The 57094-nt window shown below is 73.9% G+C and carries 45 protein-coding genes (1 of these 45 cut by a window edge); 15 read left to right on the plus strand and 30 right to left on the minus strand.

Features of this window, described 5'->3' with window-relative positions:
* The 6 genes from ACLJPY_RS00005 to gntD form a co-directional block, all read right to left on the minus strand.
* On the minus strand, positions 1-317 hold a 317-nt coding region (locus ACLJPY_RS00005), incomplete at its 3' end, for a 2-oxoacid:acceptor oxidoreductase family protein (protein ID WP_410585851.1).
* Positions 317-511, minus strand: coding sequence for a ferredoxin (locus tag ACLJPY_RS00010; RefSeq protein WP_410585852.1), 195 nt, complete (start codon positions 509-511; stop codon positions 317-319). The genes ACLJPY_RS00005 and ACLJPY_RS00010, both read right to left, overlap by 1 nt.
* 12 nt (positions 512-523) lie before the next feature.
* The gene (locus ACLJPY_RS00015) at positions 524-1039 is read right to left on the minus strand and encodes a DinB family protein (protein ID WP_410585853.1); all 516 of its coding nucleotides are present in this window, start codon (positions 1037-1039) and stop codon (positions 524-526) included.
* Positions 1036-4266 carry a non-ribosomal peptide synthetase gene (locus tag ACLJPY_RS00020; protein ID WP_410585854.1) on the minus strand — a complete coding sequence of 1077 codons (3231 nt, stop codon included), beginning with the start codon at positions 4264-4266 and terminating at the stop codon, positions 1036-1038. Before ACLJPY_RS00020 ends, ACLJPY_RS00015 begins: the two co-directional genes overlap by 4 nt.
* Positions 4266-9341, minus strand: coding sequence for an amino acid adenylation domain-containing protein (locus ACLJPY_RS00025; protein WP_410585855.1), 5076 nt, complete (start codon positions 9339-9341; stop codon positions 4266-4268). Before ACLJPY_RS00025 ends, ACLJPY_RS00020 begins: the two co-directional genes overlap by 1 nt.
* Positions 9342-9356: 15 nt before the next feature.
* Positions 9357-10448: a guanitoxin biosynthesis L-enduracididine beta-hydroxylase GntD gene (gene gntD, locus ACLJPY_RS00030; RefSeq protein WP_410585856.1), complete on the minus strand. Its 1092-nt coding sequence runs from the start codon at positions 10446-10448 to the stop codon at positions 9357-9359.
* Positions 10449-10671: 223 nt separating this feature from the next.
* Between gntD and ACLJPY_RS00035 the strand changes: the two genes are divergently transcribed.
* Positions 10672-11370, plus strand: a complete 699-nt coding sequence (locus tag ACLJPY_RS00035) for a hypothetical protein (RefSeq protein ID WP_410585857.1) — start codon at positions 10672-10674, stop codon at positions 11368-11370.
* A 47-nt stretch (positions 11371-11417) separates the two neighbouring features.
* Here the strand turns inward: ACLJPY_RS00035 and ACLJPY_RS00040 are convergent, their stop codons facing one another.
* From ACLJPY_RS00040 to ACLJPY_RS00050, 3 genes are read right to left on the minus strand one after another with little or no spacing between them, the layout of a single operon-like run.
* Positions 11418-13727, minus strand: coding sequence for an AAA family ATPase (locus tag ACLJPY_RS00040; protein ID WP_410585858.1), 2310 nt, complete (start codon positions 13725-13727; stop codon positions 11418-11420).
* A gap of 24 nt (positions 13728-13751) precedes the next feature.
* The gene (locus ACLJPY_RS00045) at positions 13752-13943 is read right to left on the minus strand and encodes an MbtH family protein (RefSeq protein WP_410585859.1); all 192 of its coding nucleotides are present in this window, start codon (positions 13941-13943) and stop codon (positions 13752-13754) included.
* A 37-nt stretch (positions 13944-13980) separates the two neighbouring features.
* Positions 13981-14832 carry a hypothetical protein gene (locus tag ACLJPY_RS00050; protein WP_410585860.1) on the minus strand — a complete coding sequence of 284 codons (852 nt, stop codon included), beginning with the start codon at positions 14830-14832 and terminating at the stop codon, positions 13981-13983.
* Between the two features lie 142 nt (positions 14833-14974).
* Between ACLJPY_RS00050 and ACLJPY_RS00055 the strand changes: the two genes are divergently transcribed.
* A complete protein-coding gene (locus ACLJPY_RS00055) occupies positions 14975-15166 on the plus strand; it encodes a hypothetical protein (protein ID WP_410585861.1) in 192 nt (63 codons plus the stop codon).
* Between the two features lie 65 nt (positions 15167-15231).
* Here ACLJPY_RS00055 and ACLJPY_RS00060 read toward each other — a convergent pair whose 3' ends face one another.
* Positions 15232-18240 (minus strand): AfsR/SARP family transcriptional regulator, encoded by a 3009-nt coding sequence (locus tag ACLJPY_RS00060; protein WP_410585862.1) that lies wholly within the window; start codon positions 18238-18240, stop codon positions 15232-15234.
* A gap of 207 nt (positions 18241-18447) precedes the next feature.
* Here ACLJPY_RS00060 and ACLJPY_RS00065 point away from each other — a divergent pair, with 207 nt between their 5' ends.
* Entirely contained in the window at positions 18448-18819 is a 372-nt protein-coding gene (locus ACLJPY_RS00065; protein ID WP_410585863.1) for an ACT domain-containing protein, read from the plus strand.
* 122 nt (positions 18820-18941) lie between these two features.
* Here ACLJPY_RS00065 and ACLJPY_RS00070 read toward each other — a convergent pair whose 3' ends face one another.
* From ACLJPY_RS00070 to ACLJPY_RS00105, 8 genes are all read right to left on the minus strand, one after another.
* Entirely contained in the window at positions 18942-19682 is a 741-nt protein-coding gene (locus ACLJPY_RS00070) for a thioesterase II family protein (protein WP_410585864.1), read from the minus strand.
* A gap of 11 nt (positions 19683-19693) precedes the next feature.
* On the minus strand, positions 19694-20956 hold the full coding sequence (locus ACLJPY_RS00075; RefSeq protein ID WP_410585865.1) for a cytochrome P450: 1263 nt from the start codon (positions 20954-20956) through the stop codon (positions 19694-19696).
* Positions 20957-20987: 31 nt separating this feature from the next.
* The gene (locus tag ACLJPY_RS00080; RefSeq protein ID WP_410585866.1) at positions 20988-23210 is read right to left on the minus strand and encodes an amino acid adenylation domain-containing protein; all 2223 of its coding nucleotides are present in this window, start codon (positions 23208-23210) and stop codon (positions 20988-20990) included.
* A complete protein-coding gene (locus ACLJPY_RS00085; protein ID WP_410585867.1) occupies positions 23207-27583 on the minus strand; it encodes an amino acid adenylation domain-containing protein in 4377 nt (1458 codons plus the stop codon). Before ACLJPY_RS00085 ends, ACLJPY_RS00080 begins: the two co-directional genes overlap by 4 nt.
* The gene (locus ACLJPY_RS00090; RefSeq protein WP_410585868.1) at positions 27580-32004 is read right to left on the minus strand and encodes a condensation domain-containing protein; all 4425 of its coding nucleotides are present in this window, start codon (positions 32002-32004) and stop codon (positions 27580-27582) included. Before ACLJPY_RS00090 ends, ACLJPY_RS00085 begins: the two co-directional genes overlap by 4 nt.
* A gap of 15 nt (positions 32005-32019) precedes the next feature.
* Positions 32020-32793 (minus strand): thioesterase II family protein, encoded by a 774-nt coding sequence (locus tag ACLJPY_RS00095; protein WP_410586431.1) that lies wholly within the window; start codon positions 32791-32793, stop codon positions 32020-32022.
* Positions 32794-32903: 110 nt separating this feature from the next.
* Positions 32904-36650, minus strand: coding sequence for an MFS transporter (locus tag ACLJPY_RS00100; protein WP_410585869.1), 3747 nt, complete (start codon positions 36648-36650; stop codon positions 32904-32906).
* Between the two features lie 113 nt (positions 36651-36763).
* Positions 36764-36898, minus strand: coding sequence for a hypothetical protein (locus ACLJPY_RS00105; RefSeq protein WP_410585870.1), 135 nt, complete (start codon positions 36896-36898; stop codon positions 36764-36766).
* Positions 36899-37693: 795 nt separating this feature from the next.
* Between ACLJPY_RS00105 and ACLJPY_RS00110 the strand changes: the two genes are divergently transcribed.
* Positions 37694-38371: a hypothetical protein gene (locus ACLJPY_RS00110; protein WP_410585871.1), complete on the plus strand. Its 678-nt coding sequence runs from the start codon at positions 37694-37696 to the stop codon at positions 38369-38371.
* Positions 38372-38427: 56 nt separating this feature from the next.
* On the opposite strand, the gene ACLJPY_RS00115 is transcribed toward ACLJPY_RS00110, so the two are convergent.
* Complete coding sequence (locus ACLJPY_RS00115; protein ID WP_410585872.1) at positions 38428-38826, minus strand: hypothetical protein; 399 nt, start codon at positions 38824-38826, stop codon at positions 38428-38430.
* Between the two features lie 187 nt (positions 38827-39013).
* Positions 39014-39997 carry a hypothetical protein gene (locus ACLJPY_RS00120; protein WP_410585873.1) on the minus strand — a complete coding sequence of 328 codons (984 nt, stop codon included), beginning with the start codon at positions 39995-39997 and terminating at the stop codon, positions 39014-39016.
* 277 nt (positions 39998-40274) lie between these two features.
* Here ACLJPY_RS00120 and ACLJPY_RS00125 point away from each other — a divergent pair, with 277 nt between their 5' ends.
* Complete coding sequence (locus ACLJPY_RS00125; RefSeq protein WP_410585874.1) at positions 40275-41135, plus strand: C1 family peptidase; 861 nt, start codon at positions 40275-40277, stop codon at positions 41133-41135.
* A 124-nt stretch (positions 41136-41259) separates the two neighbouring features.
* Here ACLJPY_RS00125 and ACLJPY_RS00130 read toward each other — a convergent pair whose 3' ends face one another.
* Complete coding sequence (locus ACLJPY_RS00130; RefSeq protein WP_410585875.1) at positions 41260-43095, minus strand: glycoside hydrolase family 5 protein; 1836 nt, start codon at positions 43093-43095, stop codon at positions 41260-41262.
* A 178-nt stretch (positions 43096-43273) separates the two neighbouring features.
* Between ACLJPY_RS00130 and ACLJPY_RS00135 the strand changes: the two genes are divergently transcribed.
* The 5 genes from ACLJPY_RS00135 to ACLJPY_RS00155 all read left to right on the plus strand — a co-directional run bounded on the left by ACLJPY_RS00135 (position 43274) and on the right by ACLJPY_RS00155 (position 46931).
* Positions 43274-43705, plus strand: a complete 432-nt coding sequence (locus ACLJPY_RS00135) for a hypothetical protein (RefSeq protein ID WP_410585876.1) — start codon at positions 43274-43276, stop codon at positions 43703-43705.
* On the plus strand, positions 43698-44930 hold the full coding sequence (locus tag ACLJPY_RS00140) for a PPE domain-containing protein (RefSeq protein ID WP_410585877.1): 1233 nt from the start codon (positions 43698-43700) through the stop codon (positions 44928-44930). The genes ACLJPY_RS00135 and ACLJPY_RS00140 overlap by 8 nt, the downstream gene beginning before the upstream one ends.
* Positions 44927-45214, plus strand: coding sequence for a hypothetical protein (locus ACLJPY_RS00145; RefSeq protein WP_410585878.1), 288 nt, complete (start codon positions 44927-44929; stop codon positions 45212-45214). The genes ACLJPY_RS00140 and ACLJPY_RS00145 overlap by 4 nt, the downstream gene beginning before the upstream one ends.
* 434 nt (positions 45215-45648) lie before the next feature.
* Positions 45649-46341: a hypothetical protein gene (locus tag ACLJPY_RS00150; protein WP_410585879.1), complete on the plus strand. Its 693-nt coding sequence runs from the start codon at positions 45649-45651 to the stop codon at positions 46339-46341.
* On the plus strand, positions 46338-46931 hold the full coding sequence (locus tag ACLJPY_RS00155; protein WP_410585880.1) for a hypothetical protein: 594 nt from the start codon (positions 46338-46340) through the stop codon (positions 46929-46931). The genes ACLJPY_RS00150 and ACLJPY_RS00155 overlap by 4 nt, the downstream gene beginning before the upstream one ends.
* On the opposite strand, the gene ACLJPY_RS00160 is transcribed toward ACLJPY_RS00155, so the two are convergent.
* On the minus strand, positions 46843-47628 hold the full coding sequence (locus ACLJPY_RS00160; RefSeq protein ID WP_410585881.1) for a helix-turn-helix transcriptional regulator: 786 nt from the start codon (positions 47626-47628) through the stop codon (positions 46843-46845). The two genes, ACLJPY_RS00155 and ACLJPY_RS00160, sit on opposite strands and share 89 nt — an antisense overlap.
* Positions 47629-47676: 48 nt before the next feature.
* Between ACLJPY_RS00160 and ACLJPY_RS00165 the strand changes: the two genes are divergently transcribed.
* Positions 47677-48450 carry an ESX secretion-associated protein EspG gene (locus ACLJPY_RS00165; protein WP_410585882.1) on the plus strand — a complete coding sequence of 258 codons (774 nt, stop codon included), beginning with the start codon at positions 47677-47679 and terminating at the stop codon, positions 48448-48450.
* Positions 48451-48464: 14 nt separating this feature from the next.
* Here ACLJPY_RS00165 and ACLJPY_RS00170 read toward each other — a convergent pair whose 3' ends face one another.
* From ACLJPY_RS00170 to ACLJPY_RS00185, 4 genes are read right to left on the minus strand one after another with little or no spacing between them, the layout of a single operon-like run.
* Positions 48465-48815, minus strand: coding sequence for a hypothetical protein (locus ACLJPY_RS00170; protein ID WP_410585883.1), 351 nt, complete (start codon positions 48813-48815; stop codon positions 48465-48467).
* The gene (locus ACLJPY_RS00175; RefSeq protein WP_410585884.1) at positions 48812-49075 is read right to left on the minus strand and encodes a YbaB/EbfC family DNA-binding protein; all 264 of its coding nucleotides are present in this window, start codon (positions 49073-49075) and stop codon (positions 48812-48814) included. Before ACLJPY_RS00175 ends, ACLJPY_RS00170 begins: the two co-directional genes overlap by 4 nt.
* Entirely contained in the window at positions 49072-50079 is a 1008-nt protein-coding gene (locus tag ACLJPY_RS00180) for a CHAP domain-containing protein (protein WP_410585885.1), read from the minus strand. The genes ACLJPY_RS00175 and ACLJPY_RS00180 overlap by 4 nt, the downstream gene beginning before the upstream one ends.
* A 1-nt stretch (position 50080) precedes the next feature.
* Positions 50081-50800, minus strand: a complete 720-nt coding sequence (locus tag ACLJPY_RS00185) for a transglycosylase SLT domain-containing protein (RefSeq protein ID WP_410585886.1) — start codon at positions 50798-50800, stop codon at positions 50081-50083.
* A 136-nt stretch (positions 50801-50936) separates the two neighbouring features.
* Between ACLJPY_RS00185 and ACLJPY_RS00190 the strand changes: the two genes are divergently transcribed.
* The 3 genes from ACLJPY_RS00190 to ACLJPY_RS00200 all read left to right on the plus strand — a co-directional run bounded on the left by ACLJPY_RS00190 (position 50937) and on the right by ACLJPY_RS00200 (position 53515).
* Positions 50937-51632, plus strand: a complete 696-nt coding sequence (locus ACLJPY_RS00190) for a VOC family protein (protein WP_410585887.1) — start codon at positions 50937-50939, stop codon at positions 51630-51632.
* Between the two features lie 127 nt (positions 51633-51759).
* Positions 51760-52239, plus strand: coding sequence for a hypothetical protein (locus tag ACLJPY_RS00195; RefSeq protein ID WP_410585888.1), 480 nt, complete (start codon positions 51760-51762; stop codon positions 52237-52239).
* A 22-nt stretch (positions 52240-52261) separates the two neighbouring features.
* Positions 52262-53515 carry a dipeptidase gene (locus ACLJPY_RS00200; RefSeq protein WP_410585889.1) on the plus strand — a complete coding sequence of 418 codons (1254 nt, stop codon included), beginning with the start codon at positions 52262-52264 and terminating at the stop codon, positions 53513-53515.
* 36 nt (positions 53516-53551) lie between these two features.
* Here ACLJPY_RS00200 and ACLJPY_RS00205 read toward each other — a convergent pair whose 3' ends face one another.
* The 3 genes from ACLJPY_RS00205 to ACLJPY_RS00215 all read right to left on the minus strand — a co-directional run bounded on the left by ACLJPY_RS00205 (position 53552) and on the right by ACLJPY_RS00215 (position 55792).
* The gene (locus ACLJPY_RS00205) at positions 53552-54376 is read right to left on the minus strand and encodes a helix-turn-helix transcriptional regulator (protein WP_410585890.1); all 825 of its coding nucleotides are present in this window, start codon (positions 54374-54376) and stop codon (positions 53552-53554) included.
* A complete protein-coding gene (locus ACLJPY_RS00210; protein WP_410585891.1) occupies positions 54373-55137 on the minus strand; it encodes an SDR family oxidoreductase in 765 nt (254 codons plus the stop codon). Before ACLJPY_RS00210 ends, ACLJPY_RS00205 begins: the two co-directional genes overlap by 4 nt.
* A gap of 76 nt (positions 55138-55213) precedes the next feature.
* Complete coding sequence (locus ACLJPY_RS00215) at positions 55214-55792, minus strand: TetR/AcrR family transcriptional regulator (protein WP_410585892.1); 579 nt, start codon at positions 55790-55792, stop codon at positions 55214-55216.
* Positions 55793-55872: 80 nt separating this feature from the next.
* Between ACLJPY_RS00215 and ACLJPY_RS00220 the strand changes: the two genes are divergently transcribed.
* On the plus strand, positions 55873-56781 hold the full coding sequence (locus tag ACLJPY_RS00220; protein ID WP_410585893.1) for an alpha/beta fold hydrolase: 909 nt from the start codon (positions 55873-55875) through the stop codon (positions 56779-56781).
* Positions 56782-57002: 221 nt separating this feature from the next.
* Here ACLJPY_RS00220 and ACLJPY_RS00225 read toward each other — a convergent pair whose 3' ends face one another.
* Positions 57003-57094, minus strand: the 3' end of a protein-coding gene (locus ACLJPY_RS00225) for a nuclear transport factor 2 family protein (RefSeq protein WP_410585894.1). The gene runs 358 nt beyond the window's last position; the window shows 92 of its 450 coding nt (coding positions 359-450); its start codon lies off the right edge, out of view; it ends in the stop codon at positions 57003-57005.

Raw genomic sequence — 57094 nt, forward strand, 5'->3', positions numbered from 1 at the left:
TCATCGGTGTTCAGAATGATCGTCCCGCCGTGCGGGACATCACCGAGGTTCGCCTTCAACGCCGCCGGGTTCATCGCCACCAGCACGTCCGGCCGGTCGCCGGGGGTGAGGATGTCGTAGTCCGCGAGATGCACCTGGAACGACGACACACCCGGGATCGTCCCCTGTGGCGCCCGGATCTCCGCCGGGAAGTTCGGCATCGTCGACAGGTCGTTCCCGAAGACCGCGGCGTCCGAGGTGAACCGGTCGCCGGTCAGTTGCATGCCGTCACCCGAATCGCCGGCGAACCGGATGACCATGCGGCTGACGACGACCATCAGTCCCCCTTGACTTCGATGGCCAGCGCCGGGCAGAGGAACGCCGCCTCGCGGACGGCGCCCTGCTGGTCCTCGGCGGGCCGTTCGGTCAGGACCTCGACCAGGCCGTCGTCGTTCTGGGTGAACACCTCGGGCGCGGTGAACGCGCACCGGCCCGAGGTGACGCACCGCTCCTGCTGGATGGTCACGTGCATGGCCTGCTCCCTTCAGTCTCCGACGGTGCCGTCGACGAGTTCCCGGATGGCGTCGGCGTGCCCGTTGTGCCGGGCGGTTTCCTCGATCATGTGGATCAGGATCCAGCGCAGGTCGACCTTCCCCCGCCGCTCGTCCGGAACCGCGGTGTCGAGCGATTCCGCGGCCGCGACGATCTCGCGGCTGCGCTCGCACATCCGCAGGTAGGTGCCGACGATTTCGTCCGTCGTCTCCTCCGGGCCGACGCGGAACGACGCGTCCTCGTCGTCGGATTCGCCGAACACCACCGGCTCGTCGAGCCCGGCGAACCCGAGCGCGAACCAGCCCTGCTCGACCTGCGCCAGGTGCCGGACGATGCCGAGCAGCGACAGCCCCGTCGGGAGGACGGCCCGGCGCAGCGGCTCGTCGGCCAGGCCGTCCAGCTTGGTCAGCAGCGTGGCGCGGTGCCAGTCGAGCCACGCCGTCAGCGCCTCGCGTTCGCCCGCGACGCCGGGCGCGCCGACGCGGCGCACCGGGTTCCGGAACGTCATGCCCGCTCCCCCGCGGCCAGCAGCGCCAGCACTTCCTCGTCGGACATCTCTGCGACCCGCAGCGCCGTCTCCGCCACGGCGGTCACGTCGACCGCCGCCCCGGCGCCCAGTTCGCGCACCGCGTCGGCCTGGCGCGCCACGGTCGGCGCGTCGAACGCCGTGCGCAGCGGCACGTCGACCCGCAGGTTCTCGCGCAGCAGCGAAACGACCTGGGTCGCGTGCAGCGACTGCCCGCCCAGCTCGAAGAAGTGGTCGTGCACGCCGATCGTGTCGACGGACAGCACGTCGTGCCAGATCCCGCAGATGAACTCCTCCACCGGATCGCGCGGCGCGACGAACTCGATGCCGAGCGACGGCCGCTCGGTGCCGGCGTCCGGCAGTGCCTTGCGGTCGATCTTCCCGTTGGGCGACAACGGCAACGCCGCCAGCGGCACGAAGACCGCGGGCACCATGTAGTCCGGCAGGGCCTGCTTGAGGTGGGCGCGCAGCTCCGCGACCGGCGGCTCTTCGGCGCCCGCCGGGACGTAGTAGGCGACCAGCCGCTTCTCGGGCCCGCCCGGGTCCGTCGCGGCCACCACGACCGATTCCGCGATCGCCGGGTGCCGGTCCAGGGTGACCCCGACCTCGCCGAGCTCGATCCGGAACCCGCGGATCTTGACCTGGTGGTCGATGCGGCCGAGCAGCTCGACCTGGCCGTCTTCGCGGTACTGCGCGAGGTCGCCGGAGGCGTAGAGCCGCGAACCGTCCTCGGCGTAGGGGTCCGGGACGAACCGTTCGGCGGTGAGGGCGGGCCGGCCGAGGTAGCCGCGGGCGATCCCGGTGCCGCCGTGGTAGAGCTGCCCGGGCACGCCGACCGGGAGCAGCCGCAGCCGGTCGTCGAGGATCAGCACCCGCGTGTTCGGCAGTGGCCTGCCGTACGGGATGGCCGTCCACTGCGGATCCACCTCACCCACCGGCGCGCCGATCGAGTAGATGGTGGTCTCGGTCGGGCCGCCGTAGTTGAGCAGCGTCAGCCCGGGGAACACGCCGTCGGCGCGGCCGGGTACACCCAGCGGCAGCACGTCGCCGGCGACCACCGCGAGCCGCAGCGGGTGGGTCGCCGCCTCGCGTTCCAGCTCGCCGACCAGCGCCTCGAGCAGCGCGGGCGCCGAGCCCCAGACCGTGAGCCCGAAGGCGGTGAGCAGCTCCCGCCAGTGCGCCGGGTCGGTGGCGCGCCCGGCGTCGGGCAGGACGACGGCCGCGCCGGCGGTCAGCGCGCCGAACAGCTCGAAGACCGAGAGGTCGAAGCTGATCGGCGAGACGTTCGCCATCCGGTCGCCCGGTCCGATCCCGTGGGCCGCGGTCAGGTGCGCCAGCGTGTTGACCACGCCCGCGTGGTGCACGGCGACGCCCTTCGGCCGCCCGGTCGACCCGGACGTGTAGATGACGTAGGCCGGATCGCCGGGCCGCGTCACGGAAGCGCCGGCGGGTGCGGACCCGGTGATCTCGCTCAGCGGGAGCAGGCGGGTGCCTTCGGGCAGCGCGACGGCCGTGTCGTCGGTGAGCACGACGAGCGGGCGCGCGTCGGTGATCATGTACTCCAGGCGGTCGGCCGGGTAGCCCGGGTCGAGCGGCAGGTAGGCGCCGCCCGCCTTGAGCACCCCGAGCAGCGCCGTGACCATCGCCGCGGTCCGGGTGGCGCACACGCCGACCAGGACGTCGGGGCCGACGCCGAGTTCGCGCAGCCGGGCGGCCACGGCGTCAGCCCGGGTGTCGAGCTCCCGGTAGCCGAGCCTGCCACCGGACCAGAGCACGGCGTCCGCGTCCGGAGTGCGTGCGGCCTGCCGCTCGACCAGCTCGTGCAGGCAGCCGTCCGGACCGGGCGCGGCAGTGTCGTTCCACGTCACGACCGCGCGCTCTTCCTCGGCGGCGGTCAGCAGCGGCAGCCGCGACAGGCGGGTGTCCGGGTCGGCCAGCGCCGCGGACAGCAGGACGACCAGGTGGTCCCACAGCCGTCCGATCGTGGCCGCCTCGAACAGGTCGGTGCTGTACTCGACGAACCCTTCGAACCGTTCGCCGTCGTGCCACAGCTGCAGGTCCAGGTCCAGCTGCGAGGCGCCGCGCGACACGTGCACCGGCGTCACGCTCAAGCCCGCGAGTTCCGGCGTCGGCAGCGGCGCGTTCTGCAGCACGAACATCGCCTGCACCACCGGGTTGTAGCTCAGGTCGCGCGGCACGCGCAGCTGCTCGACCAGCTTCGGGAACGGCAGGTCGCGGTGCTGCACGCCGTCGAGGGTGACCTCGCGGACCCGGTCGACCAGCTCGCCGAAGCTCGGGTCGCCCGCCAGCGACGTCCGCAGCGGCACGGTGTTGACGAAGCAGCCGATCAGGTCTTCGGTGTCGGCCTCCCGCGTCGAAACCGGGGTGCCGACGACGATGTCCTCACCGCCGGTGTGGCGGGCCAGCACCGCCTGGAACGCCGCGAGCAGCACCATGAACGGGCTCGCGCCGCGCCGCTGGGCCAGCTCGGCGACCTTCGCCGACGTCGCGGCCGGCAGCGTGACCGGCAGGATGTCGCCGCGGAAGCTCAGCACGGCCGGGCGCGGCCGGTCGGCCGGGATCTCCAGCAGTCCCGGCGCGCCCGCCAGGCGTTCACGCCAGTGGGCGGCCAGGGTTTCGACCGCCGCGTCGGTGAGCTGCTCGTGCTGCCACACCGCGAAGTCGCCGTACTGCAGGGGGAGTTCGTCCGCCGCCACGGGTGCTCCGCCGGTCTCGGCCGCGTAGGCCGCGGACAGCTCGGCGATCAGCAGGCCCAGCGACCACATGTCGGCGGCCAGGTGGTGCACGGTGAGCAGCAGGACCTGCTCGTCGCCGGCCAGCCGGAAGGACGTCGCCCGCAGCAGCGGTGCCGTGGCGAGGTCGAACGGGCGCGCGGCCTCGGCCTCGAGCCGTCCGTCCAGCTCCTCCGGCGTGGCGCTCAGGTCGACCTCGGCGACGGTGATCTCGACGGCGTCCACGACGAGCTGGACGGCCTGGTTCTCGACCTCCCCGAACGACGTGCGCAGGATTTCGTGCCGCGCGGCCACCGCGGACAGCGCCCGGCCGAGCGCGGCGCGGTCCAGCGAGCCGTGCAGCCGCAGCGCGACCGGGATGTGGTAGGCCGCCGTGCCCGGTACGAGCTGTTCCAGGACCCACAGCGCCTCCTGCGCGGGGCTCACCGGGAAGATGGCGGACGGCTGTGCTGACATCATGCTCTCCCATTCGATTCGGCGCGGGTGCGGCGCAGGCCGTCGGGCAGGCTCAGCCGGTCGCCGGAAGTCCCGGCGGCGTAGCGGGCCCGGTCGGCGCGGCCGATCCGCCGGGCCGGTGCCGCCGTCGCGCCGGCGGCCACCGCGGCGTCGACCAGCCGGGCGATCCTGGCCACGGTGATCTCCTCGGTGAACAGCTCCCGCAGCGGGATGTCCACCGCGAAGACGTCCTGGATGCGCAGGGCCAGCCGCGCCACCATCAGCGAGTGGCCGCCGAGCGCGAGCAGGTCGTCGTGGGCGCCGACGCGAGGCGCCTTCAGCATGCCGCCGATCAGCTCGGCCAGGCGGCGTTCGCTCTCGGTCGACGGCTCGGCGTACTCCCCCGCGTCCCGGCCCGGGTCCGGCAGCGCGGCCCGGTCGATCTTGCCGTTGGCGGTCAGCGGGAACTCGGCGAGCGGCACGAACCGGGCCGGGATCATGTAGCCGGGCAGGCGCACGCCCAGCCGGGCGCGCAGGACCGGGACGTCCACTTCGGACAGTGTGCCCGCGAGGTAGGCGACCAGCCGGCGCTGCCCCGCCGCGTCGTCGCCGGCGACCACGACCGCTTGGCGCACGCCGGGCAGCTCCTCCAGCGCCGCCTCGACCTCGCCCGCCTCGATGCGGTGGCCGCGGATCTTGATCTGGTGGTCGGTGCGGCCGAGGTAGTCGAGCGAGCCGTCGGCGTTGCGCCGGGCCAGGTCGCCCGAGCGGTAGAGCCGTGCGCCGGGCCGGGACGGGTGCGGCACGAACCGCTCCGCCGTCAGCGCGGGCTTGCCGAGGTAACCGCGCGCCACGCCCAGACCGCCGACGTGCAGTTCGCCGGTGACGCCGATGCCGGCCGGCTCGCCGTGCTCGTCGAGCAGGTGCAGCTCGGTGCCCGCCATCGGCAGGCCGAGCGGCGGCGGGCCGGCGGCGTCCGCGGCGACCGGGCCGTCGCTCAGCAGCACGGTCACCTCGGTGATGCCGTAGGTGTTGGACAGCCGCGCGGTGCCGTTGCCGTGGGCCCACCAGTCGGTCAGCTGGGCCGCCTCGAGCTTCTCGCCGCCGAACACGATGTGCCGCAGGTCCAGTTCGGCCAGCCGGTCCGGTGCGGCCCCGGTGAGCAGCGCGAACACCGCGGGGGTCTGGGACAGGACGGTCACGCGGTGGCGCCGGACGAGGTCCCAGAACGCCTGCGGGTCGCGGGCCGCGTCCGGCCCGACCACGACGACCGTGCCGCCGCGGGCCAGCGCACCCCAGGTCTCCCAGACGGAGAAGTCGAACGCGGTCGAGTGGAACAGCGTCCACCGCTCGCCGTCGCCGAAGCCGAACATCGGCATCCCGGCGATCAGGTTGGCCAGCGAGCCGTGCTCGACGAGCACGCCCTTCGGCCGTCCGGTCGAGCCGGACGTGTAGATGACGTAGGCGAGCCGGTGCGGGTCGACCGGACCGGCGTCGAACCGCTCGGGCAGCCGCGTCAGGTCTTCGGTGTCGAGGTCGAGCACCACCCCGTCGAACTCCGGTGCCCCGGCGCGGGTGATCAGCACCGCGGCACCGCTGTCCGCGAGGACGTAGGACACCCGTTCGGCCGGGTGGGCCGGGTCGAGCGGCAGGTAGGCCGCGCCCGCCTTGAACACCGCCAGCACCGACACGAGCCATTCGGCGCAACGCGGCAGGAAGATCGCGACCAGCCGCTCGGGACCGGCGCCCGCGGCGCGCAGCCGGTGGGCGAGGCGGTTGGCGCGCGATTCGAGTTCGGCGTAGGTCAGCTCACCGCCGTCCCACGACACCGCGATGTCGTGCGGAGCCGCGGCCGCGTGCTCGGCGAACAGCTCGTGCGCGGCTTTCGCCGCACCGGGCTCGGCGCCGTGGGTCAGCTCGCGCGGCAGGACGACGGCCGGCTCGGCCACCGCGGCCGTCCCGGTCGCGAAGGCCGCCAGGGTCGCCCGGAACCGCCCGGCGAGCCGCTGCGCGGTGGCGCGGTCGTAGCGATCGGCGTCGAACTCCAGGGTGCCGCCGAGTTCGGCGCCCACGCGGCCGACGGTGAGGAGCAGGTCGAACTGCGCCGAGTCGTGGCGCAGCGGGACCGGGGACAGCTCCAGGTCCGCGAACGGCAGCCGGGCCTCGCCGCGGCCGAGCGCCAGCGCGCCCAGCGGGCCGGGCTGGTAGGTGAACACGGCCTGGAAGAACGGCGTCGTGCCGGGGTCGCGTTCGGGCCGGAGGCGCTCGACGAGCGTGGCGAACGGCAGCCCGGCGTGGCGCCGGGCGTCGGTCGTGGTCCGGTGCGTCCGACGGAGGACGTCGGCGAGCGGCTGCTCCGGGCGGAAGCGGCCCCGCAGCGGCAGCATGTTCACGAAGTAGCCGATGACGTCGGCGGCGCCCGGCTCGTCGCGGCCGTGCACCGGCGACCCGACGACGACGTCGGACACACCGGCGTCGCGGCTCAGGGTGAGCTGGTAGGCGGCGAGCAGCACGTCGTACAACGTCACCTGCTGCTCCCGCGCGAGGTCCTCGAGCCGCGCGAGCAGTTCGGCGTCGACGGTCAGCTCGTGCCGGTCCCCGCGCGGGCGGCCGGCCCGCCGCGGCCGCGCACCCGGCAGGTCGAGCCGCGCGGGCGCGCCGGACAGCTGTTCGCGCCAGAATTCCTCCAGCGCCTCGGTTTCCGCCTCGGACGGCAAGACCGGTTGCGTGCCGCGCACGGCGAGCGGCCGCAGGTCGCGGTAGAGCGTTTCGAGCTCGCGCAGCAGGATTTCCATCGACCAGAGGTCGGCGACGAGGTGGTGCGCCGCGAGGACGAGCCAGCGCTCGTCGTCCCCTCGGCCGGCGACGCCGACCCGCAGCAGCGGCCCACCTCCGACGTCGAAGGGCCGGTGGGCGATCCGGCTCAGTTCGTCCACACCGGACACTTCGTGGTGCTCGAATTCCGGGGCCAGTTCGACGTGCACCCGCCGCACCGGCTCGCCGGCCACGACCGGGAACGTGGTGCGCAGCGACGCCTGGCTCTCGCTGAGCGCGCTGAGGGCCCGCTCCAGCGCGGCGACGTCGAGGTCCCCGCGGACCCGGACCGCCGCACCGACGATGTGCGCCGGGTTGCCCGGATCGAGCTGCTCGACGAACCACAGCGACTGCTGGCCCGCGGACAGGGGGTGGTCGCCCGCCGGCTCGGCGGCCGCCTCGGCCGACCGCGGGCCGGCCGGTGCCGCGGCGATCTGTTCGACGGTGGTGTCCAGCAGGTCTTCGGCGTCGATCCGCACGCCGTGCTCGGTGTGCAGCCAGTGGGCCAGCCGGACGCTGTCCACCGAGTCCAGGCCGAGCTCCAGCAGCGGAACGCCGGTCGTGACGTCGTCCGGTGCCCGGCCGAGCAGCGCGGCGATGTCCGCGCCCAGCCGCGCGGCGGCGGGAGTCGCCGTCGCCGCGACGGCGCTCGAGGTCGCGACGGCCAGCTCCGCGAGCTCGCCGTCGAGGAACGCGGCCCGGCAGGCCTGCCGCCGGACCTTCCCGCTGGAGGTCCGCGGGAGCGTGCCGGCCCGGATGAGCACCACGGCGTGCGGCTGCACCTCGTGCGCGGCCGCGACCGCGGACCGAGCTGCCGCCGTGACCGCCGAGAGGTCGTCGTGGCGGTGTTCGCGACCCACCTCGTGCACCACGACGAGCCGCTCGGTGCCGTCGGCGGTGACGCCGAAGGCCGCGCCGCCGCCGCGGACCAGTGCGGGGTGGCTCGCCTCGACGGTGCGTTCGATGTCCTGCGGGTAGTGGTTGCGGCCGCGGATGATCAGCAGGTCCTTGGCCCGGCCGGTGACGTAGAGCTCGCCGCCGTCGAGGTAGCCGAGGTCGCCGGTGCGCAGGAACGGCGTCTCCTCGCCGGTCAGCTGCGCGCGGAACGTCGCTCCGGTCTGCTCCGGCCGGTTCCAGTAGCCCGCGGCCACGCTCGGCCCGGCGAACCAGATCTCACCGACCGTCCCGTCCGGACACGGCGTGGCCGTCGCCGGATCGACGATCTCGAGCCGGTGCCCCGCCGCCACCGGACGCCCGGAGCCCACCACCGCGGCCGCGCCGCGGGTGTCGACCACCAGGTCGGTGCCCGCCGGTTTCGCCGAGACCATCAGCGTGGCCTCGGCCAGGCCGTAGCACGGCGTCATGGCCCGCGCGTCGAACCCGGTGTCCGCGAAGGTGTCCGCGAAGGTCCGGATCGTGTCCTCGCGCAACGGCTCGGCGCCGTTGAACGCGACCCGCCAGCTGCTCAGGTCGAGCGTCTCCCGCTGCTCGGCGGTGATCCGCTCGGCGCACAGGTCGTAGCCGAAGTTCGGCCCGCCCGACGCGGTCGCCCGGTAGTCGCCGATCGCCCGCAGCCAGCGGATCGGCTCGCGCACGAACGACGCCGGCGACAGCGTCACGCACGATCCTCCACAGTAGACGGTCCCGAGCAGCGAGCCGATGAGGCCCATGTCGTGGTACATCGGCAGCCAGGACACCACCGTCGTGTCCCCCGACGTCCCGAAGGACTCCGCGGTCAGCGCCGCGTTCGCCAGCAGGTTGCCGTGCGTCAGCACGACACCCTTCGGCTCGCCCGTGCTCCCCGAGGTGTACTGCAGGAAAGCGACCGAGCTCGCGTCGACGGTCTCGTCGCACCACTGTCCTTCGCCGGGCTCTTCGGTGCTGATGAGCTCGACGCCGATCGGGCCGAGCCGTTCGAGCAGCCTGCCGTCGGTGAGCGCCGCCCGCGCGCCGCTGTCGGCGACGATGCCCGCGATCCGCTCGGCCGACGCCGCCCGCCGGTTGGGCGGGTAGGCCGGCACGGCGACGCAGCCGGCGTACAGGCAGCCGAAGAAGGCGACGACGTAGTCGAGCCCGGACGGGTACAGCAGCAGCACCGGTTCGCCCGCGTGACCGCGCTCGGCCAGCAGCGCGGCCACGCCGCGGGCGCGGCGGTCGAGTTCGCCGTAGCCCAGCGATCGGGGCGGGGCGGCCGGGTCGTCCGGCAGGTGCGTGAACGCGGTCTTCGCCGGCTCCCGCCGGGCGTGCCGCGCGAGGACCGCGTTCCAGCTGTCCGGGCTCATGGTTCGGTTCGCTCCCTAGAGCACTGCGCGGCCGAGGGGACCGTGCAGGCGTCCGGCCGAGTTGCGGAGGTGGGCGGTGACGTTGATGCGCCGCATCCAGCGGTCGGTGCCGTCGTAGCGCGCCTTGAACGGACGGCGGCCGTGCACGGCCCGCTTGTTGTCGACGATCATCAGGTCGCCGGGGTAGAGCACGACGTCGCGCAGCCGCGCGTCGATCGCGTCGATGGCCATGTCGAGCGCCTGCTGCGCCTCGGGGTCCTCCAGCGGCTGCATGAACGCCGGGTCGATGCGCACGAACGGCGCGTCCGGGTCGCCGCTGAGGATCGGGATCTTCCGCGGCTCGGTGTTCATCTCGGCCACGCGGGCGAACGCCTCGGAGATGCGGTCGTCGGCGTCGAGCCCGGTGGTCGCGGCGTTGAACGAAGCCGAGTGCGACTCGTCCGGCAGGATCACGTACCGCTCCTGGAAGAGCAGCTCGCGGTGCGCCGGCTCGAGCCGGATGTCCTGGATCGGCGCGAACGTCGTGGCGACGTCGTCGTGGTTGCGCATGCCGAGCAGCAGCAGCCAGTCGGCGCGGTGCTCGTGGAAGGCGTCTTCGTTGTGCCACTCCAGGTTCACCGTCGAGCTGGACCCGAGCTGCTCCTGCTCGTGCCCGCGCACCGGGAAGACGTCCAGGATCAGCTTGCCCTGCTGCTGGGTCACGAAGGAGAACGGGTCGCCCAGCGCCGATCCCAGCAGCAGCAGGATCAGGCCCGCACGGCTGACTTCGCGGCCGTAGGGCACCTCGGTGTAGGAGGTCGGCGTGCGCGGCAGCGCTAGGTCGTCGACCGGCAGGCCGGAGATGAGCAGCCCGCCGAGCGGGCGGCCGGTCAGCCGGAATTCGGTGAGCACCGAACGCAGCCGGGCCGGCAGGCTGTGCGCGGCCAGTACCAGCTCGTGCAGCCGTTGCTCCGGCTCGCCGGAAAAGGGATCGTTCAGGAGCACTTCGGTCAGCTCCGCGATCTCCGCGCGCTCGTCCACCGTCAGCGAAAGGCACGGGGTGCCGCCCCGCTCGTCGAGCGAATCCCGGAAACCACCGGGAGCCGCTTTGTCCGCAGTCACACTCACTCTACTGCCTCCTCGAGAAATCGAGCGCGGCGCGCTCTGCACGAATGCCGCCTGGAATCGCCGAAAAATCGAAGGCGGCGAGAACCACGGTGATTCGGCGGGAAAAGCATCTCCTCACCCCGGTCGCGCGAACAGTCGGGACATTCCCTGACACCGTCCGGGCCCCGCCCGGGAGTACGGTCGACGAGAATTTCCCGCCCCTTCGGCGAGCATCGGAGCCGGCATGCCCACTTTTGCCATCGACGGACGATTCAACGGGCCGCCCGGGTCGGCCAACGGCGGTTACGCGTGCGGTCTCATCGCGGGCGCGCTGCCCGGACGCCACGCGGTCACCCTGCACGCGCCGGTGCCGCTCGGCACCGGGCTCGAGCTGCGCGAGGCCGGGAAGCGACGGCACGTGTGGCACGGCGAAACGCTGATCGCCACCGCGGTCGGCACCACCGAGGCCGTGGACGCCGTGGCGCCGGTGCCCCCGGACGAGGCCGAGGCGAACGCCTCCGCCTACGCCGGGCGCGAAGGCCACCCGTTCCCGACGTGTTTCGCCTGCGGCGTCGACCGGCACGAACCGGACGGCCTGTGCCTGACCCCGGCGCCGGTCGCCGACCGCCCCGCGACCGTGGCGTGCACCTGGGAACCCGGCGACGCGCTGGCCGGCCCGGACGGCCGCGTGCCCGCGGAGATCGTGTGGAGCGCGCTCGACTGCCCCGGCGGCTGGACGACCGACCCCCGCGCGGATCCGCTGCTGCTGGGCCGGATGACGGCCACGATCGACGAACTCCCGGTTCCCGGCCGGAAGTACGTCGTCGTCGCCCACCAGGACAGCCGCACCGGGCGTACCGCGCACAACACCTCCACGCTCTACGACGCCGGGGGCACCGCGATCGCGAGTGCCTCGGCGATCTGGGTCGCGCTCGCCGGGTGACGGGCCCGGGGGTGCCGCGGCCGGGCCGCGGCACCCCCGGTTCCTCCTCAGCCGCCCGCCACGCCGACGAGGTGGGCCACCTGCGTGCGAGCCGAGATGCCGAGCTTCTTGAAGATCCGCCCCAGGTAGGTCTCGACCGTCTTGTGGCTCAGGTCGAGCTCGCGCGCGATCTGCTGGTTCGTGCGGCCTTCGCTGACCAGCAACGCGATCTGCTCCTCGCGGTGGCTGAGCAGCTTGAGCGTGTGCGAAGCGGCGCTGGGTTCCGCACGAGCCGTCCGGGCCTGGTGCAGCGTCCGCCGCGCGAGGTCCAGGTTCGCGTCCTCCAGCCGGCTCGCGAACTCGACCGCACGCTGGGCGTACAGCACGGCCGTCTCGACGTCGCCGGTGGCCACGCCCAGGCCGGCGCGCAGGACCTGCGCCTCGACCAGCAACGCCGGGCTGGCCAGGATTTCCGCGCAGCCCACGGTTTCTTCGGTGTGGTACGCGGCCGCGGCCAGGTCGCCCGCGGCCAGCGCCAGCCGGCCCAGCCCCGCGGAGAACCGGCTGCGCAGGAAGTGCTGCCCGAACTCACTGGCCAGCCGGCGGCCGCGGGCGAGGTGCCGGACCGCGTCTCCCGGCCGCCCGACCCGCCACTCCGCCTCCGCGAGCCAGCGGAGGGTTTCCAGCTCCGGCACCAGGTTCTCGTCGCCGAGCCGGTCGACCAGCGCGCTCGCCCGCTCGGTGCGGTGCGCCAGGCCGTCACGCCGGTCGAGCCGTCCCCAGGCCGCCGCGAGCAGGCTGCACGCCGCCGCCTCGGCCGCCGAAGGTTCGCCGGCGAGGGCGTCCGCCGGGGTGGCGTCCCGCCAGCCGTGCGTTTCCATCGCGGTGGCCAGGAATTCCGCGCGCAGGCCCGCGGACGGCTGCGTGACTCGGGTTTCGTGCGCCGCCTCGCTGTAGCGCCCGAGGAACCGGTAGACCTTCGCCCGCCAGCGGCGTGCCTCCGGCAGGTCGACGGTCAGGAGCACCCGCTCGGCCTCGGCGAACCGGCCGCTGTAGGTCAGGGCCTGGCCGAGCGCGAGCCGGTCCGCCCCGGCCGGCTCGTCGCGCCGCAGTTGCGCGGCCCGTTCGAGCCAGCGCGCGGCCCGGCCCGGCGAACGCGACAGCGTGTCACGCGCCGCTTCGGCGAGCACGTGCGCGCTCGCCGCGTCACCGGTGACGGCGATGTGTTCCAGGTGCTGCGCCCGTGCCTCCGCACCGGCACCGGCCCGTTCCAGCCAGGACACCGCCCGCGCGTGCGCGTCGCGGCGCCAGGCACTGCCGGAGGCGTGGTACGCACCCGCCCGCAGCACCGGGTCGCGGAAACTGAGCCGGCCGCCCGGCGCCGGTTCGAGGACGCCGCAGCGGCGCAGCTCGGCGAGGCTGTCCCGAAGCTGGTCCGGCTCGGCCGCGGCGACCCACCCGGCCATCGCCGGGTCGAACGGGTCGCCGCACACCGCCGCGGCGTGCGCGGTCGGCCAGGCCTCGCGGGACAACCGGCTCAGGTCGCCCGCCGGGGCGTCGGTGAGCACCGGCGGCAGGCCGGTCCGCAGCTCGGCGCTGCCCAGGTACCCGGCGGGCGGCTCGGCGCCCGCCAGCGCCCGCAGCAGGCCGGGATTGCCGCCGCCTTCGCGGTAGAGCGCGCGACGGGACGGGACGTCGAGCCCGGGCGAAAGCAGCCGGTCCGCCTCGGCCTCGGCGAGCCCGTCGAGTTCCAGTGCGTGCAGGACGCCGTGGTGCCGCGCCGTTTCGGTCACGGCGACCAGCCCGGCCCCGGCCTGGGCGGGCCGGTAGGCGAGCACGATCAGGATCGGCACGGCGAGCGGTTCCCGGCAGAGGAACTCCAGCAGGGCCAGCGAGTGCGGGTCCGCCCAGTGCATGTCGTCGCAGAACAGCACCAGCCCGCCGGGCCCGGCGGCCCGCACCAGCAGGTCGCGGACCGCGGCGAACACGGCGTCGGCCCGCCCGCCGCCGGACGCGGGCCGCCGGCCCGGCAGCGCCGGGAAGATCCCGCCGAGCCGGGCCATGCCGTCCTCGTCCAGCGGTGGTTCGGGCAGCTGGCGCAGCCAGCCGTCGAGCGCGTCCGAGAACACCTCGAACGGCGGGGCCGCGCGCTCGGCCCGGCCGGCGACCACGGTGTGCCCGCCCGGTGGCAACTGCTCCCACCACTGCGCGAACAGCCGTGTCTTGCCGATGCCGGCCGGTCCCGTCAGTGCGACCAGCCGGACCCCCGCCGGACGGGGGCCGAGCAGGCCGGTCAGCGCCGTCAGCTCCGCCTCCCGCCCGGCGAATCCGGGGTTCTTGCGGTGCCGGTCGAGTACCCGCCACAGGTCAGCCGACATGTGATCCACCTCCCCAGGCGGCGGTCAGCCGCGGCGGACCGAAAGCGGGCGCATGTCGGTCCAGTTCTCTTCGATGTAGCCCAGGCAGTCCTCGCGCGTGCCGCTCTTGCCGACCGTTCGCCAGCCGGCCGGCACCTGCCGTCCGGTGCGCCAGATCGAGTACTGCTCCTCGGTGTTGACCACGACTTCGTACTCTTCCGCTACCGCTTCGGTCATCGCACTTTCCCTTTCTCCAGTGGGCGGAACTCCTCGTTCACCGCGACCGCTCGAGCGCGGTCCGGTGCACCTCCCAGGCCAGCCGGACGTCGAGGACGTCCGCGCCGGCGAGCTCGGCGAGCAGGATGTCGTCCGCGCGGCGCCGCAGGCCGTGCGCGGTGATCAGCTCACCGAGCCCGGCGACGACGGCGTCGCGGTATTCGTGCCGGGCGGTCCGCGCCGGGTCGTCGACGTAGACCTGGTCGACCCGGCCGGCGACCTCGGCCGCGAGCGCGTGGCCGGACGAGTTGACCAGCACCGCTCCCCGGGCGGGCAGGCCGATGCCGGCGAACCCGCCACCGCCGGGCGGCGCGACCACGAGGTTGGCGCCCAGCACCGCCTCGCGTGCGTCGTCGGTCACCGAAAGCCCGATCCCGCTCAGGTCCAGCTGGTCCAGCAGCCGCGGCAGGATCCGCGTCGAGGGCAGGCCGGTGCAGGTGCACACCGTCACGTGGCTGACGTCGGGCAGGAACCGCGCGAGCACCGCGATGTGCACCTGCGCGGCGAGCCCGGCGCCGAGGACGCCGCCGAGCACCACCCCGGGCACGAGCAGCCGCCGCGCGACCAGCGTCGTCACCGCGGCGGCGCGGAAGGCGCGCAGCACCGGCACCGGCAGCAGCCTGCTGATCCCGGCGTGCAGGTCTTCGAGCACGACGTCCTTCCCGGGATCGCCGTTCCCGGGACCGCCGTCCTCCGGGGTCAGGCGGCAGCGCCCGGCGCCGTCCCACGCGGCGCCGGTCAGCTCGTCGGACAGGACGCCGAGGAGGTCGATGGCCTCGAACGCCGTCCAGAGCTGGTCGATGCCCAGCCGCGGGATCCGCGGTCCGCCTCGCTCGCCTTCGGTGGTCACGGGAAGTACGCTCCGGCGCCGCGCCTCCGGTCGCCTATCCGGCCGCTATCGGTGACGGATAGCCCAGCCGCGCCGGATCGATAGGACTGCCGCCTGGACTGGGTGAGCCACCGAACCGGCGAACCCACCACGGAGGTAGCCCATGAACGGCATCCGCTCGAAGATCACGGTCGCGCTCGGCGCACTGGCCGTCGCCGGCCTGCTGGCCGCGGCCCCGGGCGACCCGGGCGACACGCACTGGGGCGTGCCCGCCGGCACCGGCGACACGCACTGGTCGGCCGCGGACCCGGGCGACACCCACTGGACGCCTGCGCCGGGCCCGGCGCCCGCCTGAGCCTCGGTACTACTGGGGACCGGGGCCGACCGCGGCCCCGGGAGCCGGCCGGGCGAGCACGCCGATCAGGCGACCGCCGGCCCCGGGAGCAGCCGGGCGGCCTGCTCCGCCTCCTTCTGCGCCAGGTTCGCGTCGCCGCCGGCGACGTGGATCTCCGAGAGGAGGACCAGCGATTTCGCCTGCCACACCGCCGATTCGAGCTGTTCGAACAGCTCGGCCGCGGTGCTGAGCTGGGTCTGCGCGACCTCGTCGTCGCCCTTCGCCTGGGCGATTTCCCCGAGCGTGAACCGGATCCGCGCCTCGACGAACAGCTCGCCGACCCCGTGGGCCGCGACCAGCGCGTGCGCCAGCGTCGCCTCGGCGTTGTCCAGCCGCCCTTCGCGGTAACGCACCAGGCCGAGGCCGTGCAACGCGTACGCCTCGCCGACCCGGTCGCCGATCTGGCGCACGATCCGCAGCACCCGGTGCAGCGCCGCGCGCGCCAGGTCGATCTTGTCCGCCTGCAGGTGCAGCTCCGTGAACCGGTAGAGCACCTGCGCCTCGACCCGCAGGCAGCCCGCGTGCCTGCTGATCGCCAGCGCCTCGTCGAGCAGGTGCGTGGCGTGGGACTCGGCGCCGTCGTCGATCCGGATCCTCGCCAGGTTGCACAGCACGTGCGCGGCGCCGATCCGGTCGCCGGCCGCACGCATGAGGTCCAGTGCCTCGTCGTACTTCCGCAGCGAGGCCACCCGGTCCCGGCGCAGCCAGTCGATGAAGGCCGCGTTGCGCAGCACCAGCGCGCGCCCGTGGTCCGCACCCTGCCGCGCGAAGATCGTCAGCGCCTCGGCGAAGCACTCCTCGGCCTTCTCCAGCCGCCGCTGCGCGAGGTGCAGGCTGCCGAGCGAGTAGAGCATCGCGGCCCGGCCGCGGTCGTTACCCGCCCGCTCGGCCAGCTCGAGCGCCAGCCGCGAGGTCTCGTGCCACTCGTCGAAGTAGCCCTTGGCCTCGAACATCGTCACCGACGTCAGCGCGAGGTCCCAGCAGAGCTCGTCCAGCCCGGCGGCCGCGGCCTGCCGGATCGCCGCGGGCACCGCGCGGCGCTCGGTCTCCCACCAGACCAGCGGGTTCACCGGTACGGCCTCGCCCGGCGGGCGCCAGCGGGGTGCGTCGCCGTGCAGCACGGTGTAGTCGCCGCCGTAGTCCTTCCGGTGCGCGTCCTCGGCCAGCTCGAGCCACCCGCCCAGCAGCCGGGTCAGCGCCTCGTGCCGGTCCTCGCCGGTTTCCGACTCGAGCAGGCGTTCCCGCGCGTAGACGCGGATCAGGTCGTGGAACCGGTACCGCACCTCGTGTTCACCGGGGTAGACGACGGTGTCGAGCACCTGGGCGTCGACGAGGCTCTCCAGCACCTCCGAGGCGGCGAGCAGGTCGGTGTCGAGCAGCGCCGCGGCCGTCCACGCCGGGAAGTCGGGCGCCTCGACGAGCGCGATCAGCCGGAACAGCCGCTGCCCGCGGGCATCGAGGCTGTGGTAGGTCAGCGCGATGTTGGACCGCAGCTCGATGCCGCGGTGGGCCAGCTCGTCGAGCCGGCCTGCCTCGTCGCCGAGCCGCCGCACGAGGTCGCCGATGCGCCAGTGCGGCCGCGACGCCAGCCGTGCCCCGGCGATGCGCAGGGCCAGCGGCAGCCCGTCGCAGAAGTCGACCAGCTCGACCGCGGCCTCGCGCTCGGCCGCCACCCGGTCCGGGCCGATGATCCGGACCAGCAGCTCGAGCGCCTGGCCGGCGTCGAACACGTCGACGTCCACCGAATGCGCGCCGGACAGGCCGGACAGCCGCGCCCGGCTGGTCACGATCACCGCGCAGCTCGGGCTGCCCGGCAGCAGCGGCAGCACCTGCTCCTCGTCCGCCACGTCGTCGAGGACGACCAGCAGCCGTTTGCCCGCCGTCCGCGTGCGGTACATCTCCGCGCGTTCCCGGCGGTCTTCGGGCACGGCCGTGCCGAGCACGCCCAGCGCGCGCAGGAACCGGGCGTGCAGTTCCGGCGTCCGGTCGTCGCCGGGCTCGCGCAGGTCCGCGTAGAGGTGCCCGTCCGGGTAGGCGTCGCCCAGCTCGTGCGCGATGCGGATGGCCAGGCTCGACTTGCCGACCCCGCCGCGCCCGGCGATGGACACGATCCGCACCGCGAAGGGGTCCCGCTCGCCCGATAGCCGGTCCTTGATCTCGGCGATCTGCGTGTCGCGCCCGGTGAAGTCGGCGATCCCGGCCGGCAGGTGCCGCGGCACCGCAGGCGGCGGCTCCTCCGGCGGCGGGCGGACCGGTTCGCGGACCGGCGCCCGCGTGGTCTCGGGCGCGCCGAGCGCGGGATCGCGGTTGAGGATCGCGCGGATGAGTTCCTGCAGCTCTTCGCCGGGTTCGACGCCGACCTCGTCGACGAGCACGGTCCGCGCCCGCCGGAACACCTGCAGCGCCTCGGCCTGGCGGCCCGAGCGGTACAACGCCAGCATCAAGAAGCTGTGCAGCTTCTCGCGCAGCGGCTGGGCCTCGACCAGGGCGCGCAGCTCGCCGCTGATCTCCTCGTGGCGGCCCAGCTCGAGGTCGATGCGGAGGCGTTCCTCCTCGGCGGCCATCCGGTGGTCTTCGAGCAGGACCGCGTCGCGGCGCACGACATCGCTGTCGATGCCGGTCAGCGCGGCACCCCGCCACAGCGCCAGCGCGCCGCGCAGCGTGCCGGAGGCCTGCGCGAGCTTGCCGGCCGCGCTCAGTTCCCTGGCCTCGGCGACCATCCGGGCGAACCGGGCGCTGTCGAGCTCGGCGTCGTCGAGTTCGAGCAGGTAGCCCGGGGCCTGGGTCTGGATCGCCGCGGCGGCGCCGACGCCGTCCAACACCTTGCGGAGACCGGAAATGCAGATCTGGACCTGGCTGCGCGCGGTCGACGGCGGCGTGGCACCCCAGACCGCGTCGACGAGCCGCGCGACCGGTGTCACGCGGTTCTTGTTCAGCGCCAGCACCGACAACACCGTGCGCTGCCGCGGGCCGCCCAGGTCCACCGGCCCGGCGTCCGCGACGAGTTCCACGGGTCCGAGCAGCCTCAATTCCATGCGTGTACGTCCCTCCCCCATCGCCGAGCGCCCCAAGACCCGGCCATCGGTGTCCGGCCCGTGGACGATGGAGAGATCTTCCACCCAGTGCGCATCTCATCCGATGCTGAGGTTCGCGCCCACTTCAAGTCAAGCAGTCCCACGCGCACCTCGCACGCTGGGGCAGCGGGCCCCCGGCGGTGGCCTGGGGACTCTAGACTCACCGCCATGGCAAAGGATCTTGCTCGGCAGCAGCTGCGTGTCCTGCCGGAGCACTACGAAATCCGCTTTGTTCCCAACGGATCCGCACCGCCCGCCCCGGACGCGCCGTGGACGGCGATGGTCCGCGCGCCGGAGGGGTTGACGGTCATCCGGGAGGCCGATCCGGACGCCGTCGAACAGTGGCGCGGGCTCTACGGCGACGACCCGCACGGGTTAGACCTTCCGGGTATGCTGGCGGCCGTGGTGGGCCCCCTCGGCGAGGCGGCGATCCCGGTTTTCGTCACCTCGACGTTCCACTGTGACCTCGTACTGGTGCCCGTAGAACGCCTGGACGAAGCCGTGACCACGCTCCGCGACGCCGGGCACACTATCCGTTGAGGACCACCGGTCGTGAGTGGACCGTTGACGACACCGGTACCGGACCGGTCCACCCGGGATCGTGAGTGGACACCACGGCAAGAACCCGACGTACCACTCACGACCTCCGGACGTCGGCCGGCCTAGGCGACCGCCGCCGCCGCGGCCAGTTCGTCCGCGAGCAGCCGCATGAGCTCCGGCGGTGCCTCCATGAACCGGTAGTGCGGCCCGTCGAGCAGGTGGAACGTGGCCGGGCCGCAGTCCGACCAGCCGGTCATCCGGCGGTGGTCGACCTCGACGTCGTGCCGCCAGCCCAGCGCGCTGATCGGCACCGGCAGCAGCGTCGGTTCCGGTGGGCGGTAGCGCTTGTTGGCCTCGACGTCCGCGCGGAGGATGCGCACGCTCAGCTCGACCAGGTCGGGCAGCGCCTTGCCGCCCAGCTGCTCGATCAGCTCGTGCACCTCGACCTTCAGCTCGTCGTCCGACATCTCCAGGAACCGGCCCGCCGGGCCCTGGTGCGGGGCGACCTGGGACGAGACGAAGAGCCGGGCGGGCAGCGGGTACCCGCGTTCGGCCAGCCGGACCGTCGTCTCGTAGCCCGGCAGCGCCGAGCCGCAGTGCCCGAAGAACGCGAACGGCCGGTCGAGGTAGGGCAGCAGCGCCTCCGCCAGGTCGTCGGCCATCGCCTCGTAGGTGCGGTAGGGCTGTTCGCGCAGCCGGTTCTCGCGGCCCGGCAGCTGGACCGCGCAGACCTCGACGTCGCCGAGGAACCGCGGCCACTTGCGGTACATGCTCGCGCCGCAGCCGGAATACGGGATGCAGAACAGCCGGACCGCGGCGGACTCCGACGGCTCGCGCAGCAGCCAGCGTGGTGTGGGGACCATGGTGCCTCCTCTCAGCCGCCGAGCCCGGCCAGCGCGCCCTGGCGCACGCGGGCGACGATCGGCATGTGCTTGATGCCGGCCACGAAGTTGGAGCGCAGGTGCTGCACCTCGCCGGCCGGTTCGAAGTCCTCGAACGTGGTGAACAGCTCCTCGAACAGCGTCCGCAGGCTCAGCCGCGCCACCGAGTGCCCGACGCAGTAGTGTGGCCCGATGCCGAACGCGATGTGCTTGTTGGGCTTGCGGCGGTAGTCGAAGGTGAACGGGTCCTCGAAGTACTCCTCGTCGCGGTTGGCCGCCCCGAGCCACACCACGACCGCGTCGCCGGCGGAGATCTGCTTGCCGCGGATTTCGACGTCGTCGATCGCGTACCGCATGAAGTGGTTGGCCGGCGAGGCCCAGCGGACGGCCTCGTCGACGCCGAGGGTCAGCGCGTCCGGGTCGTTCATCCAGTCCCGCAGCTGCGGCGTGCCGATCAGGTGGTCCAGTGCCGCGATCGGCACGAACGGAGTAGTGATGTTGGCGCCCAGCAACAGGCTGTAGCAATTGGCGAGCACGGCGCCGACCTCGATGGAGCTGCCCTCGACGTCCATGGTCAGCAGCAGGCTGATCAGGTCGTCGCCGAGGTTGCGGCGGCGCGCGCGGACGATGTCGTGGAAGTAGGCGAACAGCTCGCGGTGCGCGGCCTCCAGCGTGGCCTGCGCGCCGCCTTCGCCGGCGAACTCGGGGTCGTCCGGCGCGATCGACATCGCGGTGAGCCGGGTCAGCCGCGGCCAGTCCTCGCGCGGCAGGTCCATGATGCGGCCCGCGGTGGCCATCGGCATGACCATCATGTTGGCGGCGAAGTCGTACGGCTCACCGGACAACGCGGGCGCCAGCACCCGCCGCACCTCTTCGCGGATCGCCTCGCGGTAGCGCTCGATCGCCTTGGGCGCCAGCGCGCGCTGCAGCGGTACCCGCATGCGGGTGTGCCGCGGCGGGTCGGTGGCCGCCATCTGGCGCCCGCGGGCCGGGTCGTCCTTGCCCAGCAGGAACAGCATCGTGCCGCGCTGGGAGGTGAACTTCGTGTGGTCGCGCAGCACGAGGTCCGCGTCGGCCATCTTCGTCACCGACCAGAACCCGAGCTCGTCGCCGACGGCCTGCCAGCGCAGCGGGTCGCGCCGGCGCATGGCGTGCCAGATCGCGTGCGGTTCGCCGTCGCCGTAGAGCGTCGAGTCGATGAAGTCCACCGCGTCCAGATCGATGGCGTCGGGGTCGGTAGGCCTGTTGAGTCGCATCGGGTTCTGCCTTTCCGGGAAGGGTGCGGGGTCAGGCCTGCTCGACCGTTTCCGCGAGTTCGGCGATGGTCGGCCGGAGGTAGAGGGTCTGCGCGGACAGCTCGACCGAGAGCTCGTCCTGCAGCCGGGTGATCAGCTCGCCCGCCATCAGCGAATGGCCGCCGAGTTCGAAGAAGTCGTCCTCGACGCCGATGGGTTCGATGCCGAGCACCTCGCCCCAGAGCCGGGTGAGGTAGCGCTGGGTCGATGTGGCGGGTGCCACGTACTCGCCGCCGACGTCGCGCGGCAGCCGGTCGGCCGAGGGCAGCGCGGCGCGGTCGACCTTGCCGTTGCGGTTGAGCGGCAGTTCCTCGACCGCGATCACCGCGAACGGCACGAGGTAGGCGGGCAGCCGGTCGCGCAGCCCGTCGCGCAGGCCCTCGAGCTCGTCGGCGGGGTCGGCCGGGGTGACGTAGGCGAGCAGCCGCTTGCCGCCCGCCGAGTCGGGCTGGGTCACCACGACCGCGTCGCGCACCCGCCCGTCGGCCACGATCGCCGCCTCGACCTCGCCGGGCTCGACGCGGTAGCCGTTGACCTTGACCTGGTGGTCGGCGCGGCCGAGGAAGTCGAGCGTGCCGTCGGGCAGCCAGCGGACCAGGTCGCCGGTCGCGTAGATCCGCTCCCCCGGCCGGGTCGGCAGCGGGCTGGGCACGAACGCCGCGGCGGTCGCGCCCGGGCGGTTGAGGTAGCCCTGGGCGAGCCCGGCGCCACCGGCGTAGAGCTGGCCCGGCACGCCGATCGGCACCAGCTGCAGGTCCGCGTCGAGCACGAGCACGCGGGTGCCGGTGATGGGCCGCCCGATCGGCACGGACCCGCCGGCCGGCCCGTCGGTGCTCGTCCAGCAGGCGGTGAACGTCGTGTTCTCGGTCGGGCCGTAGCCGTTGGTGAACGTCAGGCCGGGGTGGGCCTTGAGCAGCTTGCGCACGGCGTCGGCCTTGATCACGTCGCCGCCGGCCAGCACGTGCCGCAGCCCGGCGAACGCGCTCGTGCGGGCCGCCACCAGCTGGTGGAACAACCCCGCGGTGAACCACGCGACCGTCACGCCCTGCTCGGTGAGGAAGGTGGCCAGCTTGTCGGTGGTGACCGGCCCGGCCGGGAAGACCGCGAGGCGGCCGCCGTTGGTCAGCGGCGCCCAGATCTCCAGCGTCGAGGCGTCGAACGCGACCGGCGCGAGCTGCAGGAAGACGTCCGTGGCCCGGAATTCGGCCCATTCGCCGGGTCCGACGAGCCGGGCGACGGCCCGGTGCGGCACGGCGACACCCTTGGGCGTGCCGGTGGACCCGGACGTGTAGCTGACGTAGGCGAGGTCGCCGGCCGTGACCTCGACCGGGCGCCACCCTTCCGGTGCCGCGTCGACGTCTTCGCCGAGCACGAAGGCGCGCACGGTCCCGGGCAGCCGGTCACGCAGGGTTTCGTCGGCCAGTGCCACCGTGACGCCGGCGTCGGCGAGCAACGCGGCGACGCGGGCCGCCGGCGCCTCGACGTCGAGCGCGAGGTAGGCGCCACCGGCCTTGAGCACGCCCAGCAGGCCAGCGATCAGCGCGGCCGAGCGCACCCCCAGCACGGCGACGACGTCGCCGGGGCGCACCCCGGCACCCGCCAGCCGGGCGGCCTCGGCGTCGGCCGCGGCCTCCAGTTCCCGGTAGGTCAGCGTGGTTTCCCCGGCGGCCACGGCCACGGCCACGGCGTCCGGCGACAACCGGGCCTGCTCGGCGACCAGCGCGTGCACCGGCCGTCCTTCGGGACGGGCGCCCCCGTGGCCGCCGAAGGCGGTCACCCACGAGACCGCATCGGCGTCGGCGAGGTCCACTGTGGACAGCGGACGGCCGGGCCGGGCGGTGATCTCCGCGAGCGCCCGCCCGGCGAGCGTGCCCAGCGGGCCTTCCGCGCCGGTGAGGTGGACGCCGTCCGCGGTCGCCCGCAGCACCGGTGTCGCGGCTTCGTCGTCCCAGCCGCCGTCAACGCGGTAGGTCAGGTCCGGCGTGGCGCCGTCGTCGGGCCGCGCGGTGGCGATCCGGGCGACCAGGTCGGCCGCCGACGGGTCGTCGGACAGGTCGAGCGGCAGCACGCCGCGCAGGCTGTCGACGTGGACGGTCTCCTGGGTGGTGAGCCGGTGCAGGGCGGTGACCACGGCGGCCAGCGCCCAGTCACCGGGCGGCACCGCGCCACCGGGCAGCGCCAGCGCGCGTGAGGTGGGGTTGACGAGCGTGGTCATGCGATCTCCTCCAGCCGGGCCTGTGGGTGGTGCAGGACTTCGTGCAGCAGGTGCCGGTACCGCTCGCCCAGCTCGGCTGCTTCCACCGGGCCGAACGCGGCCAGCCGGTGGTTGACGAACACGTACGAGCCGGCCGCCGATTCGGTGACGCGGACGGTCAGCGCGTTCAGGGCGTGGTCCCAGCGGACCGGCCACAGCTCGCCGCGCAGCCCGTCGCCCGACACCGCCACGGCCGGGTCCTCGTCCTGCTGGAACAGCACGCGGAACAGCCCGGCCGGGTCCTGCCCGGCGAGCTCGGCGATCCGCTCGAACGGCAGCTCGTGGTGGGCCAGGTCCGCGGCGACGCGGTCGCGGACCGCGGCCAGGTGCTCGGCGAACGGCGTCCGCTCGTCGACCTCGGCGCGCAGCGGCAGGTAGTTCAGGTGCGCACCGATCAGGCCGTCGACCTCGCGCCGGTCGCGGCGGGTGACCGCCGTGGCGGCCACGACGTCGGACTGCCCGGCCTGCCGCGCGAGCAGCAGCGTGAAGACGGCGAAGGTGAGCACGAACAACGTGGTGCCGTGCCGCTCGGCCAGCGCCCGCAGCCCGGCCACCAGGTCGTCGTCGAGCGGGATCCGGTGGGTGCGGCCCTCGCTGTCGCCCGCCTGCGGCAGGCGCGACGGCGAGAGCGCCGACATCCGTTGCCGCCAATAGGTTTCCAGCTCCGGACGGTCCTGGGCGTCGTCCCAGACGGAGACGTCGGCGTTCTGGACGCGCAGCGGCGGGAGCAGGTCCGCACCACCCGCGTAGAGCGTGTAGAGCTCGGCGGCGAAGATCTCCATCGAGCGGACGTCGCTGACGCTGTGGTGCAGGACGAAGACGACCCGGTGGTCGTCCGCGGCGACCCGCAGCACGGCCAGCCGCACCAGCGGCCCGGCCGCGAGGTCGAACGGCGCGTCCACCACGGCTTTCGCGGCGGCTTCGGCCTCGTCCTCGGTGACGTCCAGCAGCGGCACGGTCAGCTCGGCGGCGGGCCGGACGACCTGCCACAGCTCGCCGTCCGCCTGCTCGAAGACCGTGCGCAGGGCCTCGTGCCGCTCGGCGAGCGCGGTGAGCGCCCGTTCCAGCCGGGGCACGTCGAACCCGCCGCGCAGCCGCAGGCCGCCGACCGTGGTGAAGGCGGCCCGGCCCGGCAGTTCCCGCTGCAGCGACCAGAACCACCGCTGCGACGGCGACGCCGGGACGCGCAGCGGCCGGTCGTCGCGCGGCAGCACGGGAATGCCGTCGGTCGGGCCGTCCGCGGTGATCCGCGCGGCGAGGGCCGCGATCGTCGGCTCGCCGACGAAGAAGAGCCGCAGCGGCAGCACCACCCCGAACGCCGCCTCGATCTCGGCGATCATCCGGACCGCCAGCAGCGAGTGGCCACCGATCTCGAAGAGGTTGTCGTGCACGCCGATCCGGTCGCGGCCGAGCAGGCCGGACCAGATGACCGCGAGTTCCCGCTCGGTGTCGTCGCGCGGGGCGACGTGCTCGCGCCGCGGTGCCTCGACGGTGTGGTCGCCGAGCGCCTTCCGATCGATCTTCCCGTTGGCGGACAACGGGAAGTCCGCCAACGGCACGAGCAGCGCGGGCACCATCCACTCGGGCAGCCGCGCGGCCAGGAACTTCCGCAGCTCGTCCTCGGCCAGGTCGCCCCGGGGCACGAAGTAGCCGATCAGGCGGGTGCCGCCGGCGGGGTCGGGCCGGGCGAGCACCGCGGCGCCGCCGACGTCCGGGTGGCTCGCCAGCGCCGCCTCGACCTCGGCCGGTTCCACCCGGTAGCCGCGGATCTTGACCTGGTCGTCGGTGCGGCCGACGAACCGGATCCGGCCGTCGGCGCCGAGGCGGACCGCGTCGCCGGTGCGGTACAGGCGTTCGCCGGGGCCGCCGAACGGGTCCGGCACGAACCGCTCCGCGGTCAGCGCCGGGCGCCGGTAGTAGCCGCGGCCGACCCCGTGGCCGCCGAGGTACAGCTCGCCGGGCACGCCGGCGGGCACGGGCTCGAGCCAGTCGTCGAGCACGTAGGTCCGCACACCCGGTACCTGGCGCCCGATCGGGACCACCGCGGCCGGGTCGTCACCCGCGCCGAACTCGAGTTCCTCCACCGTGGACGTGCACGCGGCCTCGGTGACGCCGTAGACCTGCACGAGCCGGACCGGCAGGTCACGCCAGGCGGCCAGGCTTTGCCAGCTCGGAGCGACCTCGCTGCCGAAGATGACCGTGCGCAGCGTCGGCGGCAGCGCGGCCAGGTCGCGCCCGGTCCAGGACAGCAGCCGGGACGGCGTGGTCGAGATCGTCGTGGTCTCCGTGGCGGCGATCAGCGCGAACAGCTCGTCGGTGCCGACCGGCGCGGCGCCGTCCGGCAGCGCGACCGAGCCGCCCGCCACCAGGTGCGGGAAGACCTCCTCGGCGACGACGTCGAACCCGATCGGCGCGAGCTGCAGCGCCCGGTCACCGGGGCCGAACCCGAGCCGCGCCGACAGCGCGGCGGCCAGGGTGGCCAGGCCGCGGTGGCTGTTCATCACGCCTTTCGGCGCGCCGGTCGAGCCGGAGGTGTAGATGACGTACGCCAGGCCGTCCATCGTGGCCGACGACAGGAACGGCCCGGCGTGCTCGGGCACGTCCGCCAGCAGGATCCGCTGCGGGCCCTCGGGCGTGGCCTGGGCCGCGGTGGTCACGACGAACTCCGGCCGGGCGTCGGCGAGGATGTGCTCGATCCGCGCGGCCGGGTACGCCGGGTCCAGCGGCAGGTAGGCCGCGCCGGACTTGAGGATGCCGAGGAAGGTCGCGATCAGGTCCGGCGAACGGTCCAGCAGCACCGCGATCAGCGTTTCCGGCCCGGCGCCCCGGGCACGGACGTGCCGCGCGACGGCGTCGGCCCGCTCGTCCAGCTCGCCGTAGGTCAGGGTGCTCGCCCCGCAGACGATCGCGGGTGCGTCCGGGCACTGCGCCGCGAGCCGCTCGAACGTCTTGTGCACCGGCTCGGCGGGCGGCGCGGACGCCGGGTTCCCGGCCCGCACCAGCAGGTCCCGCTCGTACTCGGACAGCATCGGCAGCCGCGAGAGCCGCAGCGCCGGGTTGCTCGCGATCGCGCCGAGCAGGGTCCGGAAGTGGACGGCCATGCGCGTCACGGTCGCTTCGTCGAACAGCTCGGTGCTGTACTCCAGCGCGCCGAGGAAGCCGTCCGGCCCGGCCGGCGCGATGTCCAGCGAGAGGTCGAACTTCGCCGTGCGGGTGGCGACGTTGAGGACGCTGAAGGCCAGCTCGCCCGCCCGCCACTCGTCCATCGGGATGTTCTGGAACGACAGCATGACCTGCGCCAGCGGTCCGCCGAGCCCGGTGTAGCGCTCGGGCCGCAGCCGTTCCACGAGCTTGTCGTAGGGCAGGTCCTGGTTCGCGAACCCGCCGCGGCACGTGCCGATCGAGCGTTCGAGCAGTTCCTCGAACGTCGGGTCGCCGCCGGTGTCCAGCCGCAGCACCAGCGTGTTGACGAAGAACCCGATGAGCCCGGCCACCTCGGGCCGGGTGCGGCCCGCCACCGGCGTCGCCACGGTGAAGTCGGTGCTGCCGGAGTAGCGCGACAGCAGGACGCCGAACGCGGCCAGCAGCAGCATGAACGGGCTGCCGCCGCGCTCGCGGGCGAGCCGGTCCAGGCGGGCCATCAGCGGGCCCGGGAGGTCGAAGTGGTGGGTCGCGCCCGCCGACGACGGCTCCTGCGGCCGCGGCCGGTCGGTGGGCAGCTGCAGCGGGACGAGCCCGGCCAGCCGCTCCGCCCAGTAGTCCACGAGCTTGTCGAGCGCGTCGCCGGCCAGCGTGTCCCGCTGCCACACCGCGTAGTCCGCGTACTGGATCGGCAGCTCCGGGAAGTCCGGCTCGACGCCGGCCAGGTACGACTCGTACGCGGCCGAAAGCTCCTGGAACAGGATCGCCGAGGACCAGCCGTCGGTGACGATGTGGTGCATCACCAGCACGCAGACGTGCTCTTCCGCAGCCAGCCGCAGCAGCGTCATCCGCAGCAGCGGCCCGGTCGCGAGGTCGAACGGCCGCCCGATCTCCGCGGCGACGGCGTCGTCGAGCCGGTCCGGCTCGATGTCGACCACCGGGAGCGGCACGGCCAGCTCGGGCAGGATGTGCTGCACCGGGTCGTAGCCGTCGAAGTGGAACACCGTGCGCAGCGCCTCGTGCCGGGCCACGACCAGGTTCAGCGCGCGTTCCAGCGCGGCGGTGTCGAGCGGGCCGCGCATCCGCACCGCGGCGAGCACGTTGTACGTCGGCTGGCCCGGATCGGCCTGGTCGAGCAGCCACAGGCTCTGCTGCGCGAACGAGGTGTCCATGGCCACGAGCGAGGTGGTCATCGCCGGGTCCCTCCCGCGCCCGCGGGTTCCGCGCGGCGCTTGCGGTAGCTGTCCCGGTCGACGCGTTTGATCGGGGCCGTCGCGGCCGAGGGGCCGCTTTCGGCGAGCGCGCCGTCGACGTACTCGGCGACCGAGGCCACCGTCGGCGACTCGAAGAGCCGGCCCAGCGGCAGCTCGACGTCGTAGACCGCGCGCACCCGCTCGACCACCTCGGCACCCATCAGCGAGTGGCCGCCGAGCGAGAAGAAGTCGTCGAACACGCCGATCCGGTCCAGGCCCAGCGCGTCCGCCCAGATTTCGGCGATCCGCCGCTCGGTCTCGGTGCTCGGCTCGCGAGACGCCTTGGCCTCTTCGCGGGCGCTGCGGTCCGGTTCGGGCAGCCCCGCGGTGTCCACCGCGCCGTCGGCCCGCAGCGGCCACTCGCGCAGCACCACGACCTCGGCGGGCAGCGCGTGGCTCGGGTGCCGTTCGCGCAGGCTCTTGGCCAGCGCGGGCACGGTCGCCTTGACGCGGATGGCGCGCCGCGGGTCGTTCGCCGGCGCGGCCGCCGCCGGGGCGGGCCGGTCGAGGATGGCCGCGAGCCGGTCCAGCGGGTCGCCCTCGCGGGCCAGCACCAGGTCGACTTCGGCGCCGCGCGGCGAACCGGCGAGGGCCTCGTAGCCGAATTCGGCGGCCAGCGCCAGCAGCGCGGGCAGCTCGACCGGTGCCCCGGGTTCGCCGAGCACCGGCCGGGCCGCGTCGAGCAGGTCGCCGACGGTGTCGACGAGCTCGCCCGCCAGCAGCCGGACCGCGGCGAGTTCCGCGGTCAGCCACGCGTCCGGCACGCCGGTGAGCACGAGCCGCGGCACGCCGTCGGCCAGCCGGGCCCGCACGTCGGCCGCGGTGAGGCCGTCGGCGGTCCAATCGAGCGTCTCCGCCTCGGGCGCCGCCTCGTGGGCGCCGACCCGGAACAGGACGTCGTAGCGGTACCCGGTCAGCTCGTTGTGGTGGCGTCCGGTGCGGGGCAGCACGGTGACGCCGGTGATGCCGTCGACCGCGGCGGCCAGCTCGTCGAACAGCGCGGGGTCGAGGACCAGGTCCTCCTCCAGCTCGGTCCGGGCCTGGATCGCCTGGCGCAGCCGGGAAACCGGGGTCGCCGGGGCCAGCCGTCCGGTTTGGACGGACAGGTGCAGGGCGGGCAGCAGCGGCAGGCTGCGGACGTCGCCGACGTAGATCGTCCCGCCGGGACGCACCACCCGGACCGCCTCGGTCAGCACGCGGCGCAGGTAGTCCGGTTCCGGGAAGTACTGGGCGAGCGAGTTGACCACGACCGCGTCGAACTGGCCGTCCGCGAACCCGCTGAAGTCGTCGGCGGGCTGCTCGCGCAGCTCGACGGACTGGGCCTTGGTCGCCAGCCACTGCTCGTGCTCGCGGATGTGCCCGAGCGCGCGGGCGGACAGGTCGGTCGCGGCGTAGGAGTCGCAGCGCATCGCCAGCCGGAAGAGCAGCTGGCCGTTGCGGCAGCCGACCTCCAGGACCGTCGCCGGACGCAGGCTCGAGATCCGGCGCAGCGTCAGGTCCGACCACTCCCGCATCTCCTCCGGCGAGACGTACTCGCCGGTCGAGCGGCTGTTCCAGCCGGCGGTGTTGACCGTCGGGTCGTCCTCGGCGCCGCGGCCGGTGTAGGTCTGCTCGAACTCCTTGCGCCAGCGCGCCCGCTTGACCACGTCCGGCACGTTCGTGCGCCGGTTCCGGGCGGTGTCCCGCAGCGAGACGTAGGCCAGCAGCTCCGGGCCGCCGGGTGCCTCGTCGTCGACCACCACGCTCGCGCGGTCGACGTCCTCGTTCTCGGTCAGGGTCGCGAGCAGCTCGTCCGCCTCGACGCGGCGGCTCGCCACGCGCAGGGCGGCGGGCACGAGGCCGACGTGGCCGTCGGCGTGCAGGCGCGCCCGCAGACCGGTGCGCTGCAACGGAACTCCGTCGAACGGATCGGCGACCGGCTCGCCCGCCGCCGGCGCGGCCAGGAAGAGCTCCCCGGCGACGCCGGGCGCGACCGGACGGCCGTTCGCGTCCAGCACGCGCATCCGGACGTCGGAGGTCGCGCGGCCGTCGGTGACGACGACGCGGTCCAGCCCGGGCACGCCCGGCCCGTGCAATTCCGACAGCTTCGTGCCGGGCAGGGCCGCGCGCAGGTCCTTGGCCAGCGCGGACCACAGCTCGCCGACCGCGACCAGTTCACGCAGGCTCCGCGGCGGTTCGGCGACGAGCGGGGGCAGCACGGCGGGCGGCAGCTCGGCGACGGTGACGCGCTCGGTGTCGATGAGCCCGGTCAGCGGCTCGCCGACGCCGATCAGCAGCCGTGCGCCGGCGGCCAGCGCGGTCAGCCAGCGGGCGGACGCCAGGTCAAGGTCCGAAGGACCCGCGAAGAGCACGGTGTCCTCGGCGGTGCAGCCGAGCCGGGCCGCGCCGTGGCGGAGGCGCTCCAGCACTTCGGCGTGCGAACGTCCGGGCAGGGCCGGGGTTTCGGGCGTGACGACGTGGTCCGGGCGCGCCGCCCGCCGGGTCGTCAGGCCGTCCTCGTCCACGAAGGACACGTCGATCTTGGCGCCGCCGAGCAGGCCGGGGTGCCAGTGTCCGGACCCGGTCAGCACCAGCGTGGCACCGCTGTCGCGCAGCGCCGCGCGGACGTCCTTGCGCGGGTGCGCCGGGTTCAGCGTCGTGACCCGCGTCCCCGCCTTGAACCCCGCGAGCACGGCCACGACGAGGTCGGCGGACGGCGGCAGGTGGACGGCGAGGTCGGTGACGCCCAGCTCGAGCAGGTGCCGGGCGAGCCCGTTGGCCCGCTCGTCGAGTTCGCGGCGGCTGAGCCGGTCCGGCCCGCACACGACCGCTTCGGCGGCCGGCTCCGCGTCGGCGTGACCTTCGATGACGCCGTGCACGGTGGCTGCTTCAACCGTCTCTTGCGGCGAAGGAAGCCCTGCGGCGGCGACGAAGTCCCGCTGCGCGGTGCCGAGCAGCGGCAGCGCGGCGGCCGGGCTGTCCGGCTCCGCCACGGCGGCTTCGAGCACCGTGGCGAAGGCGTCGAGGACCTGCTCGACGACGTCCTGGGTGAACAGGTCGGTCGAGTAGTAGACCGGCCCGCTGATCCCGCCGTCCTCGTCGACGCCGAGGTCGATCTCCATGTCGAAGCGCACGGTGCCGGTGCTCAGCGTCTGCACCTCGAAGGTGACGCCGGAGAGCTCGACGCTGGAACGCGGCTCGTTGTGCAGGCCCAGCTGGTGGCGGATGAGCGGCACGTGCGAGGTCGCGTCGCGGGCCGGGTTGACCGCCTCGACCATGGTCTCGAACGGCACTTCCTGGTTCTCGTACCCGCCGTGGCACAGCTCGCGCGCCCGGCGCAGCACTTCGCGGAAGGTCGGCGTGCCGGAGAGGTCCATGCGCAGCGGCAGCGTGTTGACGAAGCAGCCGATCAGCGATTCCAGCTCGGCGCGGGTCCGGTTGGCGATCGGGCAGCCGATGACCGCCTCGGTCTGGTCGGACCAGCGGGTCAGCACGATCGACAACGCCGACAGCAGCACCATGTACGGCGTCGCTTGCTCGGTGTCGGCCAGCTCGCGAATCCGGCGGCACAGCGCGGGCGGCAGCCGGAACTGCAGCGAGGCACCGTCCCAGGACAGGTCGAGCGGGCGGCGCTTGCCGATCCACGGCAGGTCGAGCAGCCCGGCGCCGGCCAGGCTCTCCTTCCAGTAACCGAGCTTGCGGTCGAGCACCTCGCCGCTGAGCAGGTCCCGCTGCCAGGCCGCGAAGTCGCCGTACTGCACTTCGAGCTCCGACAGCGGCGACGGGAGGCCCTGCGCGAACGCGCCGTAGAGCAGGCCGATCTCCTTGAGCAGCAGGTTGACCGACCAGCCGTCGGTGGCGATGTGGTGCTGCACCAGCACCAGCCGGTAGTCCTCGTCGCCGGTGCGGACCAGCCGCGGCCGCAGCATCAGGTCGTGGCCCAGGTCGAACGGGCGGGACGTCTCGGCGCGGCAGAACGTCTCGACGGCCCGGTCGCGCTCGTCCTCGGGCAGCGCGCGCAGGTCCTCTACCGGCAGTTCGAGCCGCGGCGCGGGCCGCACGCGCTGGACCGCGCGGCCGTCGATCTGCGCGAAGGTGGTGCGCAGGACTTCGTGACGGCGCACGACTTCTTCCAGCGCGCGCCGCAGCACCTCGCGGTCCACCGGGCCGCGCAGCCGGGCGACGCCGGCGACGTTGTAGATCGTGGAGTTGGGCTGCAGCCGGTCGAAGAACCAGATCCGTTGCTGCATCAGCGAAAGCGGAAGCGCGTCCCGGTCGCCGGACACCACGCCGACGCGGGCGGCCGTGGGCGCCACGCCGCGGGCGTCGAGGAGCTGTTCGAGCAGCCGCCTGCGTTCAGGCGTCAGGGTTGCCGATCGCATGTCGTCCCTTCCGGTTCAGTTCGAGATGGCAGGCGTGCGGTCGCGCCCGCGCGTGCGCAGCGCCTCGGCGAGGTCGCGGCGCAGCCTGCTCAGCACCGTTTCCACGTGGTCCTGGACGAAGAAGTGGCCGCCGGGGAAGGTGCACGTGCCGAAGTCGCCGTCGCTCTCGATGACCCAGCCCGCGGCCTGCTCGGCGTCGACCCGGGGGTCGTCGGCGCCGAGGTAGGCCCGGACCGCGCAGCCCAGCCGCGGGCTCGCGTCGACGTCCCGGTGGGCGATGGCTTCGAGGTCGGCGCGGACGACCGGCCGAATCATGCCGAGGTACTCGTCGTTGCCGAGGATGTCCGGCGGCGTGCCGCCGACCTTCGTGAGGAAGTCGAGGATGCCTTCGTCGGTCATCCGCGTGACGTAGTCCGGCACCGACGGGCGGTCGGGCGACATGCAGCCGGCGGCGACGAGCAGCAGCGGGCGCCACTCCCGCTCGACCAGCAGCGCCCGGCACAGCTCGGCGGCGACCAGCGCGCCCATGCTGTGGCCGAACACGACCAGCGGCCGGTCCAGCAGCGTCCGGACCTCCGGGAGCATGCCCTCGATGAGCGCGGACAGGTCGTCGATCGGGGTCTCGGTCAGCCGGTCGCCGTGGCCGGGCAGTTCCACGGCCACCACGCCGACGTGGGCGGGCAGCAGGCCGGCCCAGCGCCGGTACGGCCGGGCGCTGCCGCCGGCGGGCGGCAGGCACAGCACCCGCACCGCCTCGTCGCCGGCCGAGTGGTCGCGTAGCCATTCCATGACGATCACCCCGTGAATCGTGGCCGGTTTCGTCCCGGCCTGCTGGACATCAAACTTCCGCATTTCCCGACGGCCCGGTAGTCGGGGAGTTCCCCGACTACCGCGCCGATTCAGGGACGCAATTCCAGTTTCTGCTGCGTGTTCGCCTCGACGGCGGCCGCGGAAAACGGCCACGCCAGGCTTTCGCCGCGCAACCACAGCGCGGTCTGGTCGGCGTAGGTCTCGGCGGTGGCGTGCCCGGACGCGCCGCTCTGGTTGATCCAGCGCGAGCCGTCGAGGTCGGCCAGGTCCACCACCATCCGCATGGACGGCGCCATCGTGACGTCGTACCCGGTGCCCGCGTCCCAGCTGGTCGCGTCCACCGCTTCGGAACTGCCGCCGGTGGGGTACGGGCCTTCGTTGAGCAGCCACTGCACGGGCGCGGGACCGCCGGTGCCCAGCGTCTGGTTCTTGAACGTCACCTGGTGCAGGTCGCCCCAGCGCCAGGACGCGGGATCGTCACCCAGCTTGCCGCGCAGTTCCCGGTCGGCGTCCTGCAGCGCCGCCCGCAGCACGTCGTCCCTTGTGGACAGGTGCCGGGGGTCGGTCGCGTTGCGCCACAACGGGTCGTCGGGCTTGGCCAGCATCCGGCGCACGATGTCGAACCAGCGCCCGCCGCCGGACTGCGTGGCCTTCGCGGGCGTCTTCGCGAGATCGTCGGTGAAGGTCAGGCGGAGCAGGTTGCGCCAGACGGCGTTGAAGTACGCCGCGGGCGCCGAGCCCGCCGGTTGCGAGAAGTCCCAGCCGCGCAACAGGTCCTGCGCCTGCCGTGCCGGTCCCGCGTCGACGCGCAGGAGGTACGGCACGAGGTCGGGCGCGTTGGTGTTGAAGGTGTCGAGCTGGATCTTCTGCATGGCGGCGACGTCGAGTTTGCCGGGGCGCGTGACGAGGTCGGTGATCCGCTGGGCGCGGTAGCCGGGTTCCCAGTAGCGGCCGAGGAAGTACGGGTAGCCGGGACCGGCCACGGCGTTGTTCGCCGAGACGATGTAGCCCTGCGGCGGGTTGAGCACGCGCGGCAGCTGGTCGAAGGCGAGGAACCCGGTCCAGTCGTGCGTGCCCGTCCAGCCCGGCGACGGGTAGCTGCCGTCGCCGCCGGCGCGCACCGGCATCCGGCCGGTCATCTGGTAGCCGATGTTGCCCGCGCGGTCCGCGTACAGGAGGTTCAGCGAGGGCGCGGTGAACTGCGCGAGCGCCGCGCGGAACTGCGTCCAGTCCGCCGCCGCGTCGAGCTGGAAGACCGCGTCCATGGTCCGGCCCGGATCCAGCGCGCTCCAGCGCAGCGCGACCTGGTACGGACCCGGTCCGGCACCGGGGCTGCGTCCGCGGGTGCCCGCCGACGCCGTGTCCGCCAGCGCGTCCGAAAGCAGCGGGCCGTGCACGGTGGACCGGACGGTGAAGGTCACCGGCTCGCCGCCGCCGACCTCGATCACCTCCTGCCGGGTCTCGACCGGCAGCTGCCTGCCCTGGTTGAGGTAGGTGCCGCCGGTGACCTGCTCGAGGAAGAGGTCCGAGTCGTCGGCGCCGAGGTTGGTGAAGCCCCAGGCGATGTCGCGGTTGTGGCCGGCGAGCACGCCCGGCACACCGGAGAAGGTGAACCCGGTGACGTCGAACGGGCAGCTCGCGGTCACGGTCACGCAGTGCAGGCCGGCCTGGTACCACACGCCGGGCGCCGACTGCGGCAGGTGCGGGTCGTTGGCCAGGATCGGCAGCCCGGTCGTCGTCCGGCTGCCCGCCACGACCCAGGCGTTGGACCCGATCCCCTCCCCCGACGGCCCGAGCACCGCGCTCAGCGTCGACCGCAGCTTCGCCAGCCCCGCCGGCAGCCCGGCGGTCGAACCGCCGCCCGCGGGGGTGGTCGACACCGGGTTCGCCGACGACGGGACGACGGCCGGGAACCGCGCGTAGTCGTACGGCGGGTACAGCTGGTCGACCTGGGCGGCCGGCAGCGCCGACGCCAGCAGGGCGCGCTGGGTCTCGTCGTCGACGCCGTAGTTGAGGCTCCAGGCCATCGCCTTGAACCAGGACACCGAGTCCGCGGGTGTCCACGGCTGCGGCGCGTAGTCCGGCGTGGCGAGCCCGAGGATCGGGTATTCGACGCCGAGCGAGCCGCCTTGGTGGCCGCCGAGGTAGGCGTTCACCCCGTCCGAATAGGCCTGCAGGTAGCCGCGGGTGGCCGGGGAGAGCAGGCCGATCTCCTGCTGCGCCACGCGGTACCAGCCCATGGTCCGCACGACCTTGTCCGTCTCGATCTGGCTCTTGCCGAACATCTCCGACAGCCGGCCGCCCGCGATGTGGCGCCGCACGTCCATTTCCCAGAACCGGTCCTGCGCGTGGACGTACCCCTGGGCGAGGAACAGGTCGTGCGCGTCCGACGCGTAGATCTGCGGGATCCCGTTGCCGTCGCGCAGGATCCGGACCTGGCCGTGCAATCCGGAGAGCTGCACTTCGCCGGCGGTGTCCGGGAAGGAGTCGCGCACGAGCCACATCCCGTACCCACCGGCCCCGACGACCAGCGCGATCACCGTGCCGAGGGCGACGTAGGCCGCGGTCCGCAGCTTGCGGCGCCGCCGCGGCGGGACCTCTTCGCCGGCCAGGCGCGCGCGGATGTCGCGTTCCCGCATGGAGTTCATCGCGAGCAGCCAGCCGATCAGCAGCACGACGGCGCCGGCCAGGAACGGCGCGCGCAACCCGAGCCACTGGGCGAGCACGCCGCCCAGCACCGCGCCGAGCGGCCCCATGCCGACGGCGAAGAAGCGGTAGGAGGCGTTCACCCGGCCCACCAGGTGCTCGGGCACCAGCAGCTGCCGCAGCGAAACCCCGAGGACGTTCGTGATGCCCACGGCGGCGCCGACCGCGGTCAGCGCGATCGCGGCGACCAGCGCGTCCGACGTCGTCCCGGCGACGACGAAGGCCACCGGTGCCAAGGCGAACGAGAGCTGCAGCGACCGGCCGCGGCCGACCCGCGCGGCCAGCGCGGGCGCGCCGAGCGTGCCGGCGAGCCCGCCCAACGCGACGACGCCGAGGAGCAGGCCGTACGCGAGGTGGCCGACGTGCAGGACTTCGTAGGCGTAGAGCACGGCGATCGACAGGACGGTCATCACCGCGAGGTTGGTCAGCCCGGCCAGCAGGCAGAGCGAGCGCAGCAGCCGGTTGCGCCAGAGCCAGCTCAGGCCGTGCCCGATGTCGGCGAGCATGTTCGTCCGCGGCGCGGGGGCGACCTTCTTGCGGGCCACCGCGGCGATCCCGAAGACGGCCACGGCCGAAACGACGAAGGACACCGAGTCCGCGAAGAACGGCGTGCCCGCCGGCAGCGAGAACAGCACCGCGCCCAGCGGCGGGCCGATCAGCTCCATGGTGATGAGCTGGGCGGCCTGCACGCGGCTGTTGGCCGTCTCCAGCTTCTCGCGGTCGACCAGGTCGGGCACGATCGCCAGCGCCGCGTTGTCGCGCAGCGTCTGCACGGTGCCGAGCAGGAAGTTGACGACCGCCAGCAGCGCAATGGACGCCGCCCCGGCCGCGACGGACACTGCGAACACCCCGACCGCGACCGCGCTGACGACGTCGGTCAGCCACAGCACGCGGCGCCGGTCGGGCCAGCGGTCGGTCAGCGCCCCGGTGAACGGCCCCGCGACCAGCCACGGCAGGCCGCCCGCCAGCGTCACCACGGCCACCGCGACCGGTTCCCGGGTCAGCGCCGCCGCCAGCAACGGCAGCGCGCCGATCCGGATGCCGTCGCCGATGCCGGACACCAGTGCCGACCACCAGAGCCGCCAGAACGACCGGCGTGTGGCCGACGGCGCCTCGACGATGTCCACCATTGCGGATCCCTTCCGTCCCGACCGGGCTGTCCCGGCTTCCGACGGTGTCAGATCCACCCGCATCCGAACGGCGGCGGCGCTGGACCTCCTGTCAGGGAGATCCCCGACACGGCTCAGCCGGGACGCGGGACGACGAGCTCCATGTGCATCGAGTCGGTGGACTCGCCGGTCCAGGCAACGCCGAGGTCGAAGCCGTGCTGCGCCGGCGCGACCGGGAATTCCGCGGCGAAGTGCTCGCGTCCCGCCACCGGGTCGTGGGGGTTGAAGCAGCCCTGTCCCGGGCAGCGCCGGGGCCGCCCCGTGCACGGCGACCCCGCCGCAGGCAACACTTCCGGCGGCAGGCCGCCCCACGACCGTGGCCGCACAGCCCGCGGCGGCGACCGGAGCAACACCCCGCCACCCCGAGCGCGGCGACCCCGCCGCAGGCAACACTTCCGGCGGCAGGCCGCCCCCACGACCGTGGCCGCACAGCCCGCGGCGGCGACCGGAGCAAACGCTCCACCGCCCCGTGCACGGCGACCCCGCCGCAGGCAACACTTCCGGCGGCAGGCCGCCCCACGACCGTGGCCGCACAGCCCGCGGCGGCGACCGGAGCAAACGCTCCACCGCCCCGAGCGCGGCGACCCCGCCGCAGGCAACACTTCCGGCGGCAGGCCGCCCCCACGACCGTGGCCGCACAGCCCGCGGCGGCGGCCGGAGCGAACGCTCCACCGCCCCGTGCACGGCGACCCCGCCGCAGGCAACACTTCCGGCGGCAGGCCGCCCCACGACCGTGGCCGCACAGCCCGCGGCGGCGGCCGGAGCAACACCCCGCCACCCCGAGCGCGGCGGCCTCGCCGCAGGCAAGACTCCCGCCCGGCAGACCGCCGCCGCGGTCGGGCGCCGGATTGCTGCCGGACCGTCCGGAACATCCCCGCACCCTGCCGCCACCTCTCCCCGACACGGCGTGGCGAACCGGTGCCACCCCCGGCGAAGCGGGTAGAAGTGAACGGTTTTCAGGTCCCCCACCCCGGGCGGAGTCCCCGCCGCACCCAGGAGATCCCGTGTCCTCTCTCCGTTCCCCCGCCGGCCGGTGGCGAGCCGTCGCCGTGCTCACCGCCGCACTGGCGCTCGCCGGTTGCCGCCCCTCCACCACGGCGGCACCGGCCCCGGCGCCGACCGGCGCGGCCACCGGCGGGCTGCCTGCCGGCAGCTCCTCGTCGCCGATGCCCGGGCCGAGCAGCTGCAAGCTCGGCCACCAGGACGGCCAGCCGCTGCCCGACCCGCACTGCACGCCCGGCGCCGTGAACCCCGCGGTGCGCCAGGACTCCATCGCGGACACCATCTGCAAGTCCGGCTGGACCAAGACCGTCCGCCCGCCGACGTCGAAGACGAACGCGATGAAAGCCGCCTCCGCCCGGTCCTACGGCTTGACCCCGGGCGACAAGGGCGAATACGACCACCTCGTCAGCCTCGAGCTCGGCGGCGCTCCCGACGACCCGCGCAACCTCTGGGTCGAACCCGGCACGATCCCGAACCCGAAGGACGCCGTGGAGAACAAGCTGCACGCCGCGGTGTGCTCCGGCCTGATCCAGCTCGTCCCGGCGCAGCAGGCGATCGCCGCGGACTGGGTCACGGCGTTCGACACCGCCGGATTGCGCGTGGCCAACGGAAAAGTGTGCCTGCGCACCCAACCCGCCAAGTGCGTCTCGGGCGGTCGCGGGGACGAAGACGGCAGCTGAAGTGGTTCCGCGCCGGAGGCGGCGGGCTCGGTCACACCGCCTCCGGCGCGACGCTGTCAGCGCCGGCCGGCACCGGCTCTGCGCCGGGTGGCCCGGGTTCCCCGGACGGCCAGCGCGGCGCTCGACGCGGCCAGCACCAGGCCGAGCCCGCCGACGGCCCACCAGACCGGACCGCCACCCGCTCCGGCACCGGCCGGCGGCGCCACGGGCTGGACGAACCCGAGCTCGCGGTGCCCGGCCGGAGGAGTTCGTACCGCAAGGCGAGCGGTGCGCACGTGCGCCGGACCCGGAGTGACCGGCTGCGGTCCGGCGGCCGCGAGCGGGGGCGCGCAACTCGCCGCCGCCGCGAGAACCGCGGCGAGGACCGAAGAACGGGCGAGCCGGGTGACGGTGAGCTCCGCCCCTCGTGACGCCGGGGACGGTGCCGTCCCGCACCCACGGGAGAACGCATTCATGCGGGAACTCCAAAGAGGACTGTCCGGGGACCGGTGCCGGAGGAGCGGCGAGCCGGCTCGACGTGCGTCTCGCGCCGGCCCGTGGCCCGGGCGGCGGGAACCCGTCGAGTATGGGCCCGCGGTCAGCCGGTGATCCACCCGACGAAAGTCGGCTCCGGCGCGTGTTTGCGCCAGTGGCGCAAACACGTCACAGCCAGCCGGCCCGCGTCGCCTTCAGCGCCAGTTCGAACCGGCTGGCCGCGTCGGTGAGCTGCATCAGCCGCTCCACCGCGCGAGTGACGCTGCGCCGGCTGATCCCGAGGTCGCGGGCGGCGACTTCGTCGGTGACGCCGGTGGCGAGCAGGCCCAGCAGCTCCCGGTCGACGGGCCGCAGCCGGGCGGCCGGGGCGCCCCGCTCGGACAGCGATCCGGCGCGCTCCCAGTAGCTGTCGAACAACGCGGTCAACGCCGGCAACAGGCTGCACCGGCGGACCAGCAGCCCGCTGCGGTTGCGGTCGGTCTCCGCCGCGGTCAGCAGCACCATGGCGGCCCGGTCGTCGACGATCATGATCTTCGCCGGCACCGACGAGCTGACCCGCGCCTGCTCGCCCGCGGCTATGCAGGGCGCGATGTTCGCCCGGTAGAAGGCCGGGTCCGCCACGGACGACCGCGTGTAGACGACCCGGTAGCGGACGGACCGCCGCAGGTTGGCGATCTCGATCGGGTTGGCCAGGTCGACCGCGCCGTAGGGCGGCGCGTCCAGGCTGCGGACCTGCTCGACGGCGCTCTGCTCCAGCTCGTCCACCGCCTGCCGCAGCCGAGGCCCGTCGACGACCTCGACCGCGTCCGGCCCGGCCGGCGTGGCCGCGGTGCGCCGGTAGCTCTCGTAGCGGCGCCGCGCGCCGTTCGCCGCGGCCGCGAGTTCGGCCTCGCGCAACGCCTGCAGCCGTTTCACCGCCACACCCGGGTCGAGCGGTACGACCTCGCCGCCCGCCGCCGGCGCGACCACGAGGTCCAGCTCGACGAGAGAACCGAGCGAGGCCTCGGCCTCGGCGACCGGCACGTCGAGCTCGGCGGCGAGCGCCGGCACGCTCCGCGGCCCGGCCCGCAGCAGGACGGCGTAGATCCGGGCGGCCGGCTCCCCCAGCCCCAGCCGGCACAGCTGGTCGTCGAGCGAGTTCTCGTCGCGCACCACATCGCCTCCGCGAACGTCGGACGGCATTGTCGGAGTTCGGCCGGTCCCGGCGCGCCCACGGTAACCGGACGGCCCGGCCGCGGCCCGCCCGGCCACCCCGCGGCCCGGAATATCCGGATTCCCACCAAAGCACGGTCCGGTCAGCCAGAAACATACCTTCGGCGGATGTCGTGGCCGCCGGACACTTCTAATGTCTGCTCCGCAGTCAGGTCCTTTCCCGAAATTCCCCTGGCTCACCTCTTCCCATTTCCCCTTTTTCCGAAAGCAGGAAACGATGGACGTGAAGAAAGCCGTCGGCGTCGCCGCCGTCGCACTGGCCGGTCTGTCCACCACGGCCGGCACCGCGACCGCGGCGGAGCAGCCGGCGCACCGGCACGCCGCGCACGGAATGGGCCTGGACCTGGCGGCAGCCCGTGCGCACCACGACGCCCTGCGCGCCGCGGCGCCGCAGACGCTGACGGCGCCGGCCAGCTACGACCTTTCGCAGTACGCGTTGCGTCCGGGCGACCAGGGCCAGGTCGGTTCGTGCGTCACGTGGGCGACCGGCTACACCGGCTACGGCATCCTGGCCAACGAGCAGAAGGTTTCCGGCCCGCCGATGGCGCCGATGTTCATCTACGCGCAGATCTCGAAGGGCAACGACCAGGGCACCACCGCCTCGGTCGCCCTGCCGATGGAGCAGAAGCAGGGCATCGACACCAAGAGCGACTACTGGCAGGGCGACTTCGACTACACGACCCAGCCCGACAGCGCCGAGCGCGCGAACGCCGCCCACTACAAGCTTTCCGGCTTCACCGAACTGCCGACCAGCGGCTCGTCCGCGCGCACGGCCATCAAGAACGCGATCTCCCAGGGCCGGCCGGTGCCGATCGGGTTCCAGGTCCACCAGAGCTTCATGGACCTCGACGCCCAGTCCGCATCGGACTACAGCTACCTGCCGGGCGACCAGTGGTCCGACCCGATCGTCGGCGGCCACGAAGTCACCATCGTGGCGTACAACAGCCAGGGCGTGAAGATCGAGAACTCGTGGGGCTCGAACTGGGGCTACGGCGGGTTCGTCACGGTGCCGTGGTCGTTCTTCGACACCGGTGACGTGATGGAAATCCACTCGATGGGCCCGCTCGCCCAGGGTTGACCCGCGCGCCCGGGAGCCTTTCGGCGAAAGGTTTCCGGGCGCTTTTCCCGTGCACGGCTTTTCTGCCGCGGGTTCGAGCCGGAATGCGCACCGGCTTTTCGCTGCGTCGGCGGAAAACCGGAATTCAAGCGGACCGGCAGAGCAGCGCGTCCGGCGTCCGGCTCGAACCGATCCGGCCGGTGTAGGCGACGCCGGCGACATACTCCCCCGCCGCGCACTGGCCCTTGTAGTTCCCGGTCGCGAAGTCGCCGCCGGGGTCGCCGGCGGGCCGGTTGTCGCCGCGGTCGAACCACACCGTGCGGCCCGCGCGGCCCAGCGGTGCCGCCGACCGGCCGCACAACACCGCCGAGAACGCCGCCCCCTGGACGCTGTACCCGACGACGGCGTGGTCGGGCGGGCACTGCGTTTTGGTGTAGCCGGACGCCCAGTCGGTGTCGACGTAGGTCTCGTCGCGGACCACCACGTACCCGGTGGGCGCCGCGAACGTCCCGGTGCAGAGGCCGCGGCCGCCGGTGTGGGCCAGGCCGGCGAGCCGCCGGCCGTCGGGGCAGGCGCCCTTGCGGGCGCCGGGGTTCCAGTCCGGCAGCGCGCGGACCTGGCGTGACTGCTGGAAGTCGGCGTAGTCCAGGTTCAGCATCGACCAGTGCGCCACGTCGTCCGGGACGGGCCCGGTGCGGGACGGCGCGGAGAGCAGCCGCCGCCAGGCGGGACCGCGCCAGTCCGTGCCGTCGAGCACGTCGATGCGGCGCCCCGCCGAGTCGTACCCGAGCAGGGCCCAGCCGTCGGCCTGGAAGCCGACCGCGGGCCAGTAGGCGAAGTCCGTGTCGGTCTCGGCCAGGTAGTCCACGAAGTTCTCGAAGAACGCGCGCGACGCCGGGTCGGTCGTGGTGCGGCTTTCGCCGAACTCGCTGATCCACAGCGGCGCGGTGTAGTGCTTGCCGGTGTCGGCCGAGACGAAGAACGCCTGCCGGTACAGCGTGTCCCGCAGTTCCTGGAGCGAAAGGTCGCGGTAACGCGGGTCGTGCGTTTCGCCGACGCCGGTCGCGCCGGAGTGGCTGGGGCCGGTGTAGCCGTAGAAGTGCGCCGAATAGACGAGCTTGCCCGAGTCCACCAGCGTGTGCGACAGCGTCCGGGCCGGTTCCAGCGTCGGCCGGCCGTGCGGGAAGCCGTCGATCGGCAGCCCGGTCCAGTTGATGCCCTCGACGAAGATCAGCAGGTCGCGGTTCGCCTCGGTGAGGATGCGGTCGGCGACCTGCTGGCTCGCGCGCTGCCAGTCGGTGCCGTTGCCCCAGCCCCAGTCGGGGTCGTCGAAGGCGTTGCGGCGGACCTCGTTGTACAGGTCGGCGCCGACGACGCGCTTGTTCGCCGCGTAGCGGCGCGCCATGAACAGCCAGTCGTCCTGCCACTGCTGCTCGGTCTGCGCGGTGTTCCAGCGCTCGTTGCCGTCGAGCCCGCAGCACCAGCGCGAGGTCGTGGTGTGGTTGTTGAGGATGACGGCGAACCCGCGGGCGGTCAGCCGGTCGACGACGCGGTCGTAGACCTGCAGCGGCGTCAGGCCGTGCAGGCCGGGGTTGGCGGCCAGGTCCGGGACGCGCCGGGTGTCGTGGAGCATCGCGTTGGAGAAGGGCAGCCGGACGCTGTTGAGGCCGAGCTGCGCGAGCCCGTCGACGACCGTGTCGATCGGCACGCGGTCCAGCCCGAGCGGGGTCTGGTAGGCGAGCTCGCCGGCGTGGTGGTTCGCCGGGTCGGTCACGTCGCCGGAGCCGGTCCACGTGCCGCTCGCGCCGTGCCAGTTGGCGGCCTTCAGCTTGAAGCGGTCGCCGTGCGCGTCGACGATGTACCGGCCGCGGGTGCTGAGCGGCCCGGTCCAGGACGGCGGGTCCGCGTCGGCCCGCGAGACGGGAACGACGACGCCGGCGACGGCGAGCACGATGGTGAACAGCGCACCGAAGATCCTCACGTGAGGGAGTCAACCAACTCGCGGCCCGCCGGATAAGGGCCATAAGGAGGCCGGACCCCGGCCCTATCCGCCCGTGCAGTTTTCGTGTCCACCCGTGCACCCGGGTGGGTCGCTCTTCTCATCGCGGCGGCGATTGGCCAGGATGGACGCCTGGGCGGCGAGGGAGGACCTCTTTTTCATGGCGACGGTGCGCAACGAAGCCGACGCGCGGCGGCAGCTGCGGGCGGAGCGGCAGCACGAGACGGGCGAGCTGGTCATCGCGGAGCCGGTGACCACCTCGGCTCCCGCGGGTATCGAACTCCACTACGACGGCGTCGACGACGTCAAGAGGGCCATCGACGAGCGCTACGACGAGCTGAGCCGTCACCTCGAAACGGCCCGCGCCCTCGACACCGACCTGGCCGACGGCAAGGGACCGGTCGCCCACTGGATGCGCCGCTCGTTCGCGGTGCGCGGCGGCGCCGAGGCCGGTGGGGTCCAGGCCGCGCTGCAGTCGTACCTGGCCGAACTCGCGACTTTGCGGCAGACGCTCGACACGGTCGTGACGATGCACCAGGGCAACGACGAAGCGGCCGCCGAGGCCCTGCCGACGGGGGAAGCCGATGCCTGAGTTCCACTCGACGCACCACGCCCCGACCGCCCGGCAGCGGGCGAAGGCCCGGCGTGTCCGCCGGGAGAAGGCCGTCAACGACCGCGAAGACACGTTCGGCCGGATCAACTGGGACAGCTACGAGCACCGCGAACTGTGGGACATGGTGCAGTCGGCCGTCCCGGCGAAGCTCGGCGAGCACGCGGCCTGGTGGAAAGAGGTGGCCGCCGGCGTCAGCTCCGCGACCGACGAGGTGTCGGCACTGGTCGGAAAGCTGCGCGAGTCGTGGCAGGGGCCGTCGGCCGACCAGGCCGCGGCATCGGTGGACCGCCTGACCGGCTGGGCGACGACGGTGGGCGAGAACGCCCACCGCGTCGGCTCGGGCCTCGACGACTACACCTCGGTGGTGAGCGAAGCCCGCCACCGGATGCCCGAGCCGGTGCACTACTGGGCCGAGCGCTGGTTCCGGCAGGGGTACGCGGTGAAGCGGCTCGACGGCCCCGAGGGCACGTACATGCTGGACCAGCTGCTCGACGACAAGCTGCCGACGAAGCAGGAGGCCGCCGACGCCAAGGCCGCGGCCGTCCGCGTGATGGAGCAGTACGAGAGCGCGAGCCACGAAGTCCGCCACCGCCTGCCTCCGGAGTTCGACACGGCCCCGCCGGTGACGACCGGCTCCGATCCGCAGCCACCGGTGGTCCGGACCCCGCCCACGCCTCCGGTCCCCCGCGACCCGGTGCCCCACACGCCGGACCCGCACACTCCGGACCCCCACACTCCGGACCCCCGCGACCCGGTCTCGCCGCCGCACCAGGGCTCCCACGACGAGACGGGCGCCGGACCCGGCGACTCGACGTCGACGGCGTCCGCGCTCCCGCCCACGTTCACCGGCGCCGGGCTCCCGGGCGCGCTCGACGGGGTCATCGGCGCCGCCGGGCCGGGTGCGCCGGCCGCCGCGGGTTCCGGCTACGGTCCCGGCTTCGCCGGTGTTCCGGCGGCCGGAACACCGGGCGCCGGGCCGCTCGGCGAAGGCGGACGAGCCGGCGCGGGCCGGTTCGGAGCCGGACCATCGGGCTTCGGCCCGGGCGGGACGAGCGGCCGCGGCGCGGCGGGCGGGTACGGCATGTACCCACCGGGCCAGGGCACGCAGCGCGAGGAAGACACCGAGCACCGCGACAAGTACGCCAAGGGCTACGACCTGCTCGACGACCTCCCCCCGGCGTATCCCCCGGTGTTCGGCGAATGACCGGCTTCCACGCCGACCCGTCGGCGCTCGAGTCGCTGGCACGGCGTCTGGAGGACGCGGCGGAGGAGTACCGCTCGGCCGCGGAGGCACTGGCGCCACCGGAGGACATCGGACCGGACCCGGTCTCGGCGGCGCTCACCGCGCTGACCACCGAGTGGTCCGGCAGGATACGGACGGTGCAGACGGACTTCACCGGCGCGGCAACGGCGGTTCACACGGCGGCGAAGGCCTACCGGACCACGGACGCCGCGGCGGCCGAGGAACTGGGCCGGGCCGATGGCTGACCGGAATTGCGGGCCCGGCGGCCGCGCACCTGCCACCTCCCGGCGCAGCCGCACGCCCGGCGCTCGTGCTCACCACCGACCGGACTCGACGGTTGACCGAAACCACCGGCCCGGCCACCCCACCCACCAGCCGCCCCACACACCCCGCAACCCCGCTCACCACCGAGCCGAACCGATGGCTGGGCGCCACCATGCGCCCAACCACCCCGCCAACACCACCCACCGGGCGCCCCGCACACCCGGCCACCCCACTCACCACCGACCGGACCCCACGGCCAACCGAAACCACCAACCCAGCCACCCCGCCAACACCACCCGCCAGCCGACCCGCACACCCGGCCACCCCACTCACCACCGACCGAACCCGACAGCCGACCGAACCCACCAACCCAGCCCGCCCGCCGACACCACCCACCGACCCACCGGCCACGCCCATGGCTGACTTCCGCGGCCTGGGCTTCGACCCCACCCCAGGCAGCCCCGACGCCGTGGCCGAAGCCGCGCGCCGCTACACCGCCACCGCGGCCCGCCTTGGGGACACTCCCTCGCCCGGCGCCATCCCCGAGTGGGCCGGCCGGTCCGCGCAAGCCCTCGCCGACCGCGCCAAGCGCGCCGCCGCCGGTCTGGCCGCCACCCGTGAAGGCCTCCGCGCCGCCGCCGGTGTTCTCGAAGACTGGGCCGGGACCCTGCTCGCGAACCGCCGCCGGGCCGAAGACCTCGATCGACGGGCCGCCGCCGCGCGCCGGGCCGTCACCGTCGCGCGCGATGACGTCGAACAAGCCGAAACCGAAGCGCAGGTCGCTCCCCTCACCCAGCCGGACCTCGCCGCCGCCCGTGCCCGGCTCGCGGCCCGCCAAGACGACCTCGAGCACGTCCTCGCCGAAGCCCGCGACCTGGAACGCGCCCACCGCGCCGAAGCCACCCGCGTTGCCGAGCGGCTGCGCGCCCTCGGCGACGGCGCCCCGTTGCCGGAAGCCCCCGGCTTCTCCGCCGTGGCCACCCACCTGGCGGCCTTCTCGGCCGTCGGGCGCGAGCTGGGCGCCACCGTCGCCAAGACTCCCGTCGTGCCCGTCACGCCGCCGCCGGGGGCCGTCGGTGCGTTCGCCGCGGCGCTGGGTGGCCGGTGAAACTGCCCGCCGTTCCGGGGATCACCCCGGTGAACCTGGACTCCGTCGAGCGCACCACCGCCGAGCTGCACGCGCTGATGGCCCGCCTGCGCGGTCCCGACGCCGCCCGCGACCTCGGCCTGGAAGCCGCCGCCGTCCAGTGCGCGGAGATCGCGCACGAGCAGCGGGCCGGGCTGCTGGCCCTCGTCGAACACCGCGACGCCGATCCCGCGCTGCTCATCGCCGGGGTCGTCCCGGTCGGCAACGCCGGCGACGCCGCCGACCTCGGCTACTTCCTCGCCGACACCACCCCCGGCATCCGCGAGGTCAGCTCCGCGCACACCGGCCGCGGCTACCCGGTGGTGATCGTCGAGCGGATCGGCCTGTCCGGCGCGCAGCTGCAGGCCGTCGTGCTCGACCCGGACCGGCCGCGCGCGGCCGTGTTCACCCTGCACTCCCCCGGCGGTCGCGGCTGGCTGGAGGTCGCCGGCCTGGCCGGGACGCTCGTCGCCGGCGTCGACCTCACCCCCGCAGGGCCCGCTCCCGGAACTCGCGCGGGGTCCGGCCGGTCGCCTGGCGGAACGTCCGCGAGAAGTGCGGGGCGCTGGTGAACCCGCAGTCCCGGGCGATCTCCGCGATCCCGCGCGCCGCCTTCGCCGGATCGGCCAGCAACGCCTTCGCGCGCTCGACCCGCAGGCCCTTCAACCGTTCCGAGACGCCTTGGCCGTCGTCGAACAGCTGGTACAGCCGCCGACGCGAGATGTACAGCGCTTCGGCGATCTTGTCCGCGCTGAGCGACTGCTCACCGAGGTGCGCGCGCATGTACTCGAGCGCTTCACGCCTTCGCGCCGCCAAAGCGTCGACGCGGTCGAGTTCGACGCGCAGCGCACTCCGCAGCACCAGTTCGGCCAGGCCGAGCAGGTGGTGGGCGAGCCCGTGCGGGTCGAGCCGCGGCCCGGCCGCCACGACGTGCGCGACGGCGCCGGCGAACAGGGACCGCAGCGGCGCGTCGACCTCGACCGGGCGGAACATCAGCGGCCGCAGCTCGGCGAAGGAGATCGACAGCTTCGCCGCCGCGACGGTCAGCATCACGACGCCGGACGGCTGCAGGTGCAGCGTCGCGTCGGCGAACGTCAGCTTCGCGCCGGACTCGGCGACCGCCCGCGGGACGGGACAGCGCAGCAGCAGCTGGACGTCCTCGGGGTCGCCGCGGCCACCGAGGATCGCGGCGCGCGCGGCCGCCGCCCCGGAGGCGCGGACGACGAGGAACCCGCTCGCGGGGACATCCATCGAGTGCGGTTCGGCCACCGGCACCATCGTGCCGGACGCCGGCCGCTCGGCACGGGAAGGGGGACCATGGCGCGGCGCACCGCGACGGCGGCGGGAGTGATCCTGTCGCATCTGGAATTCGATCTCCTCTGGGAGGACCTGGGGCCGGGCGGGCCGCCGCCGTACCCGTTCGACGTGCCGTCGCACGGCGCGACCCACGCCGAACGCGACGACCTGGGTGCCCGGGTGTTCGCCGGCCTCGCCGAGGCGGGCTTCACCGACGGCGACGACGTCGACCCCGAACTGGCGGACCTGGTCGTGCTGCTGGGTTCGCCGACGCTCAGCGTCGACGCCTTGGTGCTGGGTGAATCGCCGTGGCGGCTGCTCGCGGCCGCGCGGGGAGGCGCCGGCGTCCTCGCCGTCCTGGACGACCGCGACCTGGTGCTGGAACCGGTGCGGCCGGACGGCCTGGTGCCGGCGGTGGCCCGGATGGTGGGCGACGCCGAGCCGGGTCCGGGCGACCAGCTGCGGCTACCCCGCGCGGCGTACTCGGCGGCGATGGACGCGTACGCGCGCAGCGGGTACGACGCCTTCGAGCGGGCGCTGGGCACCGCCGGGATCACCGGCCGCGGGGTCCGCCCGCTGGCCACGCTGGTGACGGCGCAGCGGTACGCGGCCGGCCAGCTGGCGGCGACCGGCCCGGCGGGCCGGAGCCCGGTGCTGGCGTGGTTCGACACGGCGGCGGGCCGGTACGCGGTGACCCCGGAAGACGTGGCCGGTGAGCCGTGGGTGACGGTGACCCCGGCCACCGGCGCCTGGCTCGCCGACCGCTTGGCGCGCTTGGCCGACGACGTCCGCTGAGCGGTCCCACGACGTCAGGTCGCCCAAGTCGCCGGTACCCAGGAGCCGGGTTCCCGAAGGTGGTCCGGTCGCGCAGCCGCCTCGGGCTCGTCCGGGAGCAAGCCGCCCAGCAGCTCGCGCCCCTGCCGCAACGCGTCGGCGCCCGCCTCCGCGGCCAGCCGCCGGATCAACCCGGCCAGCTCCCCCGGCGGCTTGGCCAGCGCCCGCCGGTCGAACCGCAGGTCCACGAGCCCGCCGTGCAGGTCGACCACCAGCGCGACCCCGTCGGCCGCCGCGCCGGCGCGGATCGCCGCGAACCGGGCCCCGTATCCCGGTTCCGGCGCCGCCGACGCGTCGTCCGCCAGTTCCAGCGCCGTCCTGGTCATTGCGCCCGCCAGCTGTCCGGTGTGGTTGCTTCCGCGGCCTCGTCCGGCGTCGGCAAGCCGAGGGCCTCGACACCGTCCTGGACGTGCCACAAGGACGCCGTGGCCCGCGCCGAAGCGGCCGCCGTCAGCAGCAGGATCCGGCGCGCCAGCTCGTCCGGCTCCAGCCGCAGCGCCGCGGCTTCCAGGGTCAGCTCCCGCAGCGCGCCGCCGGGCGCGACCTCCACGGCGACCGTGCGGTCGGCGGCTTTTCCGGTGATCACGGGTGCACCCCTCCGTAGAACGTCGACGCCGAGAGCGTGTGCGTGTTCCGGCGGACGGCGTCCCCGGAGTTGCCCTCGATCATCGTGACCTGGTTTCCTTCGACCTTCTCGACGATGCCGATGTGCGTGCTCGTCGCCGTGCTCTGCGGGCCCGTGCCGAAGATCAGCACGTCCCCGGGTTTCGCTTCGTGCAGCGAGTTCTTGCCGTAGGCGTGCCCGTTGCGTTGGCCCCAGTGGTAGACGTCGCCGCTGAAGGGCAGGACCGGGATCTTCACGCCGGCCTTGCGCCACATGGCGGTCGCGAACGACGAGCACCACGCGGCGGTCGGCCCGTAGGGGTTCCGGTTGCTGCCCGGCGGGTTCTCGCGGGTGCCCAGTTCTTTCCGCGCCGCGTGGACGATTTCCGCACCGCGTCCCGGCACCTTGCTGGGGTGTGTCGTCTTCGCCGCCTTGTCCGCAACGCCGTCGTGGACGAGGTCCTTCCGCAGTTCGTGCAGCTTCTCCGCCGCCGCCTTGAGCTCCGCGTCGACGTGCCGCAGGGTCGACGCCGACTGCCGGGTGTACCGCGGGGCCAGGTCGGCGGCGTGCCCGACGGCCCGCATCAGCGCCGCCTGCGTCCCGGCCGCGACCCCGGCGTCGAGAACCTGCTTCGCCTGCGTGGTGTACTCGTCGACCAGCCGCTGCACGGCCGTGTGCCCGCTGTCCACTGTGGACGCCACGTGCGCGACGACCCGCTCCGCCGCCGCGCCGGCCTCACCGGTGGTGCGCAGCTCCTTCGTCAGCTTCGCGCTGTGGTGGCGGAAGCCGTCGGCGCCGTGGCCGTGCCAGTTTTCCAGGACCGTGGTGCGTTCCTTGTGGTAGGCGTCGTGCTGGGCGTCCAGCGCCCCCGCCACCTGGTGCAGGGCGTATTCGGCGCGGACGGCGTCTTCGGCTTTCCCGGCGAGCTTGTTGCGGTGCGCGATGAGGTCCTTCGCGAAGGAGCGCGCGAGTGCGGCGGTGTCCATCTCAGCCCCTCCCGTTCAGCGCGGCGGCGGTGGCCGTCTCGTGGTCGCGATAGGACTTCGCGGCCTTCCCGGCCGCCGACGCGAGCCCGTCGGCGTGCGCGCCGACGCCCTTGAGCTGCCGCTGCAGCGCCAGGCCGAACCCGGCCAGTGCGTCGGCGAACCCGGACTCCTCGCCGATCTTCCCGAAGCTGTCGCGGGCGATTTCGCGGACGTCACGCAGCTGCCCGCTCGCGGCGCCCAGCGCGTCGGCGACGTGCCGGGTCCGGTGCACGTAGGTGTGCAGCACCTCGTCGTCCACCCGCAGCGGGCCGCCGCCCGTGCTCTCGCCACCGCCGGGTTTCCCGTGGTGCTTCGTGACTCCTCGGGCGGCCTCGCGCGCGGCGGTCAGGTGGTGCTTGTACGCGCCGTTCGTGTACGTCGACCAGGGCGTGAAGTCGTGGCCGTCGCCGGAGATGCGGTTCGCGACCCGCGCGTTGGTGGCCGGGTCGAACAGCTGGTCGTCGGACTTCAGGTGGTACAGCCGGCGCCGTTCCGGACCGAGGGCGCCCAGCATGTTGATCTGCCAGAGGCCGTAGGAATCGTCCGGCGGGGTGGCGTTGTGCGCGGTCGTCCGCCCACCGGACTCGGCCAGCGCGACGGCGACCGCGGTGGTCAGGCCCGGCCCGCGGAACCCGGCGGCGTAGGCGTGCCGGGCGATCTGCTCGGCGCTCAGCTTCGTCATGGTCCCGACCTTGCCGGTCCGGGTGGCCGATCCGGTAGCCGCGCTGCACGCAGGGACAACCCGGGTGCACGCGCGGCTCGCCGGGCGAGCGGATATCGGCTTGCCGCCGCGCGGCGTCGGTGTCTACGTTCCGGTGATGCGCGCGCGGTTGCTGGCGGTGACCTTCGAGACGGACGACCCGCCCGGAGCGGCACGCTTCTGGGCCGGCCTGCTCGGCCGGAAGGCCGTCGAGGACACCGGCGGCGTGCTGCTCCCGGGCGGCGACACCCAGCTCGGCCTGCGGTTCGTACCGGGCCGCCCCGGCCGGCCCGGCGCGAACCGGATGCACCTGCACCTGGCGAGCACCGACCAGCAGCAGACGGTGGCCACGGCGGTCGGGCTCGGAGGCCGCCACCTCGACGTCGGACAGCGCCCCGAGGAGCCGCACGTGGTCCTGGCCGACCCGGCGGGCTACGAGTTCTGCGTGATCGAGCCCGGCAACCGCTACCTCGCCGGGTGCGGCCCGCTGGGCGAGCTCACCTGCGCCGGGTCTCGCCGGGCCGGCCTGTTCTGGAGCACGGCGCTGGGCTGGCCCCTGGTGTGGGACCGCGGCGAGCAGACGGCGATCCAGTCACCGCACGGCGGCACGAAGATCGCGTGGGACGCCTGGGACGGGCCGCCCGTGGTGCCGAACCCCCGGCAGCGTTTCGAGCTGCTCCCGGCGGATGACGACCAGGGGGCAGCGGTCGACGCGCTGGTCGCCCTGGGCGCGGCTCGGCTGACCACCGGCGACGACGGGACGGCGGTACTGGCGGATCCGGACGGCAACGAGTTCCACGTGCGGCGCACATGATTTCGCTCTATGCCAGTGATTTCAGTGCGTACTGAAACACGTGACGCCAGTAAGTTCCCGGACCCCCGCTTGCGGCGGCGCTGTCGCGGACCACTTCGATTCCTCCAGCGGACAACGAAAGGACACCATGGAAGACGACGTGATGGCCCGGGTGACGGCCGCCGTGCAGCGGGGGCAGGCGGGCGAACGGGCCTCCGCCCGCGTGGAACTGGAAACGATGTGGACCGAGGTCGAGCGGGGCGGGGGCGACGACTTCCACCGGTGCGTGATCGCGCACTTCCTGGCGGATCTGCAGGAGAACCAGCAGGACGAGCTCCGGTGGGACGAGCGCGCCCTGGCGGCGGTCGACGGCGTGACCGACGAGCGCGCGCAGGAGTTCGACGGGTCCTTGCGGGTGCGCGGGTTCATGCCGTCGCTGTACCTGAGCCTCGCCGACGATCACCGGCGGCTCGGCGACGCCGGCCGCGCTCGCGAATTCTTCGAGAAGGCCCGAGCCACGGCCGACGCCCTGGGCGACGACGCTTACGGCGGGCTGGTCAAAGGCATTCTGGACAAGGTGGGCCGGGCATTGGCCGAGGGCTCGGCCGAGCCGCTGCCGGATCGTTGACGTGCGCCGCACTCCTACCGGCGTGAGGACGCCGAACAGCGACCACCGCGCCGCGCTCTGGGTGGCCGACGCCTTCGCCGAGGCCGGGTTCGACACCCACCTCGCCGACACCCCGGACGGCAGCCGGGCGGTGCTCGGTTCCCGGCCGTGCGGCCGGGCCGACGCCCCGGCCGTGCTGCTCTACGCGCACTACGACGTCCAGCCGCCCCTGGCGGACGACGAGTGGCGGACACCGCCGTTCCGGCTGACCGAAGTGGACGGACGCTGGTACGGCCGCGGCGCGGCCGACTGCAAGGGGAACATCCTCATGCACCTCACCGCCCTGCGCGCGCTCGGCGACGACGTGCCGGTCGACTCCAAGCTGGTGGTCGAGGGCTCCGAGGAACAGGGCACCGGCGGGCTGGAGGCGTTCGTCCCCGAGCACCCGGAGCTGCTGCGTGCCGACGCGATCCTGGTCGGGGACACCGGCAACGCGGCGGTCGGGCACCCCGCGGTCACGGTCAGCCTCCGCGGCATGGTCAACGTCGTCGTCGACGTCGAGGCGCTGCCGTCCGCCCTGCACTCCGGCATGTTCGGCGGCCCCGCCCCGGACGCGCTCGCCGCGCTGGTGGCCGTGCTGGCCACCCTGCGCGACGACGACGGGACCACCACGGTCCACGGCCTCCCCCGGGACGGCCGCTGGTCCGGCGCCCCGTACCCGGCGGCGCAGTTCCGGGCCGACGCGGGCCTGCCCGACGGCACGGTCCTGCTCGGCGACGGCGAGGTGGCGGACACGCTGTGGGCACGTCCGGCGCTGACGGTCCTCGGCATCGCCTGTCCCCCGGCCACCGGCTCCGCGGCGGCGCTCGTCCCGCACGCCAGGGCCCGGCTGAACCTGCGCATCCCGCCGGGCGTCGACCCGCACCAGGCGGCGTGCGCGCTGAGCGAGCACCTGCTGGCCGCCGCGCCGTGGGGCGTGGAGGTCACGGTCGAAGTCGAGGCGCTCGGCGAGCCGTTCCTGGCCGACACCACCGGACCGGCGCACCGCGCGATGAGCGAAGCCCTGCAGACGGCCTACGGCCGCCCGGTGTCCCGGCTCGGCCAGGGCGGTTCGATCCCGCTGTGCACCGTCCTCGCCGAGACCTACCCGGACGCGGAGCTCCTGCTGATCGGCGTCGAGGAACCGCAGGCGCGCATCCACGCGCCGAACGAGAGCGTGGCCCCGGCGGAGATCGCGGCGATGGCGCTGGCCGAAGCGCTGTTCCTGCGGAACTACGGTGCCGGTTCTGTCGGCTGAGGAGGCGGAACCGGTTCGGCCTGTCGAGAACGCGGCCTAGCTGTTCGGTTCCACCAGAGAAGCCAGCAGAGACAGCTTTTCGGCGCTCTCGCTGCCCGCGTCGGCGTAGTAGAGCACGAGAAGGACCCCGTCCACGGGCAGCTTGTCGCGGTGCAGGTGCAACCGGCCGAGGACGGGGTGGTGCACGGTGGTCGTGCCGCCCGCGAGGAGCCGGACGTCGTGGCGGGCCCACAGCTCGCGGAACCGCCCGCTCGTCAGGGACAGCTCGCCGACCAGCTCCACGAACCTCGGGTGGTCGACGTCGACGCCGATCGACTCCCGCAACGCGGCGATGAACCCCGCCGCGGCCGCGGCCCAGTCCTCGTGGAACGCCTGCTCCTCCGGGTCCAGCAGGAGCGAGCGCAGGCGGTTCTCGCCGGGCCGCAGGCGGGGCGAGAACGCGGTCGCCAGGTCGTTGGCCGCGAGGACGTCGAAGGCCCGGCCCTCCACGAACGCCGGCACCCCCACGGTCGCGAGCAGGTGGTGCAGCCGGGCCGGCACGCGCTCGGGCGCCGCCCGGCGCCGCCGGCTGCGCGGTGGCGGCGTCGCCAGGCTGTGCAGGTAGCCGCGCTCGGCCTCGTCGAGGCGCAGCACGCGAGCGAGCGCGTCGAGCACCTGCGGCGAGGGGTGGGTGTCGCGACCACGCTCGAGCCGCAGGTAGTAGTCGGCGCTGATGCCGGCCAGCATCGCGAGCTCTTCGCGACGCAGGCCCGGCACCCGGCGGGTGCCGCCCGCCGGGATGCCGGCCTGCTCGGGCGTGACGAGACCGCGGCGCGCACGCAGGTAGGCGCCGAGCCGGTTCCCGTCCGCGTTCGCGGTCATGGGCGGGAACCGCGACCCGGCAGCATCGCCAGTGCCTGCGAGCGCTGGGCCACGAGCTCGTCGTAGGTCCCGTCGCGTTCGGCCCACCGGTGCATGAGGACCCCCGGCACGAGCAGCTCGCGCGGCGTCGGGTCCTGCGCCAGCAAATCCATGACTTGGGCGCCGTAGTCGTCGAGGGCGAGAGCGTGCGGGTTGCTGCCGCCGATCGTGGTCGCGACGGCCGGCGGCACGAGCTCGGCGACCTCCACCCCGGTGCCGGCCAGCTGCGCCCGCAGGGCCTCCGTGTAGGCGTGCACGGCGGCCTTGGAGGCGCCGTAGCTGGGCATGAGCGGGAAGGGGAGGAAGCCGATCCCCGAGCTGACCGTGACGATGGTGCCGCTGCCGAGGGCGAGCAGGTGCGGCGTGAACGCGTCGACGACCCGGATGGTGCCCAGGACGTTGACCTCGATGGTCGTGCGGGCCGTGTCGAAGTGGGCCGGGTCGTGGAGGTCCTCGGGGGCCCCGGTGCCTGCCATGGTGATGACCGTATCGACGCTCGAGTGGGCTCGCAGCACCTCGTCACGCGCCCGGGTCACGGACCCGGCGTCGGCCACATCGATCTCGACGGTGGTGAACCCTTCGCCGTCGAGCCGGGCGAGGAGGTCGGTGCGCCGGCCGCCGACGACGACGGTGCTGCCGGCGGCGCGGAACCGGCGGGCCAGCTCGAGGCCGATGCCGGAGGTCGCCCCGGCGACGAAAACGGTGCGGGAAGTGATGTCCATGGCTCGACGGTAGGCCCGACACCGGTGGGTTCAGGGGGCCCTGCGAGGACCCCGGAAGTCAGGGCCGCACAACCCCTCAACGGCCACGCGTCGCACCGCGGGCGGCGACGGCGGCGACGGTGGCCAGGTCGTCACCCGAAAACCCGGCGCGGCTCAGTACCGCCAGTGACTTGTTCGTGGCCAGCGCGCACAACGCCAGCTCGGCCGCCTCCTGCTCGTCGGCCCCCGCCGCCAGGAACGCCTTCTCCAGCATGGCCCGCAAGGCGTCGATCAGGCCGCGGACCATCGCCTGGCTCTCCGCGTCCAAGGCCGGGAACTGCGCGGCCGACAGCGTCAGCAAGCAGCCGTCGGGGACCGCCGGGTCGGCGATGCGGTTCAGGGTGACCTGCAGGTACGCGGCCACCACGGCACCCGGGCTCGGGTGCGGGCCGGCCAGCGCCCGTTCGTAGCGCGGGTGGTAGGTCTGCGCGTACCGCTGGAGGCTCTCCCGGAACAAGGTGCTCTTGTCGCCGAAGGTGCCGTAGAGCGAACTGCGGCCGAGGCCGGTGCCTTCGGTCAGGCGGTCGATCGAGGCGTCGGAATAGCCCCAGCGCCAGAAGACGTGCATCGCGCCCCGCAACGCCTCGTCCACGTCGAATTGCTTGCGGCCTGCCATGGTTTCAGCCTACACATCTTGCACCGATCGTTCCAACATGGCATGGTCGCCGCATGACAACTTGTACCGAACGTTCCAAGATGATCGCCCAGGCCACCCTGGGCTCGCTGCGGCTGCCCGACGGCTTCACCGATGTCTTCACCAGCCGGATGGTGACGCTGAACGGGCTGCGGCTGCACGCGGTCACCGGCGGGGACGGCCCGCCGCTGCTGCTGGTCGGCGGGTGGCCGCAGACCTGGTACGCCTGGCGGGAAGTGCTGCCCGCCCTCGCCCGGCGGCACACCGTCGTCGCCGTCGACCCGCGCGGGGCCGGGCTCTCCGACCGGCCCGAGGACGGCTACGACGCCGGCACGCTGGCCGCCGACCTGGTCGCACTGATGGCCGCGCTCGGGCACGACCGGTTCGACGTCGTCGGCCACGACGTCGGCATGTGGACCGGCTACGCACTGGCGGCCGACCACCCCGAGCGGGTGGGCAGGCTCACCGTCGTCGACGCCATCATCCCCGGTGTCACGCCGACCCCGTCGGTCTTCGGCACGGCCGCGGTCAACCAGCGGCTCTGGCACTTCGGCTTCAACCGGCTCACCGGCCTCAACGAGGAGCTGGTCCGGGGGCGGGAGGCGCTCTTCTTCGGCACCCAGTTCGCCACCAAGGGCGCCACCCCCACCGCGATTCCCGCGTACGCCGTCGACGTCTACGTCGACGCCATCGTCTCGCACCCCCGCGGGCTGCACGCGAGCTTCGCCTACTACCGGGCGCTCGACGAGACGATCGCGCAGAACGAACGGCGCAAGCAGACCCGGCTGACGCTGCCGGTGCTCGCCATCGGCGGCGCGCGGTACTGCGGCACGCAGGTTGCCGAAACCATGCGACTGGTCGCCGACGACGTCACCGAAGCGGTCCTCGACGACTGCGGCCACTACGTGGCCGAGGAGCAGCCGGCGCGCTTCACCGAGGTCCTGGAGGAGTTCCTGGGCGGCAACCGGTAGGCGGCGCGGGCCGAAGCAGCGTGCACGGTAGCTCGACGGTCACGTAGGTTTCCCGGTCGCCCCCGTCGTCGAGCGCTGCCTGGACCACATCATCGGCGAACTGACCGACGGCACCGCGGTCCCGCAGCCGCCTTCCCGTCCGTGAACCCGGGATCGCTCCGGCCACGGGTGGGCCGGAGCGATCCCGGCGCGTCCGGTCCACTGAGGACACCGGTCGGTGTTCACGCTCCCCGCGAAGCTGCCGCGTCGTGGACGATCGTGCGCCGGCGGATCTGCAGGCGGCCCTCCTGCTCCGTCAGCAGGTCCTCCCCCA

The organism is Amycolatopsis sp. lyj-23 (genome assembly GCF_046549135.1).
GTDB lineage: Bacteria > Actinomycetota > Actinomycetes > Mycobacteriales > Pseudonocardiaceae > Amycolatopsis.

Bases quoted from the DNA above. Each gene is read 5' to 3' on its own strand.
- ACLJPY_RS00010 (WP_410585852.1), bottom strand. From the start codon at position 511: ATGCACGTGACCATCCAGCAGGAGCGGTGCGTCACCTCGGGCCGGTGC.
- ACLJPY_RS00015 (WP_410585853.1), bottom strand. From the start codon at position 1,039: ATGACGTTCCGGAACCCGGTGCGCCGCGTCGGCGCGCCCGGCGTCGCG.
- ACLJPY_RS00020 (WP_410585854.1), bottom strand. From the start codon at position 4,266: ATGTCAGCACAGCCGTCCGCCATCTTCCCGGTGAGCCCCGCGCAGGAG.
- ACLJPY_RS00025 (WP_410585855.1), bottom strand. From the start codon at position 9,341: ATGAGCCCGGACAGCTGGAACGCGGTCCTCGCGCGGCACGCCCGGCGG.
- ACLJPY_RS00035 (WP_410585857.1), top strand. From the start codon at position 10,672: ATGCCCACTTTTGCCATCGACGGACGATTCAACGGGCCGCCCGGGTCG.
- ACLJPY_RS00040 (WP_410585858.1), bottom strand. From the start codon at position 13,727: ATGTCGGCTGACCTGTGGCGGGTACTCGACCGGCACCGCAAGAACCCC.
- ACLJPY_RS00045 (WP_410585859.1), bottom strand. From the start codon at position 13,943: ATGACCGAAGCGGTAGCGGAAGAGTACGAAGTCGTGGTCAACACCGAG.
- ACLJPY_RS00055 (WP_410585861.1), top strand. From the start codon at position 14,975: ATGAACGGCATCCGCTCGAAGATCACGGTCGCGCTCGGCGCACTGGCC.
- ACLJPY_RS00060 (WP_410585862.1), bottom strand. From the start codon at position 18,240: ATGGAATTGAGGCTGCTCGGACCCGTGGAACTCGTCGCGGACGCCGGG.
- ACLJPY_RS00065 (WP_410585863.1), top strand. From the start codon at position 18,448: ATGGCAAAGGATCTTGCTCGGCAGCAGCTGCGTGTCCTGCCGGAGCAC.
- ACLJPY_RS00070 (WP_410585864.1), bottom strand. From the start codon at position 19,682: ATGGTCCCCACACCACGCTGGCTGCTGCGCGAGCCGTCGGAGTCCGCC.
- ACLJPY_RS00075 (WP_410585865.1), bottom strand. From the start codon at position 20,956: ATGCGACTCAACAGGCCTACCGACCCCGACGCCATCGATCTGGACGCG.
- ACLJPY_RS00080 (WP_410585866.1), bottom strand. From the start codon at position 23,210: ATGACCACGCTCGTCAACCCCACCTCACGCGCGCTGGCGCTGCCCGGT.
- ACLJPY_RS00085 (WP_410585867.1), bottom strand. From the start codon at position 27,583: ATGACCACCTCGCTCGTGGCCATGGACACCTCGTTCGCGCAGCAGAGC.
- ACLJPY_RS00090 (WP_410585868.1), bottom strand. From the start codon at position 32,004: ATGCGATCGGCAACCCTGACGCCTGAACGCAGGCGGCTGCTCGAACAG.
- ACLJPY_RS00095 (WP_410586431.1), bottom strand. From the start codon at position 32,793: ATGGAATGGCTACGCGACCACTCGGCCGGCGACGAGGCGGTGCGGGTG.
- ACLJPY_RS00100 (WP_410585869.1), bottom strand. From the start codon at position 36,650: ATGGTGGACATCGTCGAGGCGCCGTCGGCCACACGCCGGTCGTTCTGG.
- ACLJPY_RS00115 (WP_410585872.1), bottom strand. From the start codon at position 38,826: ATGAATGCGTTCTCCCGTGGGTGCGGGACGGCACCGTCCCCGGCGTCA.
- ACLJPY_RS00125 (WP_410585874.1), top strand. From the start codon at position 40,275: ATGGACGTGAAGAAAGCCGTCGGCGTCGCCGCCGTCGCACTGGCCGGT.
- ACLJPY_RS00135 (WP_410585876.1), top strand. From the start codon at position 43,274: ATGGCGACGGTGCGCAACGAAGCCGACGCGCGGCGGCAGCTGCGGGCG.
- ACLJPY_RS00140 (WP_410585877.1), top strand. From the start codon at position 43,698: ATGCCTGAGTTCCACTCGACGCACCACGCCCCGACCGCCCGGCAGCGG.
- ACLJPY_RS00145 (WP_410585878.1), top strand. From the start codon at position 44,927: ATGACCGGCTTCCACGCCGACCCGTCGGCGCTCGAGTCGCTGGCACGG.
- ACLJPY_RS00150 (WP_410585879.1), top strand. From the start codon at position 45,649: ATGGCTGACTTCCGCGGCCTGGGCTTCGACCCCACCCCAGGCAGCCCC.
- ACLJPY_RS00165 (WP_410585882.1), top strand. From the start codon at position 47,677: ATGGCGCGGCGCACCGCGACGGCGGCGGGAGTGATCCTGTCGCATCTG.
- ACLJPY_RS00170 (WP_410585883.1), bottom strand. From the start codon at position 48,815: ATGACCAGGACGGCGCTGGAACTGGCGGACGACGCGTCGGCGGCGCCG.
- ACLJPY_RS00180 (WP_410585885.1), bottom strand. From the start codon at position 50,079: ATGGACACCGCCGCACTCGCGCGCTCCTTCGCGAAGGACCTCATCGCG.
- ACLJPY_RS00185 (WP_410585886.1), bottom strand. From the start codon at position 50,800: ATGACGAAGCTGAGCGCCGAGCAGATCGCCCGGCACGCCTACGCCGCC.
- ACLJPY_RS00190 (WP_410585887.1), top strand. From the start codon at position 50,937: ATGCGCGCGCGGTTGCTGGCGGTGACCTTCGAGACGGACGACCCGCCC.
- ACLJPY_RS00195 (WP_410585888.1), top strand. From the start codon at position 51,760: ATGGAAGACGACGTGATGGCCCGGGTGACGGCCGCCGTGCAGCGGGGG.
- ACLJPY_RS00205 (WP_410585890.1), bottom strand. From the start codon at position 54,376: ATGACCGCGAACGCGGACGGGAACCGGCTCGGCGCCTACCTGCGTGCG.
- ACLJPY_RS00210 (WP_410585891.1), bottom strand. From the start codon at position 55,137: ATGGACATCACTTCCCGCACCGTTTTCGTCGCCGGGGCGACCTCCGGC.
- ACLJPY_RS00215 (WP_410585892.1), bottom strand. From the start codon at position 55,792: ATGGCAGGCCGCAAGCAATTCGACGTGGACGAGGCGTTGCGGGGCGCG.
- ACLJPY_RS00220 (WP_410585893.1), top strand. From the start codon at position 55,873: ATGATCGCCCAGGCCACCCTGGGCTCGCTGCGGCTGCCCGACGGCTTC.